At 70.6% G+C, this 41,541-nt stretch carries 32 protein-coding genes, 2 tRNA genes and 2 pseudogenes; 25 read left to right on the top strand and 11 right to left on the bottom strand.

Going from position 1 to position 41,541, the window contains the following annotated elements; all coding sequences use genetic code 11:
- A partial coding sequence (locus CCN42_RS11275; protein ID WP_143661892.1) for a histidine phosphatase family protein occupies positions 1-340 on the top strand: 340 nt, incomplete at its 5' end.
- A gap of 2 nt (positions 341-342) precedes the next feature.
- Here CCN42_RS11275 and CCN42_RS11280 read toward each other — a convergent pair.
- The 5 genes and pseudogenes from CCN42_RS11280 to CCN42_RS11300 form a co-directional block, all read right to left on the bottom strand.
- Positions 343-894, bottom strand: a pseudogene (locus tag CCN42_RS11280) (response regulator); the annotation flags it as partial.
- Positions 891-2,096, bottom strand: coding sequence for a sensor histidine kinase (locus CCN42_RS11285; RefSeq protein ID WP_211294680.1), 1,206 nt, complete (start codon positions 2,094-2,096; stop codon positions 891-893). The pseudogene CCN42_RS11280 and the gene CCN42_RS11285, both read right to left, overlap by 4 nt.
- Before the next feature lie 5 nt (positions 2,097-2,101).
- Positions 2,102-4,285 carry an MMPL family transporter gene (locus CCN42_RS11290; RefSeq protein ID WP_086735067.1) on the bottom strand — a complete coding sequence of 728 codons (2,184 nt, stop codon included), beginning with the start codon at positions 4,283-4,285 and terminating at the stop codon, positions 2,102-2,104.
- A 203-nt stretch (positions 4,286-4,488) separates the two neighbouring features.
- On the bottom strand, positions 4,489-5,130 hold the full coding sequence (locus tag CCN42_RS11295; RefSeq protein ID WP_086735069.1) for a superoxide dismutase: 642 nt from the start codon (positions 5,128-5,130) through the stop codon (positions 4,489-4,491).
- Positions 5,131-5,270: 140 nt separating this feature from the next.
- Positions 5,271-6,668, bottom strand: coding sequence for an amino acid permease (locus tag CCN42_RS11300; protein ID WP_086735071.1), 1,398 nt, complete (start codon positions 6,666-6,668; stop codon positions 5,271-5,273).
- 376 nt (positions 6,669-7,044) lie between these two features.
- On the opposite strand from CCN42_RS11300, the gene CCN42_RS11305 reads away from it, so the two are divergent.
- Entirely contained in the window at positions 7,045-7,632 is a 588-nt protein-coding gene (locus tag CCN42_RS11305) for a biotin transporter BioY (protein ID WP_086735073.1), read from the top strand.
- Between the two features lie 3 nt (positions 7,633-7,635).
- Here CCN42_RS11305 and CCN42_RS11310 read toward each other — a convergent pair whose 3' ends face one another.
- Positions 7,636-8,949, bottom strand: coding sequence for an FAD-binding oxidoreductase (locus CCN42_RS11310; RefSeq protein WP_086735075.1), 1,314 nt, complete (start codon positions 8,947-8,949; stop codon positions 7,636-7,638).
- 161 nt (positions 8,950-9,110) lie between these two features.
- Positions 9,111-10,580, bottom strand: coding sequence for an amino acid permease (locus tag CCN42_RS11315; protein WP_086735077.1), 1,470 nt, complete (start codon positions 10,578-10,580; stop codon positions 9,111-9,113).
- 205 nt (positions 10,581-10,785) lie between these two features.
- Between CCN42_RS11315 and CCN42_RS11320 the strand changes: the two genes are divergently transcribed.
- Entirely contained in the window at positions 10,786-11,274 is a 489-nt protein-coding gene (locus CCN42_RS11320) for a ribose-5-phosphate isomerase (protein ID WP_086735079.1), read from the top strand.
- A gap of 65 nt (positions 11,275-11,339) precedes the next feature.
- Positions 11,340-12,149, top strand: coding sequence for an Fpg/Nei family DNA glycosylase (locus CCN42_RS11325; protein ID WP_086735081.1), 810 nt, complete (start codon positions 11,340-11,342; stop codon positions 12,147-12,149).
- A gap of 10 nt (positions 12,150-12,159) precedes the next feature.
- Here the strand turns inward: CCN42_RS11325 and CCN42_RS11330 are convergent, their stop codons facing one another.
- On the bottom strand, positions 12,160-13,410 hold the full coding sequence (locus CCN42_RS11330) for a GNAT family N-acetyltransferase (RefSeq protein ID WP_386580686.1): 1,251 nt from the start codon (positions 13,408-13,410) through the stop codon (positions 12,160-12,162).
- Positions 13,411-13,572: 162 nt separating this feature from the next.
- Here CCN42_RS11330 and CCN42_RS11340 point away from each other — a divergent pair, with 162 nt between their 5' ends.
- Positions 13,573-14,793 carry a PP2C family protein-serine/threonine phosphatase gene (locus tag CCN42_RS11340; RefSeq protein ID WP_086735085.1) on the top strand — a complete coding sequence of 407 codons (1,221 nt, stop codon included), beginning with the start codon at positions 13,573-13,575 and terminating at the stop codon, positions 14,791-14,793.
- A gap of 33 nt (positions 14,794-14,826) precedes the next feature.
- Positions 14,827-15,291 carry an HD domain-containing protein gene (locus tag CCN42_RS11345; protein ID WP_086735112.1) on the top strand — a complete coding sequence of 155 codons (465 nt, stop codon included), beginning with the start codon at positions 14,827-14,829 and terminating at the stop codon, positions 15,289-15,291.
- A gap of 37 nt (positions 15,292-15,328) precedes the next feature.
- On the opposite strand, the gene CCN42_RS11350 is transcribed toward CCN42_RS11345, so the two are convergent.
- Positions 15,329-16,555: an acyltransferase family protein gene (locus CCN42_RS11350; RefSeq protein ID WP_086735087.1), complete on the bottom strand. Its 1,227-nt coding sequence runs from the start codon at positions 16,553-16,555 to the stop codon at positions 15,329-15,331.
- 397 nt (positions 16,556-16,952) lie between these two features.
- Between CCN42_RS11350 and CCN42_RS11355 the strand changes: the two genes are divergently transcribed.
- Complete coding sequence (locus tag CCN42_RS11355; RefSeq protein ID WP_043500868.1) at positions 16,953-17,147, top strand: hypothetical protein; 195 nt, start codon at positions 16,953-16,955, stop codon at positions 17,145-17,147.
- A 90-nt stretch (positions 17,148-17,237) separates the two neighbouring features.
- On the opposite strand, the gene CCN42_RS11360 is transcribed toward CCN42_RS11355, so the two are convergent.
- Positions 17,238-17,308, bottom strand: a tRNA-Gly gene (locus CCN42_RS11360).
- Between the two features lie 168 nt (positions 17,309-17,476).
- Between CCN42_RS11360 and CCN42_RS11365 the strand changes: the two genes are divergently transcribed.
- The 5 genes from CCN42_RS11365 (at position 17,477) to clpX (ending at position 22,263) form a co-directional block, all read left to right on the top strand.
- Positions 17,477-17,553, top strand: a tRNA-Pro gene (locus CCN42_RS11365).
- A 197-nt stretch (positions 17,554-17,750) separates the two neighbouring features.
- The gene (gene tig / locus CCN42_RS11370; protein WP_086735089.1) at positions 17,751-19,145 is read left to right on the top strand and encodes a trigger factor; all 1,395 of its coding nucleotides are present in this window, start codon (positions 17,751-17,753) and stop codon (positions 19,143-19,145) included.
- A gap of 254 nt (positions 19,146-19,399) precedes the next feature.
- A complete protein-coding gene (locus CCN42_RS11375) occupies positions 19,400-20,011 on the top strand; it encodes an ATP-dependent Clp protease proteolytic subunit (protein WP_169731438.1) in 612 nt (203 codons plus the stop codon).
- A gap of 117 nt (positions 20,012-20,128) precedes the next feature.
- Positions 20,129-20,809: an ATP-dependent Clp protease proteolytic subunit gene (locus CCN42_RS11380; protein WP_086169580.1), complete on the top strand. Its 681-nt coding sequence runs from the start codon at positions 20,129-20,131 to the stop codon at positions 20,807-20,809.
- Positions 20,810-20,979: 170 nt separating this feature from the next.
- The gene (clpX, locus tag CCN42_RS11385) at positions 20,980-22,263 is read left to right on the top strand and encodes an ATP-dependent Clp protease ATP-binding subunit ClpX (protein WP_086735093.1); all 1,284 of its coding nucleotides are present in this window, start codon (positions 20,980-20,982) and stop codon (positions 22,261-22,263) included.
- Positions 22,264-22,834: 571 nt separating this feature from the next.
- Here the strand turns inward: clpX and CCN42_RS11390 are convergent.
- Entirely contained in the window at positions 22,835-23,770 is a 936-nt protein-coding gene (locus CCN42_RS11390; RefSeq protein ID WP_086735095.1) for a hypothetical protein, read from the bottom strand.
- Between the two features lie 483 nt (positions 23,771-24,253).
- On the opposite strand from CCN42_RS11390, the gene CCN42_RS11395 reads away from it, so the two are divergent.
- The 13 genes and pseudogenes from CCN42_RS11395 to CCN42_RS11455 form a co-directional block, all read left to right on the top strand.
- Positions 24,254-25,576, top strand: a complete 1,323-nt coding sequence (locus tag CCN42_RS11395) for a zinc ribbon domain-containing protein (protein ID WP_143661893.1) — start codon at positions 24,254-24,256, stop codon at positions 25,574-25,576.
- A gap of 55 nt (positions 25,577-25,631) precedes the next feature.
- Positions 25,632-28,256, top strand: a complete 2,625-nt coding sequence (locus CCN42_RS11400) for a valine--tRNA ligase (RefSeq protein ID WP_086735099.1) — start codon at positions 25,632-25,634, stop codon at positions 28,254-28,256.
- Between the two features lie 164 nt (positions 28,257-28,420).
- The gene (gene folC, locus CCN42_RS11405; RefSeq protein ID WP_086169584.1) at positions 28,421-29,935 is read left to right on the top strand and encodes a bifunctional tetrahydrofolate synthase/dihydrofolate synthase; all 1,515 of its coding nucleotides are present in this window, start codon (positions 28,421-28,423) and stop codon (positions 29,933-29,935) included.
- A gap of 7 nt (positions 29,936-29,942) precedes the next feature.
- Positions 29,943-30,308: a DUF4233 domain-containing protein gene (locus tag CCN42_RS11410; protein ID WP_086169585.1), complete on the top strand. Its 366-nt coding sequence runs from the start codon at positions 29,943-29,945 to the stop codon at positions 30,306-30,308.
- A 65-nt stretch (positions 30,309-30,373) separates the two neighbouring features.
- Complete coding sequence (gene ndk, locus CCN42_RS11415; protein ID WP_086169586.1) at positions 30,374-30,787, top strand: nucleoside-diphosphate kinase; 414 nt, start codon at positions 30,374-30,376, stop codon at positions 30,785-30,787.
- 335 nt (positions 30,788-31,122) lie between these two features.
- Positions 31,123-32,142, top strand: coding sequence for a rod shape-determining protein (locus CCN42_RS11420; protein WP_028422119.1), 1,020 nt, complete (start codon positions 31,123-31,125; stop codon positions 32,140-32,142).
- Positions 32,143-32,319: 177 nt separating this feature from the next.
- Complete coding sequence (gene mreC, locus CCN42_RS11425) at positions 32,320-33,270, top strand: rod shape-determining protein MreC (protein ID WP_086735101.1); 951 nt, start codon at positions 32,320-32,322, stop codon at positions 33,268-33,270.
- 16 nt (positions 33,271-33,286) lie between these two features.
- Positions 33,287-33,958 (top strand): rod shape-determining protein MreD, encoded by a 672-nt coding sequence (gene mreD, locus CCN42_RS11430; protein WP_086735103.1) that lies wholly within the window; start codon positions 33,287-33,289, stop codon positions 33,956-33,958.
- A 121-nt stretch (positions 33,959-34,079) separates the two neighbouring features.
- Positions 34,080-36,386 carry a penicillin-binding protein 2 gene (gene mrdA / locus CCN42_RS11435; RefSeq protein WP_086735105.1) on the top strand — a complete coding sequence of 769 codons (2,307 nt, stop codon included), beginning with the start codon at positions 34,080-34,082 and terminating at the stop codon, positions 36,384-36,386.
- Positions 36,383-37,582 carry a rod shape-determining protein RodA gene (gene rodA, locus CCN42_RS11440; protein ID WP_086735107.1) on the top strand — a complete coding sequence of 400 codons (1,200 nt, stop codon included), beginning with the start codon at positions 36,383-36,385 and terminating at the stop codon, positions 37,580-37,582. Before mrdA ends, rodA begins: the two co-directional genes overlap by 4 nt.
- Positions 37,583-37,647: 65 nt before the next feature.
- Positions 37,648-39,150: a CYTH and CHAD domain-containing protein gene (locus CCN42_RS11445; RefSeq protein WP_086735109.1), complete on the top strand. Its 1,503-nt coding sequence runs from the start codon at positions 37,648-37,650 to the stop codon at positions 39,148-39,150.
- 83 nt (positions 39,151-39,233) lie between these two features.
- Positions 39,234-41,159, top strand: a complete 1,926-nt coding sequence (locus tag CCN42_RS11450) for a TIGR03960 family B12-binding radical SAM protein (protein ID WP_086735111.1) — start codon at positions 39,234-39,236, stop codon at positions 41,157-41,159.
- Between the two features lie 79 nt (positions 41,160-41,238).
- A pseudogene (locus CCN42_RS11455) lies at positions 41,239-41,541 on the top strand (hypothetical protein); the annotation flags it as partial.

Consider the following 41,541-nt stretch of genomic DNA (forward strand, 5'->3'; position numbering starts at 1 on the left):
CCTCGCCGAGTTCGCGGCGGAGGACCCGGCGCACGCGGCGGCCTACCGCGCCGACCCGGTGGCCCACCCCTTCCCCGGCGCCGAGGACCCGACGGCCGCCGCCGAGCGCGGAACCGCCGCCCTGCGCCGCATCGCGGCGGCCCACCCCGGCGGACGCGTCCTCGTCGTCGCCCACAACTCCCTGCTGCGCCTGGTGCTGTGCCGGCTGCTCGGCATCCCGCTCGCCGACTACCGCCGCGTCTTCCCGAAGCTGCGCAACGCCGCCGTCACCGAGCTGCGCCTCGACCCGGAGACCGGCACGGCGGGACTGCTCTCCCTGAACGTCCCCACCGGGCCCTGAGCCGCGACCACGCTCCTACGGCCGCCGCAGCAGCCCCCGTTCCANNCGATCTCGGCGTTGGTCAGCCCGTCGGCGACCGCGTCGAGGACGTCCGTCTCCCGGGCGGTCAGCGGGTCCTGCACCGGGCGGCGCATCCGGGCGACCAGTTTCTCCGCGACGCGCGGCGCGAGCACCGTCTCCCCGCGCGCCGCCGCCCGGATCGCCTCGACCAGCTGCTCGCGGGTGGTGTCCTTGAGCAGATAACCGATCGCCCCGGCCTCCACCCCGCGCTCGATGTCCGCGTCGGTGTCGTAGGTGGTGAGGATCAGGACCCGGGTGCGCGGGTGCCGGGCGGTGATCTCGGTGGTCGTCGCCACCCCGTCCAGCACCGGCATCCGCAGGTCCACCAGGGCCACGTCCGGGTCGTGCCGGGCGATCAGCTCCAGGGCCGCGCGGCCGTCCCCCGCCTCGCCGACGATCTCGATGCCGTCCTCGCCGCCGAGCAGGGCGATCACCCCGGCCCGCATCACGGTGTGGTCGTCCACGACCACGACCCGCAGCGTTTCCCCGCTCATCGCGTCCCCTCGCCGTCCGCCCGGCCGGCGACCGGAATCGTCGCCAGCACCCTCGTCCCGTCCCCGACCGAGCTGGTGACGGTGAGCCGTCCGCCCAGTTCCGCCAGCCGCTTGCGCATCCCGTCGAGCCCGAAGCCCGCCGAGTCCTCCGCCGCGAACCCGATCCCGTCGTCGGTGATCTCCAGCTCCACCCCGTACGGCCGCCGCGCCAGCACCACCCCGACCGTGGAGGCACGGGCGTGCTTGCGGACATTGGCCAGCGACTCCTGGGTGCAGCGCAGCAGCGCGATCCGGGTCTGCTGGTCGCAGTCCAGTTCCGTCAGCTCCGCCTCCACGGTGAGCCCGGTGTCCTCCGCGAAGCGGTCCAGGATCCGCCGCAGGGTCAGGGCCACCGGCCCGGCCACCGCGCCGCCCCGCCGCTGCGCGGATCCGACCAGTTCCCGTGCCTCGGCGAGGTTCTCCCGGGCGGTCGACTCGATGGAGCGCAGCTGCTGGGCGCTGCGGGCGGGGTCCGTGGCCAGCCCGGCCCGGGCCGCCTCGGCGAGCACGACGATCGACGCGAACCCCTGCGCCAGGGTGTCGTGGATGTCCCGCGCCATGCGCTCCCGCTCGTCCGCCGCCCCCTGCCGCTGGTGCGCCTCGGACAGCTGCACCTGGGTCCGCTCCAGCTCGCCGATGAGCCGGGCCCGCTCGGCGCTCTGCGCGACCACCGCGTGCGCCCACAGCCCGATCAGCACACCCACGGCGACGACGATCAGCGTGGACACCGCCGTCTCGCCGAAGAACTCCGCCGACGGGCCCTGCCGCACCCAGCCGCCGGCCAGGGTCGCGCCGGTGGCCAGGCCCAGGAACGTCATCGAGGCGCGGGGGGTCCGTCCGAACATCCAGTAGTGCGGCAGCGTCACCATGAACAGGGCCGCGTAGCTGGTGCGCAGGAAGGCGAGCCCGCCGAGGCCGAGCACCAGCACGGTGAGATAGCCGTGCGGCCGTACGACGGGGTTGTCCGGGAAGCGCACCAGGACCGCGAAGCTGATCGCCACGGACGCGAGGAACGCGAGCGCCGCGTAGGTCGCGCCGCCGGGCCGTCCCATGAGGACGATCCCGGCGGCCATCGCCGCGAACAGCACCCAGCACACCGCGTTCCAGCGGCGCAGCGAGGCGGCCCAGAAGGCGTCGGCCGGGGTTCCGGCGAGCGTGGTCATGACGATCAACGTACGCCGGCCAGCGGCGGCTCGGCGGGCTGTCGCACGGACCGGTCCGGACGCACCGGCCACCAGGTGCGCTCGCCCAGCAGCAGCAGTGCCGCCGGCAGCAGCAGGATCCGCACCACGAACGCGTCGATCAGCACGGCCGCGGCGAGCACGAACCCGATCTGCTTCATCTCGATGATGTGCAGGAAGACGAAGCTCACGAAGACGGTCGTCATGACCACCGCGGCGCTGGTCACCACGCTCGCGGAGCGGCGGATCCCGTCGAGGACGGCCTGCCGGGTCGGTACCCCGGCCAGCACCTCCTCACGGATCCGGCTGACCACGAACACCTGGTAGTCCATGGACAGTCCGAAGAGGATCACGAACAGGAAGAGCGGCACCCGCGACCCGATCGAGCCGGTGGAGTCGAAGGCCAGCAGGTCCTCGGCCCACGTGCCCTGGAAGACGAGCACGAGCAGCCCGAGGGCCGCCGCCGCGGACAGCAGGTTGAGGACGACCCCGAGCAGGGCGAGCACCGCCGAGCGGAACGCCCACAGCGTCATCGCGAAGGTCACCAGCAGCAAGGCGCCCAGCACCAGCGGGAGTTTGGCGTTCTGGTGGGCCGGATAGTCGGTGTAGCGGGCCACGTCGCCGGTCACGCCGTACGCGGCGCCGTCGATCCGGCCGACGGTGGCGGGCAGGTACGTCCCGCGCAGCCGATCCAGCGAGTCGTACGCCTGCTCCGAGTTGCCGAGGTGGGGCACCTTCAGCTCCAGGGCGCTGACCCGGCCGTCGGCGGAGGCGCGCACCGGGGACGAGCCGCTGAACAGCGGGTCCTGGGCGGCGCGCGCGGCGAGCCGGCGCAGTGCCTCGCCGACCTCGGCGGTGCGGCCGGCGTCGGCGCGGACGACGACCTGGTGGGTGACGCGCCGGTCCGGGAACTCGTCGTTGAGCCGGTCGTAGACCTGCATGGCGGGGATCTCGCGGGAGTGCGTGTCCCGGCTCATCTCCGTGATGTGCAGCCCGGTCAGCGGCAGGGCCAGGCCGAGCAGGGCGAGGACCGCGCCGCAGAGCGTGCCGAGCGGGTGCCGGGCGGCGGGCCGCAGCAGCGCGGTCCAGACCCGGCCGCCGCTCTCGCCGCGCGTCCGCCTGGGCGGCCTGCCGCGTTCCGTGCGCCGCCGGGCCCGCCGTTCGGCCCGCTTGCCGAGCACGGTCAGCAGGGCGGGGAGCGCCGTCAGCGAGCTGGCGACGGCGACCAGCACCACCACGACGGTGCCGGTGGCGAGCGAGGAGAAGATCACGTCGGAGGCCAGGTAGAGGGTGGCCGTGGAGGCGACGACGGCGAGTCCCGAGACCACCACGGCCCGGCCGGAGGTGGCCGCCGCCAGCTCGACCAGCGCCTCGGAGCCGAGCCGGCCTCCGTGCCGGGCCCGTTCCTCACGTTCCCGCTTGAGGTAGAAGAGGGTGTAGTCGACGCCGACCGCGAGGCCGATCATCAGGATGACGTTCGTGCCCACCCCGGTGTCGGGGGAGAGGTGCGAGGCCACCATCGACAGCCCGACGGCCGCGGCGATCGACGACAGGGCCAGCAGCAGCGGCACGGCGGCCATGGTCAGCGAGCCGAAGACGAGCAGCAGGGTGATCAGCGTGACCGGCAGCGTGATCTTCTCCGACAGGGCCAGGTCCTCGCCGCGCTGCCGGTCGACTCCCTTGCTGATGGAGGGGGATCCGGTCTCCGCCAGCAGCAGCTCCGGGTGGGCCCGCTGGACGGCCCCGGTCTCGGCGAGCAGCGCGTCGACCTTGTCCTTGGCGTCCCGCTCCTCGCCCTTCAGGGCCACCTCGACCAGGAGGGTGCGGCCGTCGGCGGAGCGGACGGGGGCGGCGACGGCGGCCACCTCGGGCAGCCGCTCCATCCGCGCGGTCACCTCCCGCGCCGCCGTCCGGGCGGCCGCCTCGTCCAGGGCGCCGGAGCGGGCGGAGATCAGCACCTGTTCGGTCGGCCGGCGTTCGAGGCCGCCCTGCGCCGCCATCGCCTCCGCCCGGCCGGCCTCGCCGACCCGGTAGTCGGCCGTCCGGGCGCTGTCGAGGCCGACGGCGCTGCCGGCCGCCAGGCACAGCACGACGAACACCAGCCAGCCGGCGAGTGCCCGCCAGGGGTGCCGGGCGCTGGCCCGGGCCATGCGCACAGTGAGTGAGTTCATGCCCTGAAGCCTTGTCGACCAGGGCGGTCGGCGGACAGAGGCGCCCGGTGGAACCTCGCCTCCACCGATCGGTTGACCGCGAGGGTACGGAAAACCCCCGTGAGTCAGGTCCTCACGGGGGTCTCCGCCCTACCGCCCGCCCGCGTGAAGGGTGAGAAGACGATCACGAGGCGGGACGTTCCAGGGGGTCAGGGGGCAGGGAGTCAGGGTGCCAGGAGCAGCGCGTTCGCGCGGGACGTGGCGGCCTCGTACCGGCGGGCGACGTCCTGCCAGTTGACGACCTGCCACATCGCCTCGATGAAGTCCACCTTCTGGTTCTTGTACTGCAGGTAGAAGGCGTGCTCCCAGGCGTCGAAGACCAGGATCGGCGTCGAGCCCTGGCCCACGTTGCCCTGGTGGTCGTAGACCTGCTCGACGATCAGCCGGCCGCTCAGCGGCTCGTACGCCAGCACGCCCCAGCCCGAGCCCTGGGTGGTGGCGGCGGCCTTGGACAGCTGGGCCTTGAAGGCCGCGAAGGAGCCGAACGACTCGGCGATGGCGTCGGCCAGTTCGCCCACGCCGTCCTTCTCCAGCGGCTCGCCCCCGCCCTCGCCGGTCATGTTGTGCCAGTAGATGGAGTGCAGGATGTGCCCGGACAGGTGGAAGGCCAGGTTCTTCTCCAGGCCGTTGAGCGACCCCCACTGCTCCTTGTCCCGCGCCTCGGCCAGCTGCTCCAGCGTGTCGTTGGCGCCCTTCACATAGGCCGCGTGGTGCTTGTCGTGGTGCAGCTCGATGATCTCCGGGCTGATCACGGGGGCGAGCGCGGAGTAGTCGTACGGCAGTTCAGGCAGCGTGTAGACGGGCATGGCGGGTCCCCTCCGACCTCTTATTGCAAAGAGCTTGCAACTACACGCTATCAACAACAAGGGGCGCGGGCGGGACGAGGGCGACAAGAAGGCCCCCACGTGTCGCCACGTGGGGGCCTTCAGGGAGGGACAAACCCGGCTCACGCCTCGGCCCGCTGCTCCCGCCTTCGCTGCCAGAGGTAGCCGACGGCCGCCAGGAACAGCGTCATGCCGCCCGTCGAGTACAACTGCACCCGGGTGTCCGGCTCCCGCGCCATCAGCACGAAGATCGCCGCCATCCCGGCCAGCGCCACCCAGGTCAGCACCGGGAACGCCCACATCCGCACCACCAGCTTCTCCGGCGCCTCGCGCTCCACCCGGCGGCGCAGCCGCAGCTGGGAGACCGCGATGAAGATCCAGACGACCAGGATCACCGCGCCGATCATGTTCAGCAGCCAGGGGAAGACGTCGTTGGGCCGCCAGTAGCTGAGCAGCACGCACACGAACCCGAACACCGAGGAGGCCAGCACCGCGATCCGCGGCACCCCGCCGGACACCCGGCCCAGCGCCTTCGGGCCCTGCCCGCGCTCCACCAGCGAGTAGGCGATGCGCGAGGCGCCGTAGATGTTGGCGTTCATCGCCGACAGCAGGGCGACCAGCACGACCACGTTCATCAGCTGGCCCGCGCCGGGAATGCCGAGGTGGTCGAGGGTGGCGACGTACGGGCCGGACTCGACGATCTCCTTCGAGTCCCACGGCACCAGCGTCACCACGACCGCCATCGAGCCGATGTAGAACAGAGCGATGCGCCACATCGCCGTACGGACCGCGCTCGCCACCCCGCGCACCGGGTCCTCGGACTCGGCCGCCGCGATGGTCACCGTCTCCAGGCCGCCGTACGCGAACACCGAGGCGAGCAGGCCGATGACCAGGCCCTCACCGCCGCCCGGCAGGAAGCCGCCCTCGCCGGTGAGGTTCGCGGTGCCCGGCGCGTCGGTGCCCGGCAGCACGCCCAGGATGGCGAGCACGCCCAGCACCAGGAACAGCGAGATCGCGAGCACCTTCAGCGCCGCGAACCAGAACTCGAACTCGCCGAAGTTCTTCACGGCGGCCAGGTTCGCCCCGCAGAAGACCACCATGAACAGCGCCACCCACGCCCACTCGGGCGTCCCCGGCAGCCAGCCGCTGACGATCTTCGCGGCGCCGATGCCCTCCAGGCCGACCGCCGTGCACAGCAGCACCCAGAACGACCAGCCGGCGGTGAATCCGGCCCACGGGCCGATCGCCCGCTCGGCGTGCGCGGAGAAGGAACCCGACGACGGGTAGGCGGCGGACATCTCGCCCAGCATCCGCATCACCAGCATCACCAGGAGGCCGGAGAGGACGTAGGCGACGACGATCGACGGCCCGGCGGCGGCGATACCGGCGCCGGAACCGACGAACAGGCCCGCGCCGATCACACCGCCGAGGGCGATCATCGACAGGTGGCGCTGCTTCAGGCCGTGGGAGAGGGAGGCGTCCGCCTGCGGCGGGGTCTCCTGAGCGGTAGGGCTGGGCATGGGCGCGGCTCGTCCATCCGTGAGCGGGGACAGGTAAAAGCGCCCACAGTCTGGGCGGCGGCCCCGGTGACAGGACACCACCGTTCACTATGCGGACGCGCGGAATACGGAGTGTACGGCCCCGCTCACCCGGCCCGGGAGAGCACGATTCCCGCCGGGTTGGCGAAAACCTACAGCCTGCCCCGCCCCGCCCCACGTGACGCACACGTCCCCACCTCAGTGACCGTAATCACGTCGCGGGGGGTGTGATCGGCACTCTTTGTGCGCACCCCACCACACCCGCGCTGCCGCCTTTGTCGACCGGTAACGGTGATCGGCCCGACCCCCCTGGGTTAGCGTCACGGTGTCCCGTACCGCCCTCACCCGCGGAGTCCCCATGAGCACCGCCACCGCCACCTCCCTCGCCCGTCCGGGCCAGGTCCTCGCCGACCTGCTCCCGGCCTCCCGCGTCCGCGACATCGCCCTCGTCGCCGGCGGTGCCGCGCTCACCGGCCTGGCGGCCCAGATCGCCGTGCCCGTGCCCGGCTCCCCGGTCCCGGTGACCGGCCAGACCTTCGCCGCGCTGCTCGTCGGCACCGCCCTCGGCGCCGGCCGCGGCTTCCTCTCGCTCGCGCTGTACGCCCTGGCCGGCATCGCGGGCGTGCCGTGGTTCGCCGAGGGCGCCTCCGGCGCGGGCATGCCGTCCTTCGGTTACGTCCTCGGCATGCTGCTCGCCGCCACCGTCGTCGGCGCCCTGGCCCGCCGCGGCGCCGACCGCTCCCCGTGGCGCATGGCGGGCGCGATGCTGCTCGGCGAGGCGGTCATCTACGCGGTCGGCGTGCCCTACCTCGCCCTGTCGCTCGACCTGTCCGCCTCCGCGGCGATCGCGGCCGGCCTCACCCCGTTCCTGATCGGCGACGCCCTCAAGGCCGCCCTGGCGATGGGCGCGCTGCCCGCCGCCTGGAAGCTCGCCGGCGAGCGGTGACCCTCAGCCGGTACCGAAGAGGTTCGCCGGGTCGTACGACGACCTCAGCCCGGCGAGCCTCTTCCGCGTCTCCGGGTCGTGCAGCCCCTCGGTGCGGTCCCCGGCCCCCAGGGCGAAGTTGACGGACCGCCCGAGGGCGTCCGGCGCGAGCAGCGCGAACACCGGGTCCAGCAGGGCGCGGGCCGGCTCCCGGCCGACCACGGTCAGCAGCCGCACCAGGAACCGCCCGTCACGGAACGGCACCGCGTTCGGCGCGGGCCGCGCCAGCGCCCCGCCCAGATGGTTGACCTGCACGACCACCATGGCGTCCGCGTCCGGCCCGGTGCGCCGCAGCACCTCCCCCGCCCGCTCCACGTCCAGCTCGCGCACCACCACGCTGTCCCCGTAGTAGGAGTGCGGGAAGTCCGGGTCGCTGTGGACGGTGTGGCTCTCGGTGTACGGCATCTCCCGCAGCGAGTCGGCCAGGACCGGCCCGATCTCCCGCAGCGGCGCCACCAGCCGCTCCCCGTCCGTCCCGGTGTACGCCACACGCACGGACACCTCGTACCGGCCCCGCAGGTGCGGCGGCATCGCGGGCACGTCCGGGTACGGCAGAGCGGCGAAGGACGAGGTCAGCCCGTCCGGCACGGTCCGCGTCCACGCCTCGTACGCCGCGAGCGCCGCCGCCGGGTCGACGAGCCGCCCGTCGAAGGCCAGCGAACCGCCGTACAGCCGGGCCACCGGGACCAGCCCCATCTCCAGCTCGGTGACGATCCCGAGCCCGCCTCCGCCGCCGAGCAGCCCCCAGTACAGCTCGGAGTCCTCCCGCACGGCCCGGTGCGGGCGCCCGTCGCCGGTGACGACGTCCAGGGAGCGCACGTGGTCGGCGGCATAGCCGAACTCCCGGGCCAGCAGGCCCAGCCCGCCGCCCAGCGTGTAGCCCACGGCCCCGACGGAGGGCGCCGAGCCGCTGAGCGGCGCCAGCCCGTGCGGGGCGGCGGCCGCGACGACCTCGCTCCAGCGGACCCCCGCCTGCACCCGGGCGGTGCGGGCGACCGGGTCGACGGTGACGCGGTTCATGCGCCGCGTGCCGACCAGGACTCCGCCCTCGAAGTCACCGGGCGTGCCGTGGCCGGTCGCCTGGACGCCGAGCGGCAGGTTCCGTTCGGCCGCGTACCGCACGGCGGCCACCACGTCCTCGGCCGAGGCGGCGCCGAAGACGACGGCGGGCCGCCGTACGAACCCGGTCTGGAAGCCGGCGGTCTCCTCCGTGTACCCGGCGTCATCGGGGCGGAGGACGAGGGGAGCTGCGGTGATGTCGGTGCTGGTGAGATTCATGCCGCCGAGGATGGCGGCATAACCTGACAACTGCCGTCAACTTTTCAGCGCCGTGCTCGGTGTGCCGTGCCATGCCGTGCGAAAGGGCCCCGCGGCGCATGCCGCGAGGCCCTCGAGGTGCCGGACGGGCCGCGGGCCCTCCGGGTGCCGGACGGCGGAGGTCAGCCGGCCGCGACCTCGTCCCGCTCCCGGTCCTGGCCGGACCCGAGCTTCTGCCGGACCACGGCGATGACCAGCACCACCGCGGCCACCAGCAGCGACAGCAGGACGGTCTTGCGCCCGTCGTGCTCGGTGTCGGTGAGCATGTAGCCGAGGATGAAGACGATCATCGCGGCGGTCGCCCACGTCAGGTACGGGTACAGCCACATCTTCACGACGAGCTTCTCCGGCGCCTCGGCCTGGATGATCTTCCGCATGCGCAGCTGCGAGAAGCAGATCACCAGCCAGACGAAGAGCGCGACGGCACCGCTGGAGCTGACCAGGAAGAGGAAGACGGAGTCCGGGAACTTGTAGTTGAAGAACACGGCCACGAACCCGAAGACCACGGAGACGAGGATCGCCGTACGCGGCACACCGCGCTCGGTGGTCCGGGCGAACGCCTTCGGGGCGTCCCCGCGCTGGCCGAGCGAGAAGGCCATCCGGGAGGCGGTGTAGAGGCCGGAGTTGAGACAGGACAGCACCGAGGTCAGCACGATGAAGTTCATGATCTGACCGGCGTGCGCGATGCCCAGCGAGTCCAGCGCGGCGACGTAGGAGCCCTTGTCCTGGATGGACTTGGAGTCCCACGGCAGCAGCGAGACGACGACGAGGATCGAGCCGAGGTAGAAGACGCCGATCCGCCAGATGATGCTGTTGGTCGACTTGGTGACGGCCCGCTGCGGGTCCTCCGACTCACCGGCCGCGAGGGTCGCGATCTCGCTGCCCATGAAGGAGAAGACGACCAGCAGCACACCGGTCAGGATGGCCCCTGGCCCGTTGGGCAGGAAGCCGCCGTGCTCGGTGAGGTTGGACAGGCCGGCCTGGTCGCTGTCGGCACCGGGCAGCAGGCCGAACACCGCGAGCCCGCCGATGACGATGAAGGCGCCGATGGCGACGACCTTGATGCCGGCGAACCAGAACTCGAACTCGCCGTAGGAGCCGACGGAGACCAGGTTGGTGCCGGTCAGCACCACCATCACGATGAGCGCCCAGGCCCACTGCGGTACGGCGGGGACCCAGCCCTCGAGGATCACGGCACCGGCGGTCGCCTCGACCGCGAGCACCACGACCCAGAAGAACCAGTAGAGCCAGCCGATGGAGAACCCGGCCCAGCGGCCGAGCGCGCGGTCGGCGTGCGCGGAGAAGGAGCCGGAGGTCGGGTTGGCGGCCGACATCTCACCGAGCATGCGCATCACCAGCACCACGAGCGTGCCGACGAGCGCGTAGGAGAGGAGGATGCCGGGGCCGGCGGTGGCGATACCGGAGGAGGACCCCACGAAGAGTCCGGCTCCGATGACGCCGCCGATGGCGATCATCGACAGATGGCGGTTCTTGAGCCCTGCCTGGAGTCCGCTGCCGGAACCGGGATCGCCGGTCCCTCCGGGGCCTCCGTGGCCGTTGTCGGCCTTCGTCAGGGTCGGCTGCGAAGTCATGGGACGGATTCCTTTGCGCCGGAATGATCAGTTCCCGTACAAGCGGCGTACGAGTCGGACCAGTGAATCCGAGGCGAACGAATTCTTGAACCTTTGAATCCGGATTGTTACTTGAGGTTTCCCTGAGGTTCAGTGGTCCTGCTCACAGTTCTCGGTGCCGACACCCCACCCTGCTGCCCGGCCGCGCGCATGTCACACTCATCCCATGCGCGTGTATCTCGGCTCGGACCATGCCGGCTTCGAACTCAAGAACCACCTCGTCGAATGGCTCAAGGCAGCGGGCCACGACCCCGTGGACTGCGGCCCCCACATCTACGACGCCCAGGACGACTACCCGCCCTTCTGTCTCCGCGCCGCGGAGAAGACGGCCGCGGACCCCGGCTCCCTCGGCATCGTGATCGGCGGCTCCGGCAACGGCGAGCAGATCGCCGCCAACAAGGTCGAGGGCGTCCGTGCCGCCCTCGCCTGGAGCGAGGAGACGGCCGCGCTGGGCCGCCAGCACAACGACGCCAACGTCGTGGCCGTCGGCGCGCGCATGCACACCCAGGAGGAGGCGACCAAGTTCGTCGAGGTCTTCCTGGGCACCCCCTTCACCGGCGACGAGCGCCACGTCCGCCGCATCGACATGCTCTCGGCGTACGAGACCACGGGCGACCTGCCGCCGATCCCGGCGCACCACCCGCAGCAGGACTGACCCCGCTCCCCAGGGGGCGGACAGGGAGACGGTGCCCCTCGGGGGGCTGGAAGGACGCAGGAACCGTGCCAGAGGGGCACACGATTCACCGGCTGGCGCACGACTACGCCGCCCGCTTCTCCGGCACGGCCCCCCGGGTCACCAGCCCCCAGGGCAAGTTCTCCGACGCCGCCGACCTGCTCGACGGGGCCGTCCTCACCGCCACCGAGGCCCACGGCAAGCACCTCTTCCTGCGCTTCCGCGACGCCGACTGGGTCCACATCCACCTCGGCCTGTTCGGCAAGGTGGCCTTCGGCGACGCCCCGGCGCCCCCGCCCACCGACACGGTCCGGCTGCGCCTCGCGAACGACACCTCCTACGTCGACCTGCGCGGCCCCACCACCTGCGCGCTGATCACCACCGCCGAGAAGCGGGCCATACACGACCGCCTCGGCCCCGACCCGCTGCGCGAGGACGCCGACCCGTCCCTCGCCCACCGGCGGATCTCCCGCAGCCGCACCTCCATCGCCGCCCTGCTGATGGACCAGAAGGTCATCGCCGGCGTCGGCAACGTCTACCGCGCCGAAGTCCTCTTCCGGCACGGCATCGACCCCTACCGCGCCGGCAGGGACATCACGCCCGCCGAGTGGACCGCGCTGTGGAACGACCTCGTCGCCCTGATGCGCGAGGGCGTACGCCTCAACCGCATCGACACCGTCCGCCCCGAACACACACCGGAGGCGATGGGCCGCCCGCCCCGCGTCGACGACCACGGCGGCGAGGTGTACGTGTACCGCAGGGCGAACCTGCCCTGCCACATCTGCGGCGGCGAGATCCGCACCGCCGGTCTCGCCGCCCGCAACCTCTTCTGGTGCCCGGCCTGTCAGCGGACCTGAGGCAGCCGGATCAGAACCCGTGCGGCAGCCACGGCGCGGGACCCGCCGCCCCGAACGCCACCGACGCCTCCGTCAGCGCCCCGGCGCGCAGTTCCCGCACCCGCCCGGCCGCGGCAAGCGCCGCGAGGGACACCCCGCCGAGATAGGCCGAGCCCAACTCCCGGACGGACAGCGCCAGATCCGCCGCGTCCGTGGTCCGCCCGCAGGTCGCTCCCTTGGCGTCCCCGCTCAGCCGCCAACGCCCCGTGTTCCACGGGCAGAAGGCGTCCTCCACGTCCAGCACCACGTCCACCGGGGCGGCGTACGTCCGCGCCTCCAGCGCGGCCCCCACCTCCACCGGCCGCAGATACAGCGAGTCCCGCAGCCGGGGCCGGCACCGCCGGGTGTCCGACACCAGGTACTGCCAGGTGTCGTCGACCGGCCGCCCCCGCGCCACCAGCGTGGAGGTCAGGTCGATGCCGAACAGGAACCGCCACAGCGCCGCGTCCACCGCGGGATCCGGCGCCGCCAGCTCCTCCAGGATCACCGTGCCGTCGTGGCCGCTCTCGCCCCAGCCGAGCTTCACCCGGTAGCGCGCGTACCCCACGATCCGGTCGCCGCGTTCGGCGACCACGCAGTGCAGCGGCGACGCGCCCTCCCGCTCGCTCTCCGGGTCCAGCAGCCCCACCCGCTCCCACTTGGGTAGCCGGGCCAGCATGCCGGGCCGCCGCGGCACCAGCTCGGCGTAGACCGCCTCGCACGCGCCGAGCACCTCGGCGGGCGCCGCGTACCGCAGCCGTACGTCATCGGTCCCGGCGGGCACCGACAGCCGCACCCGGCCGGTGTCGATCTCCGCGCCCAGCGCGTACGTCGCCACGCCGTACCCGAACCGGCCGTAGATGTCCGGCTCGGAGGCGGTCAGCACCGCCAGCGGCTCGCCCCACGAACGGACGTCGTCCAGCTGCCGCCGCATCATCGAGGTCAGCACCCCGCGCCGCCGGTGCGTGGCGGCCACGCCCACCATGGTGACGCCCGCCGCGGGCACCGACGCCCCGCCGGGCACGGTCAGCCGGAACGAGAACGCCCCGGCCGTCCCCACGCAGGCACTGCCGTCCCAGACGCCCAGGAAACGGTCGAACTCGGTCAGCTCCCGCCACAGTTCCCGCTCCTCGGCCGCCTCCGGCGCACCGCCGAAGGCGCGCAGCAGGGTGTCGTACCACACGTCCCAGTCGTCCGGCCGCAGGACGCGCAGTCCGTCCGGCCCCTCGCTCGCCATCGCCATGGTCCATGCCTATCAGGGCCTTGAGGGGCGAGCCACGGAATTTCCGGCAGGCGGCGCCACGGCGGCTTTCCGTGCAGTTCACTGTGAAGTCGAGCCTCGGACGGGGGACAAGTGGGACCTCCCGTGCCGGGCGACCGGTCCGATGGATAGGGTCCCGAACTAATGGCAGCAGGACGAGGTCGGCGCGCGGCGGCCGAGAGGTTCCCGGCCCGGTGGAAGATGCAGTGGCACCGGGCCCGCGTCGCCCTGCGCAGAAGCGCCGTCGACTACTTCCGCGGCGACGGCTCCGACTGGGTCGCCCTCGCCGGACTGCTGCTCACCGTGCCGCTGATCGCGCTCACCACACTCGCCAACCCGGTGTGGTGCTCCCCGGCCGCGCTGGTCCTGCCGATCGTCGCGGGCGGCCTGCTGCTGCGCCCGGCGAGCCTGCTCGGCCTGTACGCGGCGGCGGCCACCGCGCTGATCGTGGAGTCCATCCGGCTCGGCCCGTACACCGAGGGCCCCTCCCGGGTCACCCCGGGCGTGGTGCTCGTGGTCGCGGCCTGCGGCCTCTTCGGGCTGCTCATCGCCCAGTTCCGCAGCCGGGTCGGCGTGCCCTGGCGGCGCGGCGGCACCATGCTGTTCGACCTGCGCGAGCGCATCCGCACCCAGAGCCGGCTGCCCAAGCTGCCGGCCGGCTGGCACCGCGAGATGGCGCTGCGCCCGGCCGGCGGCCAGTCCTTCTCCGGCGACTTCGTCGTCGCGGCCCGCACCAACGGCGGCCGCACCCTGGAGGTCGTGCTCACCGACGTCTCCGGCAAGGGCATGGACGCGGGCTCCCGCGCCCTGCTGCTCTCCGGAGCCTTCGGCGGCCTGCTCGGCTCCCTGCCGCCGCACGCCTTCCTCCCGGCCGCGAACGGCTACCTCCTCCGCCAGGACTGGGACGAGGGCTTCGCGACCTCCATCCACCTCGTCCTGGACCTGGACTCCGGGGACTACGAGCTGTACTCGGCGGGCCACCCGCCGGGGCTCCAGCTCAGCGCGGGCAGCGGCCGCTGGGAGGAGAAGGCGGCCGAGGGCCCGCTGCTCGGTGTGTACGAGGGCGCCCAGTTCGACCCGGTCAAGGGCTCGCTGCGACCCGGGGACGTGCTGATGCTGTTCACCGACGGACTGGTGGAGACCTCCGACCGGGACATCGTCGAGGGCATCGACCGGCTCACCGGCGAGGCCGACCGCTATGTCGCCGGCGGCTTCCACGGCGCCGCCTGGCACCTCATCGAGGCCGTCGCCAAGGACGTCAACGACGACCGGGCCCTGCTGCTGATCTGCCGCGAGGGCCCGACCGCCCAGGCCCAGATCCACGCGCAGACCCGGTCGTCGCAGGCGCAGCCGGCGGCCCGCTGAGACACTGGCGGGGTGACCGAGAACACCGGCGGGGTGACCGAGACCCCGCACACCCTGCCCCTCGCCGAGGTGGAGGCCCTGGCCCGGGCCGCCCACCAGGGCCAGACCGACAAGGCCGGGCGGCCCTACGCCGAGCACCTCCAGGCCGTCGCGGAGGGCGTCCGGGCCCGCGGCGGCGACCCCGAGCAGATCGCCGCCGCCTGGCTGCACGACGCCGTCGAGGACGACGCGATGCCCGAGCGATGGCTCGACCAGGCCCCGCTGAGCGAACGTACGAAGGCCATCGTGCGGGCGCTCACCAAGCGGGCCGGGGAGCCGCCCGAGGCGTACGCCGCCCGGATCCTCGCCACGCCCGGCGCGCTGCTGGTGAAGGCGGCCGATCTGGCTCACAACGCGGACCCGGCCCGCCTCGCCGCCCTGGACGAGCCGACCCGCACCCGGCTGACCGAGAAGTACACGCGGATGCGCGCGCTCCTCGGCCTGGAGGGCGACGCCTGAAGGCCGGCGCCCGGCGGTACGAGGCCGGGAACGGGCCTCAGACGCGGGTGGTCTCGCGCCTGGCCCGGTCGTTCCGCTCGTTCTCCGGAACCGACCCGCTCGTCTCGCTCTTCCCGCGGTCCCCGCTGCTCTCACCGGTCCGGCGTTCCCGGGCCGCCTCGGCGGCGTCCCGCCGGAAGGCCCAGTCCATCCCCGGCTCCACCGCGCACCGGAACACCCGCCGCACGGGCCCGGTGCACAGCAGCGTCACACCGGCCGCGGCCAGCGCGGTCACGAAGAGCCCGCCGAGCGGCCGGTGCAGCCACGCGTGGTCGAACCAGCCCAGGTAGACCCCGGCCTTGACCACGAATCCGTGCAGCAGATAGCCGTACAGCGTGCCCGCGCCCAGCGCCGTGAACCACATGCGGCGGCGCGGCACCCAGGCGAGGAAGCAGGCGGTCAGCACCAGCGAGCAGCCGAACATCGCCAGCACCATCACCGGCCCCACCCACCACGGCACGCCCAGTTCCTGCGCCGCGTCCCGGTGGTAGAACCAGGCGGTGTCCATCCGCGGCACGGCCCACCAGCCCATGGCCAGCGCGGTGGCGAAGACGGGAACCGACAGGATCCGCACCGAGCGCCGGCGCACCAGGTGGAAGTGCCGGGGCCGCAGGCACAGGCCGAGCACGAAGTACGGCAGGAACTGGAGCACCCGCTGGAGGTCCAGGTCGTCGCCGATCTCCGGGCTGACCGACGCCGCCATCGCGACACCGAGCGCGACCGGCAGCGGCCAGCGGATCATCCCCCAGACCGGAGTGCTGAGCCGCCACAGGAACAGCGCGCACAGGAACCAGGTGAGGTACCAGGGGTCGAGCAGGGTGATGTCATAGCCCGGGTCTTCGCCCACGACCCGCTTGAAGACCGGATATGCCGTCTCGAAGACGATGTACGGCACGGCGACACCGGTGATCAGCCGCTTGAGCCGGCCGGGGCGCAGATCGAAACCGCGCGAGAAGAAGCCGGAGATGATGATGAATGCCGGCATGTGGAAGGCGTACACGACGATGTACGCGCCTTCGAGGGCGCGGCTGCCGCCCTTCAGCGGATCCCAGGCGTGACCGATGGCCACCAGCACGATCGCCAGGTATTTGGCGTTGTCGAAGAACGCGTCGCGCTGCTTTCCGGACTGCGGACTCTGCGGTGCCCGCGGACCCGGCACTCCCGAGGCCGACGACTGTGCCGGGGGGAGCGGCGCCCTGCGGCGGGACGAGGCGGCGTGGAACATCTGAGGCACCCTAGCGTCGTCCGCGGGGTCCCGTAAAACCCTCCACGTCATTCCTGGTTCAGCGCTCGGTCACCCCGTTTTTATGCAGGTGGAGTGTCCGGGTACGAGCAATTCGATTCACCTGTGCGGATGGTGTGTGGACAGGAAACCGGCGCGTCGAATTCCTGTCGGGAGCATGTCTTCGAATTGCTGTGCGGATTGTCGTCCGGAATGCTGTACGAGGCTTCCGGACGCGGGTGTTGACGGCAGCGGCCGGGCGCCTGCGGAGCGCCACTGTGACCGACGTTGCGTCATGGGCCGCATAGGGCGGCCAGGTTGGTGGCACGATGGTTCTGGCGGGGGCGCGCGGCTGCATGCCCCGGCCGGGTGAGCCGACCGACCGAGGGTGGGATCTGTTGTGGCCATTTCACTGTCCGTGGTGCTGCTGTTGGCGATCATCCTGGTCGTGATGATGCGCGGCGGTTCGATCAAGGCCGGGCCCGCCATCGTGGCGATCCTCTTCGGCTTCTTCCTCGCCTCGAGCGGCATGGCACCGTCGATCAATCGTTTCCTCAACTCGATAGCGGAAACGATCAACTCCATCAGCTTCTGAGCCGGAGCCGACCCGCACCGGCGGGCGGGCGCGCGAAACGCGTCAGGGCCGGCCGGAGACATGATCTCCGGCCGGCCCTGAGCCGTAGAGAGCGGGCGACGGGAATCGAACCCGCGTAGCCAGTTTGGAAGACTGGGGCTCTACCATTGAGCTACGCCCGCACGCAAGGCGCCGCTGCTCGGATGGCCGCGGCACTGCAGGCATCGTAGCGGGTCGGCCCGCCTCGGCGCACACCCCTTCCGGCGCCGCGCCGACGCCCTCGCGCGGGCGTGCCCGAATACGGCGGCCGAGCGGGCCCCGGGCATGTACCCTACGTGTCGCACACCAGACGGGGTGTGGCGCAGCTTGGTAGCGCGTCCGCTTTGGGAGCGGAAGGCCGTGGGTTCAAATCCCGCCACCCCGACCACCGGCTGATCACCATGAGTGATCGACCCCGCCATCGCGGATGATCGCCTTTTGGGCCGTGTACCCGCTGCCGTTACTATGCAAGCTGCACGCCCGTGTGTCCGGCCTAGCGGCCTAAAACTCCTCCGGGCGGCGAAATCCGCCGGACCAGTCTGGCTCCGGCAGAACCCGAGCAGTCAGCCACAAGGAGACCGAACCGTGAAGAGCGCCGTGGAGAACCTGAACCCGACCCGGGTTCGGCTCACTGTCGAGGTGCCCTTCGAGGAGCTCAAGGACAGCCTCGACGCGGCGTACAAGAAGATCAACCAGCAGGTCACGGTGAAGGGCTTCCGCAAGGGCAAGATTCCCGCCCGGGTCATCGACCAGCGGTTCGGCCGTGGCGCCGTGCTGGAGGAGGCCGTCAACGACGCGCTTCCGAAGTTCTACACGGAGGCGGTCAACGAGGCCGAGCTGAACGTCCTCGGCCAGCCCGAGGTCGACATCACGGAGCTGAAGGACGGCGAGACGCTGAACTTCACCGCCGAGGTCGACGTCCGCCCGGCGATCGAGATCCCGGACTACTCCGGCATCGAGGTCGAGGTCGACGCGGTCGAGGTCACCGACGAGGACGTCGAGAAGTCGGTCGAGCAGCTGCGCGAGCGCTTCGCCTCCACCACCCCGGTGGAGCGTGCCGCCGAGGACGGCGACGTGGTCACCGTCGACCTGGAGGCCAAGGTCGAGGGCGAGGTCCTGGAGGACGGCGTCGCCAACGGCGTCTCCTACACCATCGGCTCCGGCGAGCTGCTGGACGGCATCGACGACGCCGTGAAGGGCCTGGAGGCCGGTGGCGAGGCCACCTTCACCTCCGAGCTGAAGGGCGGCTCCGCGGCCGGCAAGGAGGCCGAGGTCACCGTCAAGGTCACCCAGGTCGCCAAGCGTGAACTGCCGGAGCTGGACGACGAGTTCGCGCAGATGGCCTCCGAGTTCGACACCCTGGACGAGCTGAAGGCCGACAGCCGCAAGCGCCTGGAGAACATGAAGCAGTTCGACCAGGCCACCCAGGCGCAGGAGCGCGTCCTGGAGAAGCTCCTCGAGCTGGTCGAGGTCCCGGTCCCCGAGAAGCTGCTCGAGGACGAGATCAACACCCGCAAGCACAACCTGGAGCACCACCAGCTCGGCCAGATGGGTCTGACCCTCGACAAGTACCTGGAGCTCCAGGGCAAGACCGCCGAGGAGTTCGAGAACGAGACCCGCGAGGCCGCGGTCAAGGGCATCAAGACCCAGTTCGTGCTCGACGAGCTCGTCAAGCAGGAGAAGCTGAACGTCAACCAGGAGGAGCTCACCGAGCACCTCATGCGGCGTGCCGCCTCCTCCGGCATGTCCCCCGACCAGTTCGCCCAGGCCGTCGTCGAGCAGGGCCAGGTCCCGCTGCTCGTCGGTGAGGTCGCCCGCGGCAAGGCGCTGGCCGTCGTGGTCGAGAAGGCCACGGTCAAGGACACCAACGGCGAGATCATCGACCTCTCCGACGAGGACGAGGACGAGACCGAGGCCGCCGCCGGGCCGGCCGACGCCGAGACCTCCGAGGCCGCCGCCGAGGAGAAGTCCGAGGGCTGAGCCGTACGGCACCTCTGATGACACAGGACGGGCCCCGGGTGCGTTGTGCCCCCGGGGCCCGTTGTCATACCTCGGGGCCCTCAGGGACCCGGTCCGCCGTGCACCGCGACTCACACGGCGCTACGCCCCCGGCGAACACTCCCATTACCGGGATTCCCCCGGGGGGACACGGCGTTAGGGTCCATGAATACGTAGTACACGTGAGACGGCCCGGCGCCGTCGTAAGACGAGCAGGTGGATACGTGACGAATCTGATGCCCTCCGCCGCCGGCGAGCCTTCCATCGGTGGTGGCCTCGGCGACCAGGTCTACAACCGGCTGCTCGGCGAGCGGATCATCTTCCTCGGCCAGCCGGTCGACGACGACATCGCCAACAAGATCACCGCGCAGTTGCTGCTCCTTGCCGCCGATCCGGACAAGGACATCTTCCTCTACATCAACAGCCCCGGTGGTTCGATCACGGCGGGCATGGCGATCTACGACACCATGCAGTACATCAAGAACGACGTGGTGACGATCGCCATGGGCCTCGCGGCCTCCATGGGCCAGTTCCTGCTCAGCGCGGGCACCCCCGGCAAGCGTTTCGCCCTGCCGAACGCCGAGATCCTGATCCACCAGCCCTCCGCCGGCCTGGCCGGCTCGGCCTCGGACATCAAGATCCACGCCGAGCGGCTGCTGCACACCAAGAAGCGCATGGCGGAGCTCACGGCGCAGCACACCGGCCAGTCGGTCGAGCAGATCACCCGCGACTCGGACCGCGACCGCTGGTTCGACGCGTACGAGGCCAAGGCGTACGGCCTCATCGACGACGTCATCGCCACGGCCGCCGGCATGCCGGGCGGCGGCGGCACCGGGGCGGGCTCCTGAGGGCCGTAGCGGCCCCTCACCGGCCCTGACGGCCCCCGGCGGGGCCCGACCCCCCGGCGGGGCCTGACGGCCCCCTCGCAGCCCAGCCACCGCCCCAGCCCCTTTCCAGGAGACACCGTGAACGACTTCCCCGGCAGCGGCCCCTACGGCCCCGCGCGCGCCGAGTACACCGGCCCCACGGCCGAGTCCCGCTACGTCATCCCGCGTTTCGTCGAGCGCACCTCCCAGGGCATCCGCGAGTACGACCCGTACGCGAAGCTCTTCGAGGAGCGGGTGATCTTCCTCGGCGTCCAGATCGACGACGCCTCCGCCAACGACGTCATGGCACAGCTGCTGTGCCTGGAGTCGATGGACCCCGACCGGGACATCTCGGTCTACATCAACAGCCCCGGCGGCTCCTTCACCGCGCTGACGGCGATCTACGACACCATGCAGTTCGTCAAGCCCGACATCCAGACGGTCTGCATGGGCCAGGCGGCCTCCGCCGCCGCCGTGCTGCTGGCCGCCGGCACGCCGGGCAAGCGCATGGCGCTGCCGAACGCCCGCGTGCTGATCCACCAGCCGTACAGCGAGACCGGCCGCGGTCAGGTCTCCGACCTGGAGATCGCCGCCAACGAGATCCTGCGGATGCGCTCCCAGCTGGAGGAGATGCTGGCCAAGCACTCCACCCGGCCGATCGAGAAGATCCGCGAGGACATCGAGCGCGACAAGATCCTCACGGCCGAGGACGCGCTGGAGTACGGGCTGATCGACCAGATCATCTCCACCCGCAAGATGAACAACGCCGCGGTCCGCTGACGCGGACACCGTTAGGATGTGCCGCCCCTTGGCACAGTGCACGTCGAAGTGAACCGCGCCAAGGGGGGCCCGAACGGGGGGCTCGGCAAGGTACCGTCGGACATAAGGCAGCACGAGGAGCCGCTGGACGCCTGCGTCCAGACGACTCCCAGGCGAAGGGGAAGCACACCGTGGCACGCATCGGTGACGGCGGCGATCTGCTCAAGTGCTCGTTCTGCGGCAAGAGCCAGAAGCAGGTCAAGAAGCTCATCGCAGGCCCCGGTGTGTACATCTGCGACGAGTGCATCGATCTCTGCAACGAGATCATCGAGGAAGAACTGGCGGAGACCAGTGAGGTCCGCTGGGAGGAACTCCCCAAGCCGCGCGAGATCTACGAGTTCCTCGAGGGATACGTCGTCGGCCAGGAGGCCGCGAAGAAGGCCCTCTCCGTCGCGGTCTACAACCACTACAAGCGCGTCCAGGCGGGCGAGAACGGCGGCAGCAGCCGCGAGGACGCCATCGAGCTGGCGAAGTCCAACATCCTGCTGCTGGGCCCCACGGGCTCCGGCAAGACGCTCCTCGCGCAGACCCTCGCCCGCATGCTGAACGTCCCGTTCGCGATCGCCGACGCCACGGCGCTCACGGAGGCGGGCTACGTCGGCGAGGACGTCGAGAACATCCTCCTGAAGCTGATCCAGGCCGCGGACTACGACGTCAAGAAGGCCGAGACCGGCATCATCTACATCGACGAGATCGACAAGGTCGCCCGGAAGAGCGAGAACCCGTCGATCACCCGCGATGTCTCCGGCGAGGGCGTCCAGCAGGCCCTGCTGAAGATCCTCGAAGGCACCACGGCCTCCGTCCCGCCGCAGGGCGGCCGCAAGCATCCGCACCAGGAGTTCATCCAGATCGACACGACGAACGTCCTGTTTATCGTGGGCGGGGCCTTCGCCGGCCTGGAGAAGATCATCGAGTCCCGGGCAGGCGCCAAGGGCATCGGCTTCGGCGCGACGATCCGCTCCAAGCGCGAACTCGAGTCCAAGGACCAGTTCGAGGACGTCATGCCGGAGGACCTGGTCAAGTTCGGCATGATCCCCGAGTTCATCGGCCGCCTCCCGGTCATCACCTCGGTCCACAACCTCGACCGCGAAGCGCTCCTGAAGATCCTCGTCGAGCCCCGCAACGCGCTCGTCAAGCAGTACCAGCGCCTCTTCGAACTCGACGGCGTCGAGCTGGACTTCGAGCGCGAGGCCCTGGAAGCCATCGCCGACCAGGCCATCCTCCGCCAGACCGGCGCCCGCGGCCTGCGCGCCATCATGGAGGAAGTCCTCCAGGGCGTCATGTACGAGGTCCCCTCCCGCAAGGACGTGGCCCGCGTCGTCATCACCGCCGACGTGGTCCTCTCCAACGTCAACCCCACCCTGATCCCCCGGGATTCGCGGGGACGGGGGACGGGGGAGCAGAAGACGGCGTAACGCTGCCGCGCGCACGAGAAGCACACGAGAAGGGGCCCCGGTCGACCGACCGGGGCCCCTTCAGTTGCCTGTGGCGCGCCGAGACAAACCTTCTACGGACAACCGCCGGAAGGATCCAGACGGCTTGGAGTCCCTGTCTTGTGACGGGTACATGGCGTGTGCTTGGGTCGATGCGGACCAAGCAAATGATCAATGGGGGTTGCCATGAAACGTGTCTTCGCGGCTGCCGGGCTTCTGATTGCGGTGGGCGTTGCGCCGGTTGTCACGGCTACGCCGGCCCAGGCCACACCTGTCGACTGTATGCAGTTTCTCGCCAACAGAGGGTACGTAGTCGGGGGCGGAGTCAGGCAGGCGTGTAATTACGACTCATGGGCTACAGAACACCTCTGTATCGCCACCCTTGCTGCCCTGGGGATTACCAACACGTCGCACATGAGCACGGCCTGCAGTTTGGCCAGAGCACAGTGATGACTGTGCTGCCCTTACTCAAGGCGTAACCGCCCGCCCACGGCTGGGGTGGCAGAACCAGGTCGCTAGAGCGGCCACCCCAGCCGGGTTCAAGTCTGCGTAGTCACTTGGCGGACACGCGGACTTCCTTGCGGAGCTTGGCGGCGACCTCGGCGCTGGCCGCCAGGTCGGCCGGCTTGCCGGACATCGCGTCGGCCATGTCGACGTGGATCACGATGCCCAGGGTGCTGTGGTCGCCCCAGATGCACACGGGCATGCTGATCTCGCTCGGGCCGGTCGGGGTGTCGGAGGACGACGGGGAGTCGCTCTTGAGCTCGGTCGCCTGGCACTTGAGGATCGCGCCGTCGAGGCCGCTCGGGCTGTAGGCCTGCGGGGAGCCGACGAGCTGGCCCTCCTCCGGCTCCTCGGCGGCGCTCTTCTTCATCTCCGCGAACATCGCGTCGACGGTCTTCTCGGGGTCCTCGATCTCACCGTAGACACCGATGAAGTTGAGCATCTTCATGGCGAGCGGATTGTTCTTGTCCTCCACCTGGTAGGTGGCCTGGACGTCCTGGGCGTTCTTGACGCCGTGCTTCTCGGCCTCCTTGACGTCGCTCTCGTCGAACCCGCTGCCGCCGTCGCTCCCCTCGGACTTCTTGTACTCGCCGAGCACCGTCGCCGGTGTCGTCAGCTTGTGGGGGCCGTCGTCGGCGACGTCCGAGTTGCCGCCGCTGCCGCCGGCGAGGAGGAAGTACGCGCCGACCGCGATGGCCGCGACGACCGCGACCGCGCCGATGACGAGGCCGGTCTTCTTCTTGCCGCCGGCCGGGACGGGGGGCTGGGGCGCGCCGTAGGGGGCCTGGCCGTAGGGCGGCTGCTGCGGCGGGACGCCCTGCGGGGCCTGCTGCGGGTAGCCGTAGCCGGGCTGGGCTGGGGCCTGCTGGGGGTAGCCGTAGCCGGGCTGGGGTGCCTGCGGCTGCTGGCCGTAGGGGCCCGGCTGACCGTACGGTCCGGGCTGCTGGGGCTGCCCGCCGTACGGGCCCGGCTGGTTGTAGCTCATGGAAGTTCCTGTTCCATCCGTTGTTTATATGTTCCGAACATCCTGACGGAGTGAGCGCCGACGTGGGCAGGCGGGGGTACATCGTTACGAACCTGGCCGTATTCAGTACGTCCCTGTGACGGGGGACCCCTGACCCGTGACCTGATGGGTGTGTGAGCCGTTAGAGGTGTTGTCGCAAATGCGTATCAACACAGTTCTGATGTACGGGGGTGAAGGCGCGTGGGACGTGGTCGCCCAGACGGCACCCGGACGCGAGTCCTCACGGCCGTCGTACCGCTGTGGCTGAGCCGGTTGGATCACGCGCGGGCGCACGCGGCGTGCCACGCTTCAGCGCTGCTGTGGAACCGGACCGTCGCCTGGGTCCGGGAGGAGTGGCGTGCAGGCAGATCGCCCGGACGGGAGGATATTCGCCGTTACGTCACCTCCCTACCCGCCGAGGCTCGTCCGGTTCATGCGCACACGGCTCAGGCTGTCGCCTACGACTTGGCCGATGCCATCGACCTGGCACGGGCCAGTAAGGCACGCGGCGTCAAGGGCGTGCGCTTTCCCTGGAGGGAGAAGCGCTACCGTCCCCTTGTCTTCACCGCGCACTTCGGGTGGAAGGTGAAGGATCATGGACGTCTGGTCCTCTCACTGGGGCGCTCCAGAGAACGACTCGTGGTGCCGGTGCCGGAGTTCACCGACAGATCCGGTCGCTCGGTCAGCCCGGACCGCTGGGGGGAGATGAAGCTGTGCTGGGACGTCTCGGCTCGCTGCTGGGCACTGCATGTCTCCTATCGCTCGACCGACGACGGCCTGCCGGGTGCCTCGGCCGACCACAGAAAGGGCGGAAGCTCCCAGTCGGAGGCGCGTGTGCTGACGATCGCGGTCGACGAGGGCATCATCAACCCGATGACGCTGGCCACGGTCTCTCCGGAGGGCGCGTACCAGGTGCTCGTCATCAACGGACGGAGTGGGAGGGCAGCCAAACAGGCGCGGAACAAGGGCGTGGCGCAACTGCAGGCGAAGATGTCCCGTTGCCGGCCTGGTTCGCGTCGGCATCGCCGGCTGGGCGAGGCCAGGAGGAGGACGAAAGAGAGGGCCAGGCGACGGCTGCGTGACTTCAACCATCAGGTGACCGCGAAGGCCAACAGCTTTGTCCGGGAGCAACTGGCGGCACACGAGCGCACCCTTCCCGACGGCGTGCGCATGGTGGTGCGGATCGTCGCAGGTGATGTCCGGGGCATCGAGAGGAACACCAAGAAGCGGCGCCGTGCCGCGCGGTCGACCCGACAACAACTTACGCAGTGGGAGCGCGGAGTCCAGGAACGACAACTCGCGTACAAGACCGGCGTGCCGGTTGAGTACATCAGCGAGGCGCACTCCTCGCAGACATGTCCGTACTGCCTGAGCCGTCGCAAGGTTCGAGGGCGTGCGTACCTCTGCGCGAACAAGGACTGTGCCCGGCTTTTGCACCGGGATGCGGTAGGCGGGGTGAACATTCACACCCTTGCTGTCAACGACGGGGCCTTTGCCTCGGTGGCACCCGACACTGACGTGCGGGTGAAGTATCTACGGGCCCAACCTGGCTGGTCACCTGACCAGCGGGAACGCCACGGCTTCCATCAGCGCGTGCGTAAACGCGCTGGTGAGGGACGAAGGCGCGAAGCGCGTAGTAGCGCCCGGAACCGGGCCGCTCGTAGCGACGCACAGTCGGTACGGGCGATGCTGCCGCCTGCGTGCAGTGCGAAGCGATCAACGACGACGGTACCGCTGCCCCATCGGGCACCGGCAGGGCTTTCGCCCGTGCCGCCGGAGGGGTCGTAGAAGGCAGAGACCCCGGTTTTTTCGCCGGGGAGGTTCACACCCCTAAACTGAGCCCGTGACCGAGAACACTCAGCAGCAGCCGCCAGCGACCACCACCGAACTGCCGACCCAGTACACGCCGGCCGAGGTAGAGGGGACGCTGTACGAGCGCTGGGTAGAGCGGGGTTACTTCGAGGCGGACGCGAAGAGCGACAAGCCGCCGTTCACCGTCGTCATCCCGCCGCCGAACGTCACCGGCAGCCTGCACCTCGGGCACGCGTTCGAGCACACGCTCATCGACGCGCTGACCCGCCGCAAGCGGATGCAGGGCTACGAGACGCTGTGGCAGCCGGGCATGGACCACGCCGGCATCGCCACCCAGAACGTCGTCGAGCGCGAGCTGGCGAAGGAGGGCAAGTCGCGGCACGACCTCGGCCGGGAGGCCTTCGTCGAGCGCGTCTGGCAGTGGAAGGCCGAGTCCGGCGGGCAGATCTCCGGGCAGATGAAGCGCCTCGGTGACGGCGTCGCGTGGTCGCGCGAGCGGTTCACCATGGACGAGGGGCTGTCCCAGGCCGTCCAGACCATCTTCAAGCGGCTCTACGACGACGAGCTGATCTACCGCGCCGAGCGCATCATCAACTGGTGCCCCCGCTGTCTGACCGCGATCTCCGACATCGAGGTCGAGTACCAGGACGACGACGGCGAGCTGGTCTCGATGAAGTACGGCGACGGGGACGACACCATCGTCGTCGCCACGACCCGGGCCGAGACCATGCTCGGTGACACGGCCGTGGCCGTTCACCCCGACGACGAGCGGTACAGGCACCTGATCGGCAAGCTCGTCAAGCTGCCCCTCACCGACCGCTCCATCCCGGTCGTCGCCGACACCCACGTCGACCCCGAGTTCGGCACCGGCGCCGTCAAGGTGACCCCGGCGCACGACCCGAACGACTTCGAGATCGGCCAGCGGCACGACCTGCCGTCCATCACCGTCATGGACGAGCACGCCGTCATCACCGCCCACGGCCCCTTCCAGGGCCTGGACCGGCTGGAGGCCCGCTCCGCGATCGTCGCCGCGCTGCGCGCCGAGGGCCGGATCGTCGCCGAGAAGCGGCCGTACGTCCACTCCGTGGGCCACTGCTCGCGCTGCAAGACGACGATCGAGCCGCGCCTGTCGATGCAGTGGTGGGTCAAGGTCGGCCCGCTGGCGAAGGCCGCCGGCGACGCCGTCCGCGACGGCAAGGTGAAGATCCACCCGCAGGAGATGGAGAAGCGGTACTTCGACTGGGTGGACAACCTGCACGACTGGTGCATCTCGCGCCAGCTGTGGTGGGGCCACCGCATCCCGGTCTGGTACGGCCCGGACGGTGAGGTCGTCTGCGTCGGGCCCGACGAGGAGCCGCCGTCCGGTGAGGGCTGGCACCAGGACTCCGACGTCCTCGACACCTGGTTCTCCTCGGGCCTGTGGCCGTTCTCCACGCTCGGCTGGCCGGAGCGGACCGACTCGCTCGCGAAGTTCTACCCGAACTCCGTCCTGGTCACCGGCTACGACATCCTCTTCTTCTGGGTCGCCCGGATGATGATGTTCGGCCTCTACGCGATGGACGGCACCCCGCCGTTCCACACCATCGCCCTGCACGGCATGGTCCGTGACCAGAACGGCAAGAAGATGTCGAAGTCCTTCGGGAACGTCGTCAACCCGCTGGACTGGATGGACAAGTACGGCTCGGACGCGCTCCGGTTCACCCTCGCGCGCGGCGCCAACCCGGGCGTGGACGTGCCGATCGGCGAGGACTGGGTCCAGGGTTCCCGCAACTTCGCCAACAAGATCTGGAACGCCACCCGTTTCGCGCTGATGAACGGTGCGACGGTCGAGGGCCCGCTGCCGGACGCGTCGAGGATGTCCTCGACGGACCGGTGGATCCTGTCCCGGCTGAACTCGGTGGTGGCCGAGGTCGACGCGTACTACGAGGACTACCAGTTCGCGAAGCTCTCCGACGCGCTGTTCCACTTCGCCTGGGACGAGGTCTTCGACTGGTACGTCGAGCTGTCCAAGACCACCTTCCAGGCGGGCGGCGAGCCGGCCGAGGTCAGCAAGCGGGTCCTCGGCGAGGTCCTGGACGTCACCCTGCGGCTCCTGCACCCGGTTGTGCCGTTCGTGACGGAGACCCTGTGGACCACGCTGACCGGCGGTGAGTCCGTCGTCATCGCCGAGTGGCCCGCGGACAGCGGCTTCCGTGACGCCGGCGCCGAGCGGGAGATCGAGACCCTCCAGTCCGTCATCACCGAGGTCCGCCGCTTCCGCGCCGACCAGGGCCTCCAGCCCGGCCAGCGGGTCCCGGCCCGCCTCTCCCTGGACGGCACGGCCCTCGCGCCGCACGAGGCCGCCATCCGCCAGTTGCTGCGCCTCCAGCCGGAGGGCGAGGGCTTCTCGGCGACGGCGACCCTGCCGGTGGCGGGCGTGGAGGTCGCGCTGGACCTGTCCGGTGTGATCGACGTGGCCGCCGAGCGCAAGCGGCTGGCCAAGGACCTGGCCGCCGCCGAGAAGGAGAAGGCCCAGGCCACGGCCAAGCTCGGCAACGAGGCGTTCCTCGGCAAGGCGCCCGAGCCGGTCGTGGAGAAGATCCGCACCCGGCTCGCCAAGGCCGAGGAGGACATCGCCCGGATCACCGCCCAGCTGGAGAAGCTGCCGCCGGCGTAAGGGTTCGTCCGCAGGGGAAGGCCCCCGGTGCCGGAAGGCGCCGGGGGCCTTCCCCTGCCTCGAAGGGGCGCGGGGAACCGCGCGACCAGCCGCACGCGAGCGGCACCGGCCCGACCGCACAAGCCGCCCCCGCCTTTGTCACCGACGCTCCGTAGACTGGCCCCGTGAGCGACATCCCCGGCAGCAACGAGCCCCACGACCCCCTGGACTCCTTCGACGAGATCATCGAGGCGGAGACCGAGCGCGACCCGGACCTCGCGGTGATCGAGGCCGGCAGCCGCACTCTGCGCACCCAGGGGGGCCCGCCGCAGGCGGACGTGCCCGCCCGGCCGGAGGACCCGGAGGTCGACAAGGCGCTGCGCGAGGTCGAGGCGGAGCTGGCGACCCGCTGGGGCGAGACCAAGCTGGAGCCGTCGGTCACCCGGATCGCCGCGCTGATGGACGTGCTGGGCGACCCGCAGCGGTCGTATCCGTCGATCCACATCACGGGCACGAACGGCAAGACGTCGACGGCCCGCATGATCGAGGCCCTGCTCGGCGCCTTCGAGCTGCGCACCGGCCGGTACACGAGCCCGCACGTGCAGTCGGTCACCGAGCGGATCAGCCTGGACGGCGCGCCGATCTCGGCGGAGCGGTTCATCGAGACGTACCAGGACATCAAGCCGTACGTGGAGATGGTCGACGGCTCGCAGGACTACCGGCTGTCGTTCTTCGAGGTGCTGACGGGCATGGCGTACGCCGCGTTCGCGGACGCGCCGGTGGACGTGGCGGTGGTCGAGGTCGGCATGGGCGGCTCCTGGGACGCCACCAACGTCATCGACGGTGATGTCGCCGTGGTCACGCCGATCGACCTGGACCACACGGACCGGCTGGGCGACACGCCCGCCGCGATCGCCGGTGAGAAGTCGGGGATCATCAAGCAGGACGCGACCGTGATCCTGGCGCAGCAGCCGGTGGACGCGGCGCAGGTGCTGCTGAAGAAGGCTGTCGACGTGGACGCCACGGTGGCCCGGGAGGGCCTGGAGTTCGGCGTGGTGGCCCGGCAGGTGGCCGTCGGCGGGCAGCTGCTGACGCTGCGCGGACTGGGCGGCGAGTACACCGAGGTGTACCTGCCGCTGCACGGCGCGCACCAGGCGCACAACGCGGCCGTGGCGCTGGCCGCGGTGGAGGCGTTCTTCGGGGTGGGCGCGCAGCGCGCGGAGCCGCTGGACATCGACACGGTGCGCAAGGCGTTCGCGGCGGTGTCGTCGCCGGGCCGTCTGGAGGTCGTACGGCGGTCGCCGACGGTCGTGCTGGACGCCGCGCACAATCCGGCCGGGGCGCGGGTGACGGCCGAGGCGCTCGGGGAGGCGTTCCAGTTCAGCCGGCTGATCGGTGTGGTGGGCGCGAGCGGTGACAAGAACGTGCGCGGGCTGCTGGAGGCGTTCGAGCCGGTGTTCGCCGAGGTCGTCGTCACGCAGAACTCCAGCCATCGCGCGATGGACGCCGACGAGCTGGCCGCGATCGCCGTGGAGGTGTTCGGCGAGGAGCGGGTGCAGGTGGAGCCGCGGCTGCCGGACGCGCTGGAGGCGGCGATCACGCTGGCCGAGGAGGAGGGCGAGTTCGCGGGCGGCGGGGTGCTGGTCACCGGGTCCGTGATCACCGTGGGCGAGGCCCGGCTGCTGCTGGGGAAGGGCTGAGTTTTCCGTGCGTACGCTGTGTTCTTCGACGCTGATCGGCGAGTTCTTCATCATCGGCTTCGCGGGGCTGGTCGCGATGAAGGATCCCGACCTGTCCATGACGACGGTGTGGACGGTCAGCGGGATCGCGATGTTCCTGTGCCTGGTGCTGTGCGGGATGGTGACCCGGCCGGGCGGGGTGGCCCTCGGGTGGGCGCTGCAGATCGCGCTGATCGCGTCCGGCTTCGTGGTGCCGACGATGTTCTTCATGGGCGTACTGTTCGCCGCGCTGTGGTGGGCATCGGTGCATTTCGGGAGGAAGGTGGACGAGGCGAAGGCCCGATTTGCGGCGCAGGCGGAATCTTCCCAAGCTTCTCAGGCTGACGCTGTGTGACAGCGCCTCGGGGGCGCCCTGTAGCCTCGATCCACCCCGCAGCATTTGATTCGAAGGAGTCCGTCGTGACCCAGCGCACCCTCGTCCTCCTCAAGCCCGACGCCGTTCGTCGTGGCTTGACCGGCGAGATCATCAGCCGTATCGAGCGGAAGGCCGGCTGGCAGATCACCGCGCTGGAGCTGCGCACCCTGGACCAGGAGACGCTGGAGCAGCACTACGGCGAGCACAAGGGCAAGCCGTTCTACGAGCCGCTGGTCGCGTTCATGTCCTCCGGGCCGGTCGTGGCGATGATCGTCGAGGGTGAGCGGGTCATCGAGGGTGTGCGGCAGCTGGCCGGCCCGACCGACCCGATCGCCGCCGCGCCGGGCTCCATCCGTGGTGACTACGGTGTCATCGTCCGCGAGAACCTGATCCACGCCTCCGACTCCGAGGAGTCCGCCGAGCGCGAGGTGAAGATCTTCTTCCCCGGCCGCGCGTAGCCCGCGGGCGCCTCGCCGCCTGTCCGGTTGCGAAAGTTCCAGGGAGTTTCCTGAGGGGGCGTCAGTTCGCCCGGCGCATCGATCCAGCCACGGCCGTACGTTTTCGGCCGTGGCTTGGCATATGCCGTGGCGATCGGGGGAACGGTTGCCCCCGATGGACCGTCTCCACAAGCGAGGCCGCGCGCCATCTGCTGACAATGGCGGAGACCCTCGCGCAGTTGCCGTGAAGGCGCGTCTACGATGGAAGCACTTCACGTCACAGCACCCACCATGCCGACCTGACAAGCACTCAAAAGCTCTGTGGGAAGGCCAGACGAATCCTGATGGGGAACTCAATGTCGTTCATCGGCCGTGACATGGCTGTCGACCTCGGGACCGCCAACACGCTGGTGTACGTCAGGGGTCGCGGGATCGTACTCAACGAGCCGTCCGTCGTCGCGATCAACACCAATACCGGTGGCATCCTCGCGGTCGGTGCCGAAGCGAAGAAGATGATCGGGCGGACGCCGGGCAACATCGTCGCCGTGCGCCCTCTGAAGGACGGCGTGATCGCCGACTTCGAGATCACCGAGCGCATGCTCCGCTACTTCATCCTGAAGATCCACAAGCGGCGGTATCTGGCTCGGCCGCGCGTCGTCGTCTGTGTGCCCTCCGGCATCACCGGCGTCGAGCGGCGCGCCGTCATCGAGGCGTCGTCCCAGGCCGGCGCCCGGCAGGTGCACATCATCGAGGAGCCCATGGCGGCGGCCATCGGCTCCGGTCTGCCGGTCCACGAGGCCACGGGCAACATGGTGGTGGACATCGGCGGAGGCACGACGGAGGTCGCGGTCATCTCTCTCGGCGGCATCGTCACCGCCCAGTCCATCCGCGTCGCGGGCGACGAGCTGGACAACGCGATCATCCAGCACGTCAAGAAGGAGTACTCGCTCCTGCTGGGTGAGCGCACGGCCGAGCAGATCAAGATCACGATCGGTTCGGCGTACGACCTGGACACCGACGAGCACACCGAAATCCGCGGCCGGGACCTCGTCTCCGGGCTGCCCAAGACGGTCGTCATCTCCGCCGCGGAGGTGCGCAAGGCGATCGAGGAACCGGTCAACGCGATCGTCGACGCCGTGAAGACCACGCTCGACAAGTGCCCGCCGGAGCTGTCCGGCGACATCATGGACCGCGGGATCGTCCTGACCGGCGGCGGCGCGCTGCTGCGCGGTCTGGACGAGCGGCTGCGGCGCGAGACGGGTATGCCGATCCACATCGCCGAGGACCCGCTGGACAGCGTGGCGCTCGGCTCCGGCAAGTGCGTCGAGGAGTTCGAGGCGTTGCAGCAGGTGCTCGACGCCCAGCCCCGTCGCTGACCCGCCATGGCGCCGATGCCCCGTCATGACGATTCCGCCGTACGAGACGATCCCCTCTCGTGCGGCGGATCGTTGGCATAGCGGCATAAGCTCACCCCCCAGTTCCTGTTCACACACCAGTTCCATCCATCAGTTCCTACCCACCGGTTCCGACGAGGAAGGGCACGGCCGCCGCACGTGAGGGACACACGAGAGAGCCGGCTGCTCCTGGTGCTGCTGATCGCCATCGCGTTCGCACTGATCACGGTGGACATCCGCGGCGGGGAGGACTCACCGGTCGACGGTGCCCGGCGCGCCGCGGCCTCGGTCTTCGGCCCGATCGAGAACGGAGTGGCGTCCGCGGTCGACCCGGTCGGCAACGCGATCGCCGCCGTCCGCGACTCCGGTGAGCGGCACGACCGGATGGCCGAGCTGGAGCGCGAGAACGCGGCGCTGAAGGCGAAGCTCGGCAGCGACGACCGCAACCGCAGCAGGCTCCAGCAGCTCGACAAGATGCTGAAGATCGCCGGCCAGGGCCAGTACGGCATCAAGGGAGCCGAGGTCATCGCCATCGGGGCGGCGCAGGGCTTCTCCTGGACCATCACCATCGACGTCGGCGCGAACGACGGCATCAAGCGCGACATGACCGTCCTCAACGGTGACGGGCTCGTCGGCCGTGTCACCACGGTCGGACCGAACATCTCCACCGTGCTGCTCGCCACCGACCCCGACTTCACCGTCGGCACCCGCATGGAGGGCAGCGACGAGCTGGGCTTCGCCGCCGGCCAGGGCGACCGCCCGCTGCGCGTGGAACTCCTCAACGGCAAGGCGCAGATCAAGAAGGGCGACCGCTTGGTCACGTTCGGCTCGCAGGCCGACAAGCCGTTCGTACCGGGCGTCCCCGTCGGTGTGGTCTCCCGGGTCGACCCCTCCGGCGGCGATCTGACCCGCACCCTCTACGTCACGCCGTTCGTCAGCTTCACCAAACTCGACGTCGTCGGCGTCGTCGTCCGGACGCCGGAGAAGGATCCGCGCGACACGGTCCTGCCCGCCAAGCCCAAGCCGACCCCGCGGCCCACCGTGACCGTGACGGTCACGCCGTCCGCCGGGGCGCCCGCCGACGGCGAGTTCCAGCAGCAAGACCAGTAGGGGGAGCTGACCTGTCATGCGCTTCAACCGGATCCTGCTCTCCTCCGCCCTGGTGGTCGTCGCCCTGGTCCTCCAGGTCAGCGTCCTCGCGCGGCTGCACCTCCCGGGTGCCGTCCCGGACGTGCTGCTGCTCACCGTGCTCGGCCTGGCGCTGGTCTACGGCCATGTCGGCGGCGCCCTCGTCGGCTTCGGCGCCGGACTGCTCGCCGACCTCGCCCCGCCCGCCGACCACGCCGCCGGGCGCTACGCGCTGGTGCTGTGCGTCGTCGGCTACCTCGCCGGGCTGGTCAAGCCGGAGAACGGCCGGCTGAAGTCGGCCACCGGCCCGCTGGCCGTGGTGGCCGCCGCCGCGATCGGCACGACCCTGCTGTACGCCGGGGTCGGCGCCCTCGTCGGCGACACCGCCGCCCGCCATGTCGGCCTCAGCAGCCTGCTGTTCACCGCCCTCCTCTACGACGTGCTGCTCGCGCCCTTCGTCGTGCCCGGCATCATGGCCCTCGCCCGCCGCGCCGAGAACGACCCGCTCGCCGAGACCGGCTCCGCCGCCCAGGGCACCGACATCTCCGCCGGCTGGCTCGCCTCCGGCACCGGGCTGCGGATCGGGGGACAGCGCGGCGGCCTGAAGGTGAGGGCCGCCCGGGCCCGCAGCGCCCGCGCCGGGCGCATCAAGGGGGTCAAGCGGCTGTGAATCCCGCGGAGTTCACCACAACGGGTGAATATGCGAGGAACCGCAGCTCACAGGCCCTTCGTTCCTCACTCGTACCCGTCCGCACCGACCCGTCCGCGCACTGGGAGGGGGAGCAGCCGCAGTGACCAACATCCCCGAGACCGGACGGACGCCACGCGTCCAGATCCGGCTCATCGTCATCCAGGTCCTCGTCCTCTCCCTGCTCGGCACCCTCGGCGGCCGGCTCTGGTACCTCCAGATCCGCGAGGGCGCGGAGTACGCCAAGGAGGCCTCCGGCAACCACGTCCAGCAGGTCGTCCAGCCCGCCGTGCGCGGCTCCATCCTGGACGCCCGCGGGGTGCCCCTCGCCGACAACGAGACCCGGCTGGTGGTCTCCGCCTCCCGCACCGAGCTGATGAAGATGAAGGACGACGGAGAAGCCGTCCTCACCAAGCTCGCGGGCGTGCTCGGGATGACGCCCAAGGAGGTCAAGGAGAAGGTCCGGCTCTGTGACGCCGAGACCCCCCAGCCCTGCTGGAACGGCTCGCCGTACCAGCCGATCCCCATCACCGACGAGGCCACCCCCCGCCAGGCCCTGCAGATCCGCGAGCGCGCCGAGGACTTCCCCGGCATCACCGCCGAACCGCAGGCCGTGCGCCGCTACCCGAGCCCCGGCAAGGCCAACACCGCCCAGGTGCTCGGCTATCTCTCCCCGGTCACCGACGAGGAGATCCAGCAGGCCCAGGACACCGACTCGCCGTTCCTGCGCTCCGACCAGGTCGGCCGTTCCGGCCTGGAACGGCAGTACGACAAGGCGCTGCGCGGCAAGGCCGGCGTCACCCGCTACGAGGTCGACAACCTCGGCCGGGTCATCGGCCAGGCCGAGTCCGACGCCGCCCAGCCCGGCTCCAACCTCGTCACCAGCATCGACGCCCGCGTCCAGCGCGTCGCGGAGTACGAGCTGAACGAGGCGATGAAGGAGGCCCGCAAGGCCTGGGACCGCAACACCCAGGAGCGGTACAAGGCCGACGCCGGCGCGGTCGTGGTGATGGAGGCGAAGACCGGCCGGATCGTCGCCATGGCCTCCAACCCGACGTACGACCCCAACGCCTGGGTCGGCGGCATCTCCGCCAAGGACTACAGGAAGCTCACCGGCAAGTCCTCCAACTACCCCCTGCTCAATCGGGCCATACAGGGTCAGGCCGCCCCCGGCTCCATCTTCAAGGTGGTCTCCACGGCCGCCGCGGTGCAGGCGGGCTACGACTTCGACGGCCGCTACGAGTGCTCCAGCGCGTACTCGGTCGGCGGCCAGGTCTTCAAGAACTTCGAGTCGCAGAACCACGGCGCGATCGACCTCGGCCGCGCCCTGGAGGTCTCCTGCGACACCGTCTACTACCGCCTGGCGCACAGCGAGTGGAAGAAGGACGGCGGGATCGACCCCAAGGGCAGGCCCAACGACTGGTTCTACAAGGCCGCCCACCAGTTCGGCCTCGGCAAGGAGACCGGCATCGACCTGCCCAACGAGGTCACCGGCCGGGTCCCGGACCGCGAGTGGAAGCAGCGGTACTGGGAGGCCAACAAGGACGCCTGGTGCCGCACCGGAAAGAAGGACGGCGACTACGTCGAGCGGATCTCCTACGAGAACTGCCTCGAAGGCAACAAGATGCGCGCCGGTGACGAGATCAACTACTCCATCGGCCAGGGCGACACCCTCGTGACCCCGATCCAGATGGCCGGCATCTACGCGGCCATCTCCAACGGCGGCACCCTCTACGCCCCGACCGTCGGCAAGGCCGTCATCAGCCCCGACGGCAAGAAGGTCACGGAGATCAAGCCGAAGGCGAACGGCAGGCTCCCCGTGAGCGGGCAGACCCTCGCCCAGATGGACGAGGCGCTGGCCGGCGTCGCCACCCGGGGCACCGCCGCCTGGCGGTTCGGCGGCTGGCCGCAGGACGAGATCCCGATGCACGCCAAGACCGGCACCGCCGAGGTCTACGGCAAGCAGACCACCTCCTGGTTCGCCACCTACACCGACGACTACGCGATCGTGATGACCATCTCCCAGGGTGGTACGGGCTCCGGCGCGTCCGGCCCCGCCGTCCGCAACATCTACGACGCGCTGTACGGCGTCTCCGACGACGGCACCATCGAACCCAGGAACGCCCTCCTGCCCACCCCGCAGAAGGAGCTGCCGAAGATCCAGACCGACGGCTCCATCACCGCGCCCAAGCTCCCCAAGGACGTGGCGAAGGAGCAGAAGGCCAAGCAGAAGGCCCCCGGGGGCGCGACGGAGCAGCAGCAGGCCGCCGCGGCGACCGTCCCCTCACCGGAGACGGGCAACCGTCAGACGCGCCGGCGCGGCCGAGCCGGCCGCCGCCGTGGTGGCCCTCGCCTGGGAAGCCGCCGTCCGGGAAGCAGTCGTCAGGAAAGCCGGAGGACCCAGTCATGACCGGCGTCAACAGCTTCCAGGTCTCCGGGTACGGTCCCGAGCGCGCCGGCTGGGCGCGGCTGTTCGCCCGGGACGGCATGGCCCGCCGCCTCGACTGGCCGATACTGCTGGCGGCCCTCGCGCTGTCGCTGATCGGCTCGGTCCTGGTGTTCTCGGCGACCCGCAACCGCACCGACATCAACCAGGGCGACCCGTACTACTTCTTCTTCCGGCACCTGCTGAACACCGGCATCGGCCTCGCCCTGATGGCCGGCACCGTCTGGCTCGGCCACCGCACCCTGCGCACCGCCGTGCCGTTCCTCTACGGCGCCTCGGTCTTCCTGATCCTCATGGTGCTCACCCCGCTGGGGTCCACCGTCAACGGTGCCCACTCCTGGATCGTGATCGGCGGCGGCTTCTCGCTCCAGCCGTCGGAGTTCGTGAAGGTCACGATCATCCTGGGCATGGCGATGCTGCTGGCCGCCCGGGTGGACGCGGGTGACAAGCAGTACCCGGACCACCGCACCGTCCTCCAGGCCCTGGGCCTGGCCGCCGTGCCCGCGCTGATCGTGCTGCTCATGCCCGACCTCGGCTCGGTCATGGTGATGGTGGTGATCGTGCTGGGCGTGCTGCTCGCCTCCGGCGCCTCCAACCGCTGGATCTTCGGGCTGATCGGCACGGGCACCGCCGGGGCACTCGCCGTGTGGCAGCTGGGCATCCTGGACGAGTACCAGATCAACCGCTTCGCCGCCTTCGCCAACCCCGAGCTGGACCCGGCCGGCGTCGGCTACAACACCAACCAGGCCCGCATCGCCATCGGCTCCGGCGGGCTGACCGGCTCCGGGCTGTTCCAGGGCTCGCAGACCACCGGACAGTTCGTGCCCGAGCAGCAGACCGACTTCGTCTTCACCGTGGCGGGGGAGGAGCTGGGCTTCGTCGGCGGCGGACTCATCATCGTGCTGCTCGGCGTGGTGCTCTGGCGGGCCTGCCGGATCGCCCGGGAGACCAGCGATCTGTACGGCACGATCGTGGCCGCCGGGATCGTGGCCTGGTTCGCCTTCCAGGCCTTCGAGAACATCGGCATGACCCTCGGCATCATGCCGGTCACCGGCCTGCCGCTGCCGTTCGTGTCGTACGGCGGATCCTCCATGTTCGCGGTGTGGGTCGCGGTCGGGCTGTTGCAGTCGATCCGGGTGCAGCGGCCGATGTCGGCGTGAGGTTCTCCCGGCGCGACCTCCCGGGCGCCCTGCCGTGCTCTCCCGGCTCCCACTAGATTCGGTCCATGGCGGATACCAAGCGTGAGATCGAGCGCAAGTACACGTCCGACGACGACGGGCTGCCCGACCTGAGAAGCGTCGCCGGTGTGGCGTCCGTCCTCGACCAGGGCGTCGCCGACCTGGACGCCACCTACTACGACACCGCCGACGAGCGGCTGGCGGCATCGTCGATCACCCTGCGCCGCCGCACCGGCGGGTCCGACGCCGGATGGCATCTCAAGCTGCCGGTCGCCGACGGGGAGCGCGACGAGATCCGTGAACCGCTGTCCGACCACGTGCCGTCCACGCTGGGCGCGCTCGTCCGCTCCCGCGTGCGCGACGCCGAGCTGACGCCCGTGATGCGGCTGCGCTCGACACGTGACGTGCGCCACCTGGTGGACGCCCGGGGGGACCTGCTCGCCGAGGTCAGCGTGGACGTCGTGCGCGCCGAGCGGCTCAGCGGGGGCGGGGGGAGTGCGGAGTGGACCGAGATCGAGGTGGAGCTGGCCGACGGCGGTGACCCGGCGTTCCTCGACGAGGTCGAGAAGCAGCTGCGCGAGGCCGGTGTGCGCCCCGCCGGGTTCCCGTCGAAGCTGGCACGGGCACTGTCCGAGACCGGCGGGAAGCGGCAGCCCCGCGGGGACGACCGGGCCGAGCCGGTCACCACCGGCGACCATGTGCTGGCGTACGTGCGGGCGCAGCGGGACGCGATGGTCGAGCTGGATCCGGCAGTGCGCCGGGACCTGGAGGACTCGGTGCACCGCATGCGGGTCGCGACCCGGCGGATGCGCAGCGCGTTCCGGGCGTACCGCACGGTTCTCGACCGGACCGTCACCGACCCGGTCCGCGCCGAGCTGAAGTGGCTGGCGGGCGAGCTGGGCGAGAGCCGCGACCACGAGGTGCTGGCCGAACGGATCAGCGGTGCCGTCGGCGAACTGCCGCCCGAGCTGGTGGTGGGGCCGGTCCGCGACCGGCTGCGCGCCTGGTCGCAGGCGAAGCGCGGGCAGGCGCGACGGCGGATCATCGACGTGCTGAACGGGCAGCGCTATCTCGCGCTGCTGACCTCGCTGGACGCCCTGCTCGCCGACCCGCCGCTGCGGGCGGCGGCGGCCGGGAAGCCGTCGAAGGTGTTCCCGAAGGCCCTGGACAAGGCGAATGACGTGGTGGCCGGACTGGTCGAGCGGGCCCTGGACACCCCGCCCGGGCGGGACCGCGACGTGGCGCTGCACGAGGCGCGCAAGAAGGCCAAGCGGGCGAGGTACGCGGCGGAGGTGGCGGCTCCCGCACTCGGCGAGGCGGTGTCGAAGCCGATGAAATCCATGAAGGACCTGCAGAAACTGCTCGGCGAGCACCAGGACAGCGTGATGAGCCGGGCGGCGCTGAAGGAGCTGGCCGGGCAGGCGCACGAGGCCGGGGAGAACAGCTTCACCTACGGCCTGCTCCACGCCAGGGAGGAACAGCGGGCGGCCGGGACGGAGGAGGCCCTTCCGCGGGCGTGGGCGGTGGCCCGGCGGAAGGCGTCCGGCTGAGGCGTGCGGGGCACTGCGCGCGGCGCGTTAGGCTTGATGGTCACCCCTGCCAGCACCGTCAGCTCACGAATGGTAATCCCGCGATGTCTGTCGACTCGGTCTTCCCGCAGCTCGAAGCCCTGCTCCCGCATGTGCAGAAGCCGATCCAGTACGTCGGCGGAGAGCTCAACTCCACGGTCAAGCCGTGGGAGTCCTGTGACGTCCGCTGGGCGCTCATGTACCCGGACGCGTACGAGGTCGGTCTGCCCAACCAGGGCGTCCAGATCCTCTACGAGGTGCTGAACGAGCAGGAGGGCGTCCTCGCCGAGCGCACCTACAGCGTGTGGCCGGACCTTGAGGCGCTGATGCGGGAGCACGGCGTCCCGCAGTTCACCGTGGACAGCCACCGGCCGGTCAAGGCCTTCGACGTCCTCGGCGTCAGCTTCTCCACCGAGCTCGGCTACACCAACCTGCTGACCGCGCTCGACCTGGCCGGCATCCCGCTGGAGGCGAAGGACCGGGGCCTCGACGACCCGATCGTGCTGGCGGGCGGGCACGCCGCGTTCAACCCGGAGCCGATCGCCGACTTCATCGACGCGGCGGTCATCGGCGACGGCGAGCAGGCCGTGCTCGACATGACGAAGATCATCCGCGACTGGAAGGCGGAGGGCCGCCCCGGCGGCCGCGAGGAGGTGCTGCTGCGCCTGGCGAAGACCGGCGCGGTGTACATCCCCGGCTTCTACGACGTCGAGTACCTGCCGGACGGCCGGATCGGCCGGGTCGTGCCGAACCGCAGCGGCGTGCCGTGGCGGGTGTCCAAGCACACCGTCATGGACCTCGACGAGTGGCCCTACCCCAAGCAGCCCCTCGTCCCGCTCGCGGAGACCGTCCACGAGCGGATGTCCGTCGAGATCTTCCGCGGCTGCACCCGCGGCTGCCGCTTCTGCCAGGCCGGCATGATCACCCGCCCGGTGCGCGAGCGGTCCATCACCGGCATCGGCGACATGGTGGAGAAGGGCCTGAAGGCGACCGGCTTCGAGGAGGTCGGCCTGCTGTCCCTGTCCTCCGCGGACCACAGTGAGATCGGGGACATCGCCAAGGGCCTCGCGGACCGCTACGAGGAGGACAAGATCGGTCTGTCCCTCCCGTCGACCCGGGTGGACGCCTTCAACATCGACCTGGCCAACGAGCTGACCCGCAACGGCCGCCGCTCGGGTCTGACCTTCGCCCCCGAGGGCGGCTCCGAGCGCATCCGCAAGGTCATCAACAAGATGGTCTCGGAGGACGACCTGATCCGGACCGTCGCCACGGCCTACGGCAACGGCTGGCGGCAGGTGAAGCTGTACTTCATGTGCGGCCTGCCCACCGAGACCGATGAGGACGTCCTCCAGATCGCCGACATGGCGACGAAGGTGATCGCGAAGGGCCGCGAGGTGTCGAAGTCCAACGACATCCGCTGCACGGTGTCGATCGGCGGTTTCGTCCCGAAGCCCCACACCCCCTTCCAGTGGGCTCCGCAGCTCTCCGCCGAGGAGACGGACGCCCGCCTGGAGAAGCTGCGCGACAAGATCCGCGGCGACAAGAAGTACGGCCGCTCCATCGGCTTCCGCTACCACGACGGCAAGCCCGGCATCGTCGAGGGCCTGCTCTCCCGCGGCGACCGCCGCATCGGCGCCGTCATCCGCGCGGTCTACGAGGACGGCGGCCGCTTCGACGGCTGGCGCGAGCACTTCTCCTACGACCGCTGGATGCAGTGCGCCGAGAAGGCCCTCGCCCCCTACGGCGTGGACGTCGACTGGTACACCACCCGCGAGCGCACCTACGAGGAGGTCCTGCCCTGGGACCACCTCGACTCCGGCCTCGACAAGGACTGGCTCTGGGAGGACTGGCAGGACGCCCTCGACGAGACCGAGGTCGAGGACTGCCGCTGGACCCCGTGCTTCGACTGCGGCGTCTGCCCCGCCATGGACACCCAGATCCAGATCGGCCCGACGGGCAAGAAGCTGCTGCCGCTGACGGTCGTGAAGTAGCCGCACCGGCCGCGTAACACCTTGGTGACACGAGGGCCCCCGCCGCAACGGCGGGGGCCCTCGGCGTGTCCTGAACGGTATGGATCTGGAAAAGCCGCAGGCCGATCGCCACAAGGCCCGGGAGGCCGGGGAACACGGTCGGGAGTCCGGCCGGGAGCCCGAGGGGTGTCTCGTCGTCGCGATCCGGCTGCCCGTGCGGATCATCGCGCTGGTCGTCGTGCTGCCCGTGCGGATGGTGTGGGACGCGCTGGCCGTCGTCGGGCGGATCCTGCGGGACACCGTGCTGCGGCCGCTCGGGCGGGCGCTGGCGTGGCTCGGGAAGGCGCTGTTCGTCTGGCCGTTCGTGGCCCTGTGGCGGTGGGTGCTGGTGCCGGCCGGCCGG

The organism is Streptomyces glaucescens (assembly GCF_002154375.1).
Taxonomy (GTDB): domain Bacteria; phylum Actinomycetota; class Actinomycetes; order Streptomycetales; family Streptomycetaceae; genus Streptomyces; species Streptomyces glaucescens.

Coding starts and splice junctions, on each gene's coding strand:
- mreD (WP_086735103.1), top strand. CDS start 33,287: ATGCGCTTCAACCGGATCCTGCTCTCCTCCGCCCTGGTGGTCGTCGCC.
- CCN42_RS11450 (WP_086735111.1), top strand. CDS start 39,234: ATGTCTGTCGACTCGGTCTTCCCGCAGCTCGAAGCCCTGCTCCCGCAT.
- CCN42_RS11290 (WP_086735067.1), bottom strand. CDS start 4,285: ATGAACTCACTCACTGTGCGCATGGCCCGGGCCAGCGCCCGGCACCCC.
- CCN42_RS11295 (WP_086735069.1), bottom strand. CDS start 5,130: ATGCCCGTCTACACGCTGCCTGAACTGCCGTACGACTACTCCGCGCTC.
- CCN42_RS11310 (WP_086735075.1), bottom strand. CDS start 8,949: ATGAATCTCACCAGCACCGACATCACCGCAGCTCCCCTCGTCCTCCGC.
- CCN42_RS11320 (WP_086735079.1), top strand. CDS start 10,786: ATGCGCGTGTATCTCGGCTCGGACCATGCCGGCTTCGAACTCAAGAAC.
- CCN42_RS11285 (WP_211294680.1), bottom strand. CDS start 2,096: ATGACCACGCTCGCCGGAACCCCGGCCGACGCCTTCTGGGCCGCCTCG.
- CCN42_RS11305 (WP_086735073.1), top strand. CDS start 7,045: ATGAGCACCGCCACCGCCACCTCCCTCGCCCGTCCGGGCCAGGTCCTC.
- CCN42_RS11420 (WP_028422119.1), top strand. CDS start 31,123: ATGTCGTTCATCGGCCGTGACATGGCTGTCGACCTCGGGACCGCCAAC.
- CCN42_RS11350 (WP_086735087.1), bottom strand. CDS start 16,555: ATGTTCCACGCCGCCTCGTCCCGCCGCAGGGCGCCGCTCCCCCCGGCA.
- CCN42_RS11300 (WP_086735071.1), bottom strand. CDS start 6,668: ATGCCCAGCCCTACCGCTCAGGAGACCCCGCCGCAGGCGGACGCCTCC.
- CCN42_RS11330 (WP_386580686.1), bottom strand. CDS start 13,410: ATGGCGATGGCGAGCGAGGGGCCGGACGGACTGCGCGTCCTGCGGCCG.
- CCN42_RS11375 (WP_169731438.1), top strand. CDS start 19,400: ATGCCCTCCGCCGCCGGCGAGCCTTCCATCGGTGGTGGCCTCGGCGAC.
- CCN42_RS11340 (WP_086735085.1), top strand. CDS start 13,573: ATGGCAGCAGGACGAGGTCGGCGCGCGGCGGCCGAGAGGTTCCCGGCC.
- CCN42_RS11315 (WP_086735077.1), bottom strand. CDS start 10,580: ATGACTTCGCAGCCGACCCTGACGAAGGCCGACAACGGCCACGGAGGC.
- CCN42_RS11390 (WP_086735095.1), bottom strand. CDS start 23,770: ATGAGCTACAACCAGCCGGGCCCGTACGGCGGGCAGCCCCAGCAGCCC.
- rodA (WP_086735107.1), top strand. CDS start 36,383: ATGACCGGCGTCAACAGCTTCCAGGTCTCCGGGTACGGTCCCGAGCGC.
- CCN42_RS11445 (WP_086735109.1), top strand. CDS start 37,648: ATGGCGGATACCAAGCGTGAGATCGAGCGCAAGTACACGTCCGACGAC.